50 protein-coding genes, 4 tRNA genes and 4 rRNA genes (2 of these 58 only partly in view) are annotated in these 57,671 nt (G+C 51.0%); 26 read left to right on the top strand and 32 right to left on the bottom strand.

The features are described from left to right. Positions 1–294, top strand: partial view of a DUF547 domain-containing protein gene (locus DYA43_RS01425; protein ID WP_061056122.1) — the final stretch only. It extends 495 nt beyond the left edge of the window; only the last 294 of its 789 coding nucleotides appear in the window; its start codon lies beyond the left edge, outside the window; its stop codon occupies positions 292–294. Positions 295–405: 111 nt separating this feature from the next. Here the strand turns inward: DYA43_RS01425 and rrf (DYA43_RS01420) are convergent. The 11 genes from rrf (DYA43_RS01420) to DYA43_RS01370 all read right to left on the bottom strand — a co-directional run bounded on the left by rrf (DYA43_RS01420) (position 406) and on the right by DYA43_RS01370 (position 11,774). Further along, a 5S ribosomal RNA gene (rrf, locus tag DYA43_RS01420) occupies positions 406–521 on the bottom strand. 35 nt (positions 522–556) lie between these two features. After that, positions 557–632, bottom strand: a tRNA-Thr gene (locus DYA43_RS01415). Positions 633–695: 63 nt separating this feature from the next. Further along, positions 696–811, bottom strand: a 5S ribosomal RNA gene (gene rrf / locus DYA43_RS01410). A gap of 94 nt (positions 812–905) precedes the next feature. Further along, positions 906–3,793 (bottom strand): 23S ribosomal RNA (locus DYA43_RS01405). Positions 3,794–4,083: 290 nt separating this feature from the next. Continuing rightward, a tRNA-Ala gene (locus DYA43_RS01400) sits at positions 4,084–4,159 on the bottom strand. 42 nt (positions 4,160–4,201) lie between these two features. After that, a tRNA-Ile gene (locus DYA43_RS01395) sits at positions 4,202–4,278 on the bottom strand. A 65-nt stretch (positions 4,279–4,343) separates the two neighbouring features. Further along, a 16S ribosomal RNA gene (locus DYA43_RS01390) occupies positions 4,344–5,896 on the bottom strand. The 16S, 23S and 5S rRNA genes sit together here with 3 tRNA genes alongside, the layout of an rRNA operon. 463 nt (positions 5,897–6,359) lie before the next feature. Next, on the bottom strand, positions 6,360–7,625 hold the full coding sequence (locus tag DYA43_RS01385) for a cyclic di-GMP phosphodiesterase (RefSeq protein WP_020329586.1): 1,266 nt from the start codon (positions 7,623–7,625) through the stop codon (positions 6,360–6,362). 112 nt (positions 7,626–7,737) lie between these two features. Beyond that, on the bottom strand, positions 7,738–8,142 hold the full coding sequence (locus DYA43_RS01380; protein ID WP_020329585.1) for a VOC family protein: 405 nt from the start codon (positions 8,140–8,142) through the stop codon (positions 7,738–7,740). 61 nt (positions 8,143–8,203) lie between these two features. After that, entirely contained in the window at positions 8,204–10,630 is a 2,427-nt protein-coding gene (locus DYA43_RS01375) for an EAL domain-containing protein (RefSeq protein WP_061056121.1), read from the bottom strand. 181 nt (positions 10,631–10,811) lie between these two features. Then, positions 10,812–11,774: an isopenicillin N synthase family dioxygenase gene (locus tag DYA43_RS01370; RefSeq protein ID WP_061056120.1), complete on the bottom strand. Its 963-nt coding sequence runs from the start codon at positions 11,772–11,774 to the stop codon at positions 10,812–10,814. Positions 11,775–12,266: 492 nt separating this feature from the next. Between DYA43_RS01370 and DYA43_RS01360 the strand changes: the two genes are divergently transcribed. Next, positions 12,267–12,695 (top strand): DUF7282 domain-containing protein, encoded by a 429-nt coding sequence (locus DYA43_RS01360; RefSeq protein ID WP_020329581.1) that lies wholly within the window; start codon positions 12,267–12,269, stop codon positions 12,693–12,695. 105 nt (positions 12,696–12,800) lie between these two features. Here DYA43_RS01360 and DYA43_RS01355 read toward each other — a convergent pair. Together DYA43_RS01355 and DYA43_RS01350 are read right to left on the bottom strand one after the other, a co-directional pair. Continuing rightward, positions 12,801–12,885: transfer RNA gene (locus tag DYA43_RS01355), tRNA-Leu, on the bottom strand. Positions 12,886–13,028: 143 nt separating this feature from the next. Continuing rightward, positions 13,029–14,402: a GGDEF domain-containing protein gene (locus DYA43_RS01350; RefSeq protein WP_020329559.1), complete on the bottom strand. Its 1,374-nt coding sequence runs from the start codon at positions 14,400–14,402 to the stop codon at positions 13,029–13,031. 235 nt (positions 14,403–14,637) lie between these two features. Here DYA43_RS01350 and DYA43_RS01340 point away from each other — a divergent pair, with 235 nt between their 5' ends. Further along, positions 14,638–15,111 (top strand): RDD family protein, encoded by a 474-nt coding sequence (locus DYA43_RS01340; RefSeq protein ID WP_020329558.1) that lies wholly within the window; start codon positions 14,638–14,640, stop codon positions 15,109–15,111. A gap of 52 nt (positions 15,112–15,163) precedes the next feature. Here the strand turns inward: DYA43_RS01340 and lptG are convergent, their stop codons facing one another. Beyond that, positions 15,164–16,234: an LPS export ABC transporter permease LptG gene (lptG, locus tag DYA43_RS01335; RefSeq protein ID WP_061056118.1), complete on the bottom strand. Its 1,071-nt coding sequence runs from the start codon at positions 16,232–16,234 to the stop codon at positions 15,164–15,166. A 3-nt stretch (positions 16,235–16,237) separates the two neighbouring features. After that, positions 16,238–17,341: an LPS export ABC transporter permease LptF gene (gene lptF, locus DYA43_RS01330; RefSeq protein WP_020329556.1), complete on the bottom strand. Its 1,104-nt coding sequence runs from the start codon at positions 17,339–17,341 to the stop codon at positions 16,238–16,240. A 191-nt stretch (positions 17,342–17,532) separates the two neighbouring features. On the opposite strand from lptF, the gene pepA reads away from it, so the two are divergent. The 3 genes from pepA to DYA43_RS01315 all read left to right on the top strand — a co-directional run bounded on the left by pepA (position 17,533) and on the right by DYA43_RS01315 (position 22,520). Continuing rightward, positions 17,533–19,041 (top strand): leucyl aminopeptidase, encoded by a 1,509-nt coding sequence (pepA, locus tag DYA43_RS01325; RefSeq protein WP_020329555.1) that lies wholly within the window; start codon positions 17,533–17,535, stop codon positions 19,039–19,041. A 75-nt stretch (positions 19,042–19,116) separates the two neighbouring features. Then, positions 19,117–19,566, top strand: a complete 450-nt coding sequence (locus tag DYA43_RS01320; RefSeq protein WP_032081964.1) for a DNA polymerase III subunit chi — start codon at positions 19,117–19,119, stop codon at positions 19,564–19,566. 92 nt (positions 19,567–19,658) lie between these two features. After that, positions 19,659–22,520, top strand: a complete 2,862-nt coding sequence (locus tag DYA43_RS01315) for a valine--tRNA ligase (protein ID WP_061056117.1) — start codon at positions 19,659–19,661, stop codon at positions 22,518–22,520. A 72-nt stretch (positions 22,521–22,592) separates the two neighbouring features. Here the strand turns inward: DYA43_RS01315 and DYA43_RS01310 are convergent, their stop codons facing one another. Together DYA43_RS01310 and DYA43_RS01305 are read right to left on the bottom strand one after the other, a co-directional pair. Next, positions 22,593–23,555, bottom strand: coding sequence for a D-2-hydroxyacid dehydrogenase (locus DYA43_RS01310; RefSeq protein ID WP_061056116.1), 963 nt, complete (start codon positions 23,553–23,555; stop codon positions 22,593–22,595). A 45-nt stretch (positions 23,556–23,600) separates the two neighbouring features. After that, positions 23,601–24,338: a pseudouridine synthase gene (locus tag DYA43_RS01305; RefSeq protein ID WP_061056115.1), complete on the bottom strand. Its 738-nt coding sequence runs from the start codon at positions 24,336–24,338 to the stop codon at positions 23,601–23,603. A gap of 340 nt (positions 24,339–24,678) precedes the next feature. Here DYA43_RS01305 and DYA43_RS01300 point away from each other — a divergent pair, with 340 nt between their 5' ends. Then, positions 24,679–25,950, top strand: coding sequence for an Nramp family divalent metal transporter (locus tag DYA43_RS01300; RefSeq protein WP_020429043.1), 1,272 nt, complete (start codon positions 24,679–24,681; stop codon positions 25,948–25,950). Between the two features lie 64 nt (positions 25,951–26,014). Here the strand turns inward: DYA43_RS01300 and rapA are convergent, their stop codons facing one another. Beyond that, a complete protein-coding gene (gene rapA / locus DYA43_RS01295; RefSeq protein WP_061056114.1) occupies positions 26,015–28,924 on the bottom strand; it encodes an RNA polymerase-associated protein RapA in 2,910 nt (969 codons plus the stop codon). Between the two features lie 416 nt (positions 28,925–29,340). Here rapA and DYA43_RS01285 point away from each other — a divergent pair, with 416 nt between their 5' ends. The 5 genes from DYA43_RS01285 (at position 29,341) to DYA43_RS01265 (ending at position 34,051) form a co-directional block, all read left to right on the top strand. After that, positions 29,341–30,717 carry a PhoH family protein gene (locus DYA43_RS01285; protein WP_061056113.1) on the top strand — a complete coding sequence of 459 codons (1,377 nt, stop codon included), beginning with the start codon at positions 29,341–29,343 and terminating at the stop codon, positions 30,715–30,717. Between the two features lie 117 nt (positions 30,718–30,834). Beyond that, on the top strand, positions 30,835–31,839 hold the full coding sequence (locus DYA43_RS01280; protein ID WP_061056112.1) for an ornithine carbamoyltransferase: 1,005 nt from the start codon (positions 30,835–30,837) through the stop codon (positions 31,837–31,839). A 307-nt stretch (positions 31,840–32,146) separates the two neighbouring features. Beyond that, the gene (gene pyrB / locus DYA43_RS01275; protein ID WP_020329546.1) at positions 32,147–33,076 is read left to right on the top strand and encodes an aspartate carbamoyltransferase; all 930 of its coding nucleotides are present in this window, start codon (positions 32,147–32,149) and stop codon (positions 33,074–33,076) included. Between the two features lie 12 nt (positions 33,077–33,088). Continuing rightward, the gene (pyrI, locus tag DYA43_RS01270) at positions 33,089–33,556 is read left to right on the top strand and encodes an aspartate carbamoyltransferase regulatory subunit (RefSeq protein WP_020329545.1); all 468 of its coding nucleotides are present in this window, start codon (positions 33,089–33,091) and stop codon (positions 33,554–33,556) included. 105 nt (positions 33,557–33,661) lie between these two features. Continuing rightward, positions 33,662–34,051 (top strand): RidA family protein, encoded by a 390-nt coding sequence (locus DYA43_RS01265; protein ID WP_020329544.1) that lies wholly within the window; start codon positions 33,662–33,664, stop codon positions 34,049–34,051. 56 nt (positions 34,052–34,107) lie between these two features. Here the strand turns inward: DYA43_RS01265 and DYA43_RS01260 are convergent, their stop codons facing one another. The 8 genes from DYA43_RS01260 to mlaF all read right to left on the bottom strand — a co-directional run bounded on the left by DYA43_RS01260 (position 34,108) and on the right by mlaF (position 39,512). After that, positions 34,108–34,848: a 1-acylglycerol-3-phosphate O-acyltransferase gene (locus DYA43_RS01260; protein ID WP_020329543.1), complete on the bottom strand. Its 741-nt coding sequence runs from the start codon at positions 34,846–34,848 to the stop codon at positions 34,108–34,110. 72 nt (positions 34,849–34,920) lie between these two features. Further along, the gene (gene murA / locus DYA43_RS01255; protein WP_020329542.1) at positions 34,921–36,186 is read right to left on the bottom strand and encodes a UDP-N-acetylglucosamine 1-carboxyvinyltransferase; all 1,266 of its coding nucleotides are present in this window, start codon (positions 36,184–36,186) and stop codon (positions 34,921–34,923) included. A gap of 9 nt (positions 36,187–36,195) precedes the next feature. Further along, complete coding sequence (ibaG, locus tag DYA43_RS01250) at positions 36,196–36,450, bottom strand: BolA family iron metabolism protein IbaG (protein ID WP_020329541.1); 255 nt, start codon at positions 36,448–36,450, stop codon at positions 36,196–36,198. Next, positions 36,443–36,772: an STAS domain-containing protein gene (locus tag DYA43_RS01245; RefSeq protein ID WP_020329540.1), complete on the bottom strand. Its 330-nt coding sequence runs from the start codon at positions 36,770–36,772 to the stop codon at positions 36,443–36,445. Before DYA43_RS01245 ends, ibaG begins: the two co-directional genes overlap by 8 nt. Then, positions 36,769–37,428 carry an MlaC/ttg2D family ABC transporter substrate-binding protein gene (locus tag DYA43_RS01240; RefSeq protein WP_061057179.1) on the bottom strand — a complete coding sequence of 220 codons (660 nt, stop codon included), beginning with the start codon at positions 37,426–37,428 and terminating at the stop codon, positions 36,769–36,771. Before DYA43_RS01240 ends, DYA43_RS01245 begins: the two co-directional genes overlap by 4 nt. Positions 37,429–37,430: 2 nt before the next feature. After that, positions 37,431–37,925 carry an outer membrane lipid asymmetry maintenance protein MlaD gene (gene mlaD, locus DYA43_RS01235; protein ID WP_020329538.1) on the bottom strand — a complete coding sequence of 165 codons (495 nt, stop codon included), beginning with the start codon at positions 37,923–37,925 and terminating at the stop codon, positions 37,431–37,433. A 2-nt stretch (positions 37,926–37,927) separates the two neighbouring features. Continuing rightward, positions 37,928–38,719 carry a lipid asymmetry maintenance ABC transporter permease subunit MlaE gene (mlaE, locus tag DYA43_RS01230; protein ID WP_020329537.1) on the bottom strand — a complete coding sequence of 264 codons (792 nt, stop codon included), beginning with the start codon at positions 38,717–38,719 and terminating at the stop codon, positions 37,928–37,930. Beyond that, positions 38,709–39,512: a phospholipid ABC transporter ATP-binding protein MlaF gene (mlaF, locus tag DYA43_RS01225; protein ID WP_020429047.1), complete on the bottom strand. Its 804-nt coding sequence runs from the start codon at positions 39,510–39,512 to the stop codon at positions 38,709–38,711. The genes mlaE and mlaF overlap by 11 nt, the downstream gene beginning before the upstream one ends. 324 nt (positions 39,513–39,836) lie before the next feature. Here mlaF and DYA43_RS01220 point away from each other — a divergent pair, with 324 nt between their 5' ends. From DYA43_RS01220 to mgtE, 12 genes are all read left to right on the top strand, one after another. Then, on the top strand, positions 39,837–40,802 hold the full coding sequence (locus tag DYA43_RS01220; protein WP_020329535.1) for a calcium/sodium antiporter: 966 nt from the start codon (positions 39,837–39,839) through the stop codon (positions 40,800–40,802). A gap of 12 nt (positions 40,803–40,814) precedes the next feature. Further along, the gene (kdsD, locus tag DYA43_RS01215) at positions 40,815–41,789 is read left to right on the top strand and encodes an arabinose-5-phosphate isomerase KdsD (RefSeq protein ID WP_020429052.1); all 975 of its coding nucleotides are present in this window, start codon (positions 40,815–40,817) and stop codon (positions 41,787–41,789) included. Further along, positions 41,789–42,346, top strand: a complete 558-nt coding sequence (gene kdsC, locus DYA43_RS01210; protein WP_020429053.1) for a 3-deoxy-manno-octulosonate-8-phosphatase KdsC — start codon at positions 41,789–41,791, stop codon at positions 42,344–42,346. The genes kdsD and kdsC overlap by 1 nt, the downstream gene beginning before the upstream one ends. Further along, positions 42,343–42,906 carry an LPS export ABC transporter periplasmic protein LptC gene (lptC, locus tag DYA43_RS01205; protein WP_020429055.1) on the top strand — a complete coding sequence of 188 codons (564 nt, stop codon included), beginning with the start codon at positions 42,343–42,345 and terminating at the stop codon, positions 42,904–42,906. Before kdsC ends, lptC begins: the two co-directional genes overlap by 4 nt. Further along, positions 42,887–43,381: a lipopolysaccharide transport periplasmic protein LptA gene (gene lptA, locus DYA43_RS01200; protein WP_020329531.1), complete on the top strand. Its 495-nt coding sequence runs from the start codon at positions 42,887–42,889 to the stop codon at positions 43,379–43,381. The genes lptC and lptA overlap by 20 nt, the downstream gene beginning before the upstream one ends. Positions 43,382–43,387: 6 nt before the next feature. After that, positions 43,388–44,113 carry an LPS export ABC transporter ATP-binding protein gene (lptB, locus tag DYA43_RS01195; protein WP_020329530.1) on the top strand — a complete coding sequence of 242 codons (726 nt, stop codon included), beginning with the start codon at positions 43,388–43,390 and terminating at the stop codon, positions 44,111–44,113. A gap of 50 nt (positions 44,114–44,163) precedes the next feature. Then, positions 44,164–45,624: an RNA polymerase factor sigma-54 gene (locus DYA43_RS01190; RefSeq protein WP_020329529.1), complete on the top strand. Its 1,461-nt coding sequence runs from the start codon at positions 44,164–44,166 to the stop codon at positions 45,622–45,624. 23 nt (positions 45,625–45,647) lie between these two features. Further along, positions 45,648–45,935, top strand: a complete 288-nt coding sequence (gene hpf / locus DYA43_RS01185) for a ribosome hibernation promoting factor (RefSeq protein WP_020329528.1) — start codon at positions 45,648–45,650, stop codon at positions 45,933–45,935. A gap of 1 nt (position 45,936) precedes the next feature. Next, positions 45,937–46,389 carry a PTS IIA-like nitrogen regulatory protein PtsN gene (gene ptsN / locus DYA43_RS01180; RefSeq protein ID WP_020329527.1) on the top strand — a complete coding sequence of 151 codons (453 nt, stop codon included), beginning with the start codon at positions 45,937–45,939 and terminating at the stop codon, positions 46,387–46,389. A gap of 7 nt (positions 46,390–46,396) precedes the next feature. Beyond that, entirely contained in the window at positions 46,397–47,257 is an 861-nt protein-coding gene (gene rapZ / locus DYA43_RS01175; protein ID WP_061057178.1) for an RNase adapter RapZ, read from the top strand. Between the two features lie 9 nt (positions 47,258–47,266). After that, positions 47,267–47,545, top strand: coding sequence for an HPr family phosphocarrier protein (locus DYA43_RS01170; protein WP_020329525.1), 279 nt, complete (start codon positions 47,267–47,269; stop codon positions 47,543–47,545). Between the two features lie 114 nt (positions 47,546–47,659). Then, entirely contained in the window at positions 47,660–49,018 is a 1,359-nt protein-coding gene (gene mgtE, locus DYA43_RS01165) for a magnesium transporter (protein ID WP_061057177.1), read from the top strand. A gap of 62 nt (positions 49,019–49,080) precedes the next feature. Here the strand turns inward: mgtE and pmbA are convergent, their stop codons facing one another. Next, the gene (pmbA, locus tag DYA43_RS01160; RefSeq protein ID WP_061057176.1) at positions 49,081–50,424 is read right to left on the bottom strand and encodes a metalloprotease PmbA; all 1,344 of its coding nucleotides are present in this window, start codon (positions 50,422–50,424) and stop codon (positions 49,081–49,083) included. 108 nt (positions 50,425–50,532) lie between these two features. On the opposite strand from pmbA, the gene yjgA reads away from it, so the two are divergent. Further along, complete coding sequence (gene yjgA, locus DYA43_RS01155) at positions 50,533–51,060, top strand: ribosome biogenesis factor YjgA (protein WP_020329522.1); 528 nt, start codon at positions 50,533–50,535, stop codon at positions 51,058–51,060. Positions 51,061–51,146: 86 nt separating this feature from the next. On the opposite strand, the gene thiQ is transcribed toward yjgA, so the two are convergent. The 5 genes from thiQ to mpl form a co-directional block, all read right to left on the bottom strand. Beyond that, entirely contained in the window at positions 51,147–51,863 is a 717-nt protein-coding gene (gene thiQ / locus DYA43_RS01150) for a thiamine ABC transporter ATP-binding protein (RefSeq protein WP_061057175.1), read from the bottom strand. After that, positions 51,857–53,467, bottom strand: a complete 1,611-nt coding sequence (gene thiP, locus DYA43_RS01145; RefSeq protein WP_061057174.1) for a thiamine/thiamine pyrophosphate ABC transporter permease ThiP — start codon at positions 53,465–53,467, stop codon at positions 51,857–51,859. Before thiP ends, thiQ begins: the two co-directional genes overlap by 7 nt. 7 nt (positions 53,468–53,474) lie before the next feature. Then, entirely contained in the window at positions 53,475–54,464 is a 990-nt protein-coding gene (gene thiB, locus DYA43_RS01140; RefSeq protein WP_081094794.1) for a thiamine ABC transporter substrate binding subunit, read from the bottom strand. 258 nt (positions 54,465–54,722) lie between these two features. Next, positions 54,723–55,346, bottom strand: coding sequence for a flavin prenyltransferase UbiX (locus tag DYA43_RS01135; protein WP_024373400.1), 624 nt, complete (start codon positions 55,344–55,346; stop codon positions 54,723–54,725). A gap of 29 nt (positions 55,347–55,375) precedes the next feature. Further along, positions 55,376–56,746, bottom strand: a complete 1,371-nt coding sequence (gene mpl / locus DYA43_RS01130) for a UDP-N-acetylmuramate:L-alanyl-gamma-D-glutamyl-meso-diaminopimelate ligase (protein WP_020429072.1) — start codon at positions 56,744–56,746, stop codon at positions 55,376–55,378. A 259-nt stretch (positions 56,747–57,005) separates the two neighbouring features. Here mpl and fbp point away from each other — a divergent pair, with 259 nt between their 5' ends. After that, positions 57,006–57,671: the 5' portion of a class 1 fructose-bisphosphatase gene (gene fbp, locus DYA43_RS01125; protein WP_020329516.1), read on the top strand. 345 nt of this gene lie beyond the right edge of the window; the window shows 666 of its 1,011 coding nt (coding positions 1–666); it begins with the start codon at positions 57,006–57,008; the stop codon falls past the right edge of the window.

Below are 57,671 nucleotides of genomic sequence, written 5' to 3'. Positions count from 1 at the left end.
GTGAACTGTGCCAGCTTAGGTTGTCCCAACTTGCAAGGGGAGGCTTTTACAGCAGAAAACCGTGAGCGATTATTGGAACGAGCGGCACGTGAGTTTATCAATAGCACGAAAGGCGCACACAAAGAGGGAAATCAATGGGTCATTTCTTCCATTTACGACTGGTTTAGCGAAGACTTTGGTTCCCAACAAGCACTGATACAGCACTTAGCCACCTACCGCCCCGAACTTGCAGATTATCAAGGCAAGTTGAAATACGAGTATAACTGGCAACTCAATGACCAGAAGAACAAATAGTAAAAAGCCTCGATTGTATCGAGGCTTTTTACTTGGATAGAATAGTGTGTGATAACGTTATTAGCTGAAAACGAGAAAGCCCTGACTTTTCAGTCAGGGCTTTAGAATAGAGCCTGGCGATGTCCTACTCTCACATGGGGAAACCCCACACTACCATCGGCGCTACTTCGTTTCACTTCTGAGTTCGGAATGGAATCAGGTGGGTCCAAAGTGCTATGGTCGCCAAACAAATTTTTTGACCGCGTGTCGCGTGTCGAATAAATGGTGCTGATACCCAGAATCGAACTGGGGACCTCATCCTTACCAAGGATGCGCTCTACCGACTGAGCCATATCAGCACACGAAATCTTTTGTCCGTGGACTAAAAAAGCCCGTCTGACAACGGGCTCTTAAAATTTAAAGCCTGGCGATGTTCTACTCTCACATGGGGAGACCCCACACTACCATCGACGCTGTTTCGTTTCACTTCTGAGTTCGGAATGGAATCAGGTGGGTCCAAAACGCTATGGTCGCCAAGCAAATTCTTAAAATTCGGAAAGCTGTTTTTCGTTCTCTCAACACATTCTTATGCGCTTAGCTTTGAGTCCACTACAAAACCCCTTGGGTGTTGTATGGTTAAGCCTCACGGGCAATTAGTACAGGTTAGCTCAACGCCTCACAACGCTTACACACCCTGCCTATCAACGTTCTAGTCTCGAACAACCCTTTAGGACACTTAAAGTATCAGGGAAGACTCATCTCAGGGCTCGCTTCCCGCTTAGATGCTTTCAGCGGTTATCGATTCCGAACTTAGCTACCGGGCAATGCGTCTGGCGACACAACCCGAACACCAGAGGTTCGTCCACTCCGGTCCTCTCGTACTAGGAGCAGCCCCCTTCAATCTTCCAACGCCCACGGCAGATAGGGACCGAACTGTCTCACGACGTTCTAAACCCAGCTCGCGTACCACTTTAAATGGCGAACAGCCATACCCTTGGGACCGACTTCAGCCCCAGGATGTGATGAGCCGACATCGAGGTGCCAAACACCGCCGTCGATATGAACTCTTGGGCGGTATCAGCCTGTTATCCCCGGAGTACCTTTTATCCGTTGAGCGATGGCCCTTCCATACAGAACCACCGGATCACTATGACCTGCTTTCGCACCTGCTCGAACCGTCATTCTCGCAGTTAAGCGGGCTTATGCCATTGCACTAACCTCACGATGTCCAACCGTGATTAGCCCACCTTCGTGCTCCTCCGTTACTCTTTGGGAGGAGACCGCCCCAGTCAAACTACCCACCAGGCACTGTCCTCACCCCGGATAACGGGGCTAAGTTAGAACATCAAACATACAAGGGTGGTATTTCAAGGACGGCTCCAACGCAACTAGCGTCACGTCTTCAAAGCCTCCCACCTATCCTACACATGTAGGTTCAATGTTCAGTGCCAAGCTGTAGTAAAGGTTCACGGGGTCTTTCCGTCTAGCCGCGGGTACACTGCATCTTCACAGCGATTTCAATTTCACTGAGTCTCGGGTGGAGACAGCGTGGCCATCATTACGCCATTCGTGCAGGTCGGAACTTACCCGACAAGGAATTTCGCTACCTTAGGACCGTTATAGTTACGGCCGCCGTTTACCGGGGCTTCGATCAAGAGCTTCGCTTACGCTAACCCCATCAATTAACCTTCCGGCACCGGGCAGGCGTCACACCGTATACGTCATCTTACGATTTTGCACAGTGCTGTGTTTTTAATAAACAGTTGCAGCCACCTGGTATCTGCGACTCTCATCAGCTCCATCCGCGAGGGACTTCACCATCAAGAGCGTACCTTCTCCCGAAGTTACGGTACCATTTTGCCTAGTTCCTTCACCCGAGTTCTCTCAAGCGCCTTGGTATTCTCTACCCGACCACCTGTGTCGGTTTGGGGTACGATTCCTTACAATCTGAAGCTTAGAGGCTTTTCCTGGAAGCATGGCATCAATGACTTCACTACCGTAGTAGCTCGACGTCGTGTCTCAGCCTTAGAGAGAGCCGGATTTACCTAACCCTCAAGCCTACGCACTTGAACCTGGACAACCGTCGCCAGGCCCACCTAGCCTTCTCCGTCCCCCCATCGCAATTGTAAGAAGTACGGGAATATTAACCCGTTTCCCATCGACTACGCCTTTCGGCCTCGCCTTAGGGGTCGACTTACCCTGCCCCGATTAACGTTGGACAGGAACCCTTGGTCTTCCGGCGGGGAGGTTTTTCACCCCCCTTGTCGTTACTCATGTCAGCATTCGCACTTCTGATACCTCCAGCATGCTTTACAACACACCTTCAACGGCTTACAGAACGCTCCCCTACCCAATACGATAAATCGCATTGCCGCAGCTTCGGTTTACAGCTTAGCCCCGTTACATCTTCCGCGCAGGCCGACTCGACTAGTGAGCTATTACGCTTTCTTTAAATGATGGCTGCTTCTAAGCCAACATCCTAGCTGTCTGAGCCTTCCCACATCGTTTCCCACTTAGCTGTAATTTGGGACCTTAGCTGGCGGTCTGGGTTGTTTCCCTCTCCACGACGGACGTTAGCACCCGCCGTGTGTCTCCCGGATAGTACTTACTGGTATTCGGAGTTTGCAAAGGGTTGGTAAGTCGGGATGACCCCCTAGCCTTAACAGTGCTCTACCCCCAGTAGTATTCGTCCGAGGCGCTACCTAAATAGCTTTCGGGGAGAACCAGCTATCTCCGAGTTTGATTGGCCTTTCACCCCTAGCCACAAGTCATCCGCTAATTTTTCAACATTAGTCGGTTCGGTCCTCCAGTTGATGTTACTCAACCTTCAACCTGCCCATGGCTAGATCACCCGGTTTCGGGTCTATATCCAGAGACTGAACGCCCAGTTAAGACTCGGTTTCCCTACGGCTCCCCTAAATGGTTAACCTTGCCACTGAATATAAGTCGCTGACCCATTATACAAAAGGTACGCAGTCACCCCACGAAGAGGCTCCTACTGCTTGTACGTACACGGTTTCAGGTTCTATTTCACTCCCCTCACAGGGGTTCTTTTCGCCTTTCCCTCACGGTACTGGTTCACTATCGGTCAGTCAGGAGTATTTAGCCTTGGAGGATGGTCCCCCCATATTCAGACAGGATAACACGTGTCCCGCCCTACTCGATTTCACTGAACATGCGCTGTCGGCTACGGGGCTATCACCCTGTTTCGCGGTCCTTTCCAGAACCTTCACCTGACGCATGTAAAGCTTAAGGGCTAATCCAATTTCGCTCGCCGCTACTATCGGAATCTCGGTTGATTTCTTCTCCTCGGGGTACTTAGATGTTTCAGTTCCCCCGGTTCGCTTCATTAACCTATGTATTCAGTTAATGATAACTGCTTATGCAGTTGGGTTTCCCCATTCGGAAATCTCAGACTCAAGTGGCTGTTACTGCCTAATCTGAGCTTATCGCAAGTTACTACGTCCTTCATCGCCTCTGACTGCCAAGGCATCCACCGTGTACGCTTAGTCACTTAACCATACAACCCGAAGGAGTTTCGGGTTGTTGTTAAACAACCTAGGTGTCACACATTTATTTTTCATGAGTGTGTGACTGATTTTGCCGGACTCAATTTGAAGACTTACTGAAACAGTAAGCTTCGATACCAAGCACACTTGAATGTGTTTGTTGGTGTATTCCATTCAGGAATACATTGAGAACTTTACAAACAATCTTAAAAGATTGTTTTGTCAGCTTTCCAAATTGTTAAAGAGCAGATTTTCTGATGAAAACCATGTTTAAGAACACTTAAGCAAATGTGCTTAAAGATGGTGGAGCTAAGCAGGATCGAACTGCTGACCTCCTGCGTGCAAGGCAGGCGCTCTCCCAGCTGAGCTATAGCCCCATCAGGTGTTGATACTGTGTGCCAATCCTCTGGGAGGAAGATTGGTGGGTCTGAGTGGACTCGAACCACCGACCTCTCGCTTATCAGGCGAACGCTCTAACCACCTGAGCTACAGACCCAGTATCGTCTCTAAAACGTATAAACCATCAATCTGTGTGAACACTCATCGCAATAATCATTCGTATAAGGAGGTGATCCAGCGCCAGGTTCCCCTAGCGCTACCTTGTTACGACTTCACCCCAGTCATGAACCACAAAGTGGCAAGCGTCCTCCCGAAGGTTAAACTACCTGCTTCTTTTGCAGCCCACTCCCATGGTGTGACGGGCGGTGTGTACAAGGCCCGGGAACGTATTCACCGTGACATTCTGATTCACGATTACTAGCGATTCCGACTTCATGGAGTCGAGTTGCAGACTCCAATCCGGACTACGACGCACTTTTTGGGATTCGCTCACTTTCGCAAGTTGGCCGCCCTCTGTATGCGCCATTGTAGCACGTGTGTAGCCCTACTCGTAAGGGCCATGATGACTTGACGTCGTCCCCACCTTCCTCCGGTTTATCACCGGCAGTCTCCCTGGAGTTCCCGACATTACTCGCTGGCAAACAAGGATAAGGGTTGCGCTCGTTGCGGGACTTAACCCAACATTTCACAACACGAGCTGACGACAGCCATGCAGCACCTGTCTCAGAGTTCCCGAAGGCACCAAAGCATCTCTGCTAAGTTCTCTGGATGTCAAGAGTAGGTAAGGTTCTTCGCGTTGCATCGAATTAAACCACATGCTCCACCGCTTGTGCGGGCCCCCGTCAATTCATTTGAGTTTTAATCTTGCGACCGTACTCCCCAGGCGGTCTACTTAACGCGTTAGCTCCGAAAGCCACGGCTCAAGGCCACAACCTCCAAGTAGACATCGTTTACGGCGTGGACTACCAGGGTATCTAATCCTGTTTGCTCCCCACGCTTTCGCATCTGAGTGTCAGTATCTGTCCAGGGGGCCGCCTTCGCCACCGGTATTCCTTCAGATCTCTACGCATTTCACCGCTACACCTGAAATTCTACCCCCCTCTACAGTACTCTAGCCTGCCAGTTTCAAATGCAATTCCGAGGTTGAGCCCCGGGCTTTCACATCTGACTTAACAAACCACCTGCATGCGCTTTACGCCCAGTAATTCCGATTAACGCTCGCACCCTCCGTATTACCGCGGCTGCTGGCACGGAGTTAGCCGGTGCTTCTTCTGCAGCTAACGTCAAAAGATACCGCTATTAACGATACCTCCTTCCTCACTGCTGAAAGTACTTTACAACCCGAAGGCCTTCTTCATACACGCGGCATGGCTGCATCAGGCTTGCGCCCATTGTGCAATATTCCCCACTGCTGCCTCCCGTAGGAGTCTGGACCGTGTCTCAGTTCCAGTGTGGCTGATCATCCTCTCAGACCAGCTAGGGATCGTCGCCTTGGTGAGCCCTTACCTCACCAACTAGCTAATCCCACCTGGGCATATCCTGACGCGAGAGGCCCGAAGGTCCCCCTCTTTGAGCCGAAGCTATCATGCGGTATTAGCCATCGTTTCCAATGGTTATCCCCCACATCAGGGCAATTTCCCAGGCATTACTCACCCGTCCGCCGCTCGCCGCCCAACAAATCCCCCGAAGGTTCAATGTTGTCGCTGCCGCTCGACTTGCATGTGTTAGGCCTGCCGCCAGCGTTCAATCTGAGCCATGATCAAACTCTTCAATTAAAGTTTTGGCTCAATGAATACTGATAACATTACTATGTAATGTTGAATTGACTGTGCTCGATACCGAAGTATCAAATTGGTCACTCAGTTCATTGATAAATCTTTTGCGATTATCATCAACGAGTGCCCACACAGATTGATAGGTTTATATTGTTAAAGAGCATTGCTTTTCGAAGCTTTCTTCTCGAAGCGGAGGTGCATTCTAGCGAGATAACTGAGAGTGTCAAACACTTTTTTCAATTTTCTTTTTCAGAAGCTTTCACCTCGATGACAACCGCTGAAGCCTTGTGGCGTCTGCCGTGTCAGTGAGGCGGCATTATAGAGAGTTGCTTAAAGTTGGCAAGCACAAAAAGGCATTTTTTTATAAAAAAACGTTCGTTTGACCAATAATCAAACGAACGCCTTTTTATGCAGATCTTATCTTCAGCATGACCACACTTTACTCACAAAAACTTGTGGATAACTAGTCATCACTGTCAAAGAAGTAAGAGATTCTCGAACGCGGGTTGAGATACTCACGAATCTTATCCGGTAATTTGTTTGGCAGAATCGCACTGACGATTTTAATGTCCTTATCTGCCAGATCGATAATCGGTGCCTGCGTTCGAGGAACGGACGGATCGTAGATAAGAACATTCGGAAACAACAGACTGCGCGCGTTCACCGAGATCACCAGCCCAATCATGTCGTTGGAAAGCTGGACGACCGTTCCTGGTGGAAACACCCCCATGAACTTCACCAGGATATTAAGGTTGTCATGGTTATAGAGGTGTTTGCAGTTCTTATATAAGTGGGAAAGCGCCACATACGGAATCTTCTGCTCTGATGGAATGTTCGGATGGCACAAGTTATCAAAGGCATTCGCCACGGCTACTACTTGCGCCAGTTCATCAATATCCTCTTCTTTTAATCCAAGCGGATAGCCGGAACCATCGTTGAGCTCGTGATGCTGTTCGATGACCCTCATCGCACTCGGTGGAAAGTGTTGAATATTCCCAGCGATTTCGGCGCCGTACTTGGTGTGCAGCTTAAGATAGTTTTTTTCCGGCTCACTAAGTGGCGTTTGCTTACGTACGATGGCGCTAGGTACGCGAATCTTGCCGATATCATGAAACAGCGACGCGAATGCCAGCTCTTTGATTTTGTCTGCCGGGTAGCCTTTGGCTTTACCAATCATCATCGCGATGACCGACACGTTGAGCGAGTGGAAGTAAATGTCTTCGAATTCACTTTTGCTGTTCATCAGATGAAGCGTAACGCTGTCATCACTGAGTAGCTTTTCGACAATGTCTTCGACCAGTTGCGCGGCTTCATCAACCGCATCCTGTGGGCGGTTACGAATTTTGTTCATCACCGCGCGCATGCGAGCCAGCGAGCGTTCGAACTCTTTTTCACAGCTGATGACTCGACGGCGATACGCACTGAGCTTTTCAATACGCTTCTGCTTTTCCTGCCATAGCTTATCCGCTTCGTCATTTATCGCGGCGTTAGACTCTTCTGTCTCTGCACTGTTATCACTGCTGACCGTGTTGGGCGGTAGCGGTGTCGTATCGCTCTGCGCCGGATTCAAAAAGACATGCTGAATCCCCAGATGCTTGATCAGCTTGATCTGTTCTTCGGTTTTAATCTTGAAGCTATTCAACAAAAAGGGATGCTCATTCCATTTCACTGGCAAACGAATATGTAAGCCAGGTTGCAGCCTATCTACCGTGATCTTTATGCTCGCCACAATTTACCAACACCTTTACTTGTAAATTTTGATTATTTTAGAAGAAGTTGCGCATAAGATCATTAATGCAACCCTGTTCTTATTGATAACCTTATGACCTGTTTCACGCCTGTCAACAAAACTCACAATTGATTATCCAACGGATACCGAACTGGTCTTCTATTTTGGCACAGCGTGTCCCCCAGAAGGTATCCGCCAACGGCATCATCACTTTTCCACCTTCTGCTAGGCGATCGCACAAGATGACTTGCTGATCCAAATCATCCATGACCACCAGCAGCGCAATCTGATTGTCTTTCAGTTCCTGAGCGGCGATACCGTCTGACAACATCAACTTCATATGCTGTGTTACCAACTCCGCATGCATGACCCAATTCGGATCGACGCCTTCTATATATTGAGGAGATTCATAGAAGTGACGTTTGATCAGCACGTGACCATCAAAACACCAACAGTAGAACTCTAGAGCCTGTTCGCAGCGCCCGGAAAAGAATAAATAAGGTGTCAGGTTGAACATACCCACCTCCGTCTATCTTTCTTGAAGCATAGACGATCCCGGCAATCCTTCCCGCATTGGCTCAAATCATAAAATCGACGCTTTGTGGCTGTTCCACCAGATATTGCAAAATAACGCTTTGAGTCAAAATGCCTTTGTAGATTTTTCCTTTGGTAAGGATCCAAGGAAATCCCAGATGATGTTCGCGAATCAGTAATGGAATTTGCGAAACATCGATAGCAGCATCAATGCTCGTAAACGTCAGCTCCATGACTTGATTGACTGGGCGATGCCACATCGACGCTTCTTTCATGGTTTCCAGCTCTGACCCCATTCCCGGCGTGAGATGCAGATTCAGCCTTGCCCGGTCCACCAACCCAACGCATTCCTGATCAATGATCACTGGCAGCACTTCCACATCCGCCGACTGAAAATACTGATACGCGAGAGAGATGGGATCTCCCGGGTCCAGCCGTGGGCTGTGGGCATGATGTAAGCTCATCAAACTGCTTGCCGACAGGCTCTCCTCTTGGGGCGCGATCAACTGCAGTCGTTGTGGCAACGTACTCTCGATAAATGCCAACAGATCATCCATCGCCAATGGCTTGGCAAAATAGAATCCTTGCAGATAGTCAAGACGACCAAACGCCAGCAACTGTGCTTCTTCCTCGCTTTCCACTCCCTCAGCAATCACTTTGACGCCCAGTGAGTGGCACATTTCCACCAGCATTTTGATCACTTGATATCGGTTGGTTTGGTTCCCCAGACCATCGATGCAACTACGACTGATCTTCAGATAATCGAAGTCTGAAGCTGACAAATGGTCGAACAATGAATAATCCGTGCCCATATCGTCAATGGCGATCTGCACACCGAGTTGACGCAGCTCTTGCAGCGCATCGGATCGGACCAGAGCCTGAGAATGATACTTCGCCTGAGTAATGTCGATGATGATTCGCTCGGCGGGCACCTGTTCACTCGCCATTAACTGGCGTAAACATTGAATCAGCGCAGGTAAGCCCTGACGGGTATTTGGCGATATATTTACAGTCAACCAGATAGGATACTCATGCTGTGCCTGCAATATCGGCCACTGACGCAACGCTTGTTGTTGCACCTGTAAATCCAACTCGGTGATCAGATCCAAATCTTCGGCAATACTGATCAGCTCACTGTTGCTGACTTCCAGCGCTGCCGGAAGAGGAAAACGGCACAGCGCTTCATAACTCATGACTTGCCCCAATCGGGCATCGATAATGGGCTGAAACTCCACCAGCAGCGACTGATTGCGAATCGCGTCGGTTACCAACTCTTCCAGTAAGCGACGTTTTTTGATCTGCCGATGTAACTGAGTATCAAAGAAGCGGATCCGCTGGGCCTCACCTTCTTCACCTTGTTCCAGAATCGCCTGAACCGAATGGGTCACCGCCATTCTGGCCGTGTGGGCATCAAGCCCCAGCACCGATATGCCAATTTTGCCTTGAATGCAGGTGCGATGTGTTTCGGCACTCGCCTGTTTCAGCTCCTGGAAAAAACCACGGATACGCGCGTGAATATAACGAAAAGGCTCCCCCATCATCGGGAGCGGACAAGTGACACACAATAGATAAAGATCGTCACGGATTTTGCCAAACAGACGACACTCTTTCAGTCTGGGCATCACATCCAGCAACATCGAGAGCTGAGCCCCATTCACCTGTTGCACGCTGAGCGTCATCACCACATACAGATCGTTCATCATTCGGTTTTGATGCAGGCTTTCGAACTGAGCAATGAACGCCGCTTTATCCATCACGGGGCGCACACTGAGTGCAGGCGCGGATTCGACCAGAGAAAACAGACTGAGCACAACAGAGTGATCATCATTGTCCATTAAGCGGATTGATTGATGGTGATAGGCCTGAGAAATCCCCGATGTATGTTTGATGGACACTCGGGGTTGTGAGGTTCCCGTAATATCGGTGCTTTCTTCAAACAACCAGAGGCTGCTCAGCCCCAAAAGATCACTCTGCTGAAAACCGGTAAAACGTTCAAAGGCCGAATTGCATCCCAGCACCTTGTGTTCCCGGTTGGTGATCAATAGCCCTGCGGCTGAATGATTGAGCAGCGCTTCCAACCAGTGAATCACCTGCTCGACCTGAGTCAGTTCAAAGATGGGTTGAATATCCCCTTGCAGCAACTGTTTGGATAGACGCTCAACGCTAAACACCACGTAGACGGCGCGATCGGGAGACAAACGCAAGACAGCGTTCAGCGCACGTTTATCTCCCTGCGTGAGTACCTGTTCGATCAATTGCTCCGCCTGCTCACGAGCCTGCAGATCAAACAGCGCTAACCATTGTTCCAATGCCGAAAACGCCAACAACGGCGCCATCAGGTCATTCACTTGATCGGCATAGTGGTTAAACGTATGGTTTTCTATATCCAGCGTCCAATGCAGTGGCACAAAACGAGCAGGGAAACTGACGTTCGTGATCACGGGTTTAATCGGGCTGTCACTTTCTGGCATACACTCACCTCTTGACCAACGGCAGACAGGCTTAACGCCTCGTATGTTGACGGAACTTGATTTAACTATAGCTAAACCAGTGGCATATAAAGTGAGTACGGTGGCAATTCGAACAGTGAATAATGCTGATATCTTGCCGGGCAACGACATACCAACGTCGCTGCCACGATATTGATAGTATTTAAACCGTGAGGCTTTCCTCCTCCCGGCGGTAAGAGTAGGTGTCCGCAAAGCGCGATAAAATCCAGTCCCCTGCAGTAATGAACGGATAGCCCCCCTGCTCTGGCCGTTCAGCTAAACACGAAGAGAGTGTTTCGATTGGTGTATCAAAATCGGGTTCAACAAAGAAAGGCATCGAGAAACGCGTGCGGCCTGTGGTCGGGCTCGCCACCCGATGTTTGGTCGAGCGGTAAATATCATTCGTCCAACGCTGCATCAAATCGCCAATATTAACCACAAAGCTTCCTGCAACGGGCGGTGCATCTATCCATTCATCTTGCTTGTTCAACACCTGAAGGCCACCGCTCGAATCCTGATAGAGCAACGTAATACAGCCATAGTCAGTATGAGCACCCGCACCATTGGTCTCTTTCATCTGGCTTGGATAGTGAAGCATGCGCAGCACAGAAATCGGCAAGGTAAAATACTGAGTGAAGAAATCCTCCGGCTCTTTGAGCGCAATCGACATCGCCTTGAGGATCCTTAAGCCAACATCCAGCGTCAGTGAATAATGCTGAATCATCGCCTGTGTAAATCCTTCGATATTCGGATACTGGTTGGGCCCGTAAAGTTCTGGGCAGCGGGCGACCTGAGAATGATACGGCGATAAATCCAGCGCCATGTCGAACGACTCTTTGCAATCTAACGCTCCCTTGGGGTCCAACTTCTCTGCATTTAATCGGCCCCAGCCACGATGGTTACTGCTTTTTTCGATCGATAACCGCTGCTTTTCTGCCTCCGGTAGAGCAAATAGTTTTCCAGCCATCGACTCAATATGGTCAAACTGTTGCTGGGGAATGCCATGCCCGACAACGTAGAAAAATCCTAACTCACGACAAGCACTGTCGATCTGGTCAATCACTGGCTGCCAATCTTGGCGATTAGCGGAATGTAGGGCTGAAATATCGATAATGGGCAGTGACATGCTCTCTCCTTGATTGTCTCTCTATCCACGTATTTCCCTTGTTGCGAAAGGAATGTTGGATCAGTGTGATGGGGTTAAGCAAAAAGCTGACCACTCAGCCAACTTTTAACCAATCCCATTTACCACAAGGCAAAGAGGGCTGCGTCTCGCCAGAAGCGAACATTCACTGCACCGGAAGTGTTCAATCGCAGATTGCTCTGCACTATTTTGGTCTCATGATTTGGTCTCATGAACAGAAGCAAATAAAATCAATTCGGCCGCAGGCCACTAATCTAAAACCGAACTGGTTAACATTTGCTTACACTTCGCCATTCATACTAATTAGCGAATAAAATCAATCAGAAGCATCAGCCATTTTCTACTCTATTCTCACAAAACCAATCCAAAATAAAAATCAATGCAACCAAAATCATACCCCGTCCGTATGAGTAAGCTGTTGGTAGATGTAACGCTGACAAACACAAACATCTTACTCTGCAACGGAAAATCATTATGAAAAATCATTTACTCAGTTCAGCCAAAAATCTGTGTCTTACCTTATCACTTATCGGTGCCTCTTCATTCGCTTGGGCAGGACACCATCTCAGCGTCAAAGGCACCGATCAGGATGTGTCCGGAGGGACCGTCACTGCCGATATGATCATGGCAGGAGAAAATGGCTGGATGGTCGTTCATCGTACCGACAGCAACATGAAACCCGGCCCGGTCGTTGGCTATGCGCCAGTGAAGAAAGGAAGTAATCAGGCAGTCTCAGCGATTTTGACCGAACCGGTTAAAGCGGGCGACATGCTGATGTTGATGCTCCATGGCGAAGCAGGCGGAATGAAAACTGGTGTGTTCGAATATACCTTGGGCGCTAAAGCGGACGGCCCGATTCGAGAGGACGGAAAGTTAGTCATGGCCGTCATCACAGCCAAATAATCCATTAACCTGTCGCTGAAACGAAAGAGCACAAAAGTGCTCTTTTTGTTTTTCAAAACCTCAAAACGACGAAAGGCCGCTTTGATAAGCGACCTTTCTGAATAATGGTACCGATGGGCGGACTTGAACCGCCACTCCCGAAGGAAACGGATTTTGAATCCGTCGTGTCTACCAATTTCACCACACCGGCATCTTGGGGGATGACCCTTTGATGGTTGGCCATTATACGGAAGAAACCGGTTGGCGCAATAACAATATATTGAAAAGTAAATTGTTTGCTGAATATTTCGCCAAGCGCGATATTTTCGAAACTCACTTCGCAGCAACCCGCGATTATTCCTCGGTCAGTTGTTGCACAACCTGGTTCCTGCCCTGCGCTTTGGCGCGGTACAAAGCCATATCTGCGCGGCGGAAAATAGAGGCTTCACTGTCCATGTCGTGATAGCTGGTCACGCCAATACTGATCGTAAATGCGGGTAAGTTGTCCACTTGCAGCAATTCCATTTGCGAGCGCAGGCTTTCCGCAAGTTTACAGGCGCTTTCGATATCCTGCATCGGCAGCAAAATGGCAAACTCCTCGCCCCCCAGTCGAAACAACATATCCGTCGAACGTATCCGTTGTTGCAACTCTGATACCATGCGTTTCAATAATTGGTCACCAACCTGATGGCCAAACTGATCGTTTACCCGTTTAAAATAGTCGACATCCAACAGAATCAAACCGAACGGATAACCACCGCGCTGAGCGAGATTGAGCTGCATATTGATTTGTTCTTCCCACTTGTGGCGGTTGTATGCACCGGTCAGTTTGTCTTGGGTCGCCAGAGTCAGCAATTGCTTTTCGACCTGTTCCCGACAAGTGATTTCTTTCGCCAAGCGCGACATGACGGCTTTGATGTCGTGTTCCAGTTCGGCAAGCTCATCCTTGGTGGTAATTTTGCTCACCGTTTCCTGAGACAAGGAATCCCCTTGGTCAAGGGACGCATTGAGAGTTTTGATGTCACCCTGAATGCGTTTAATACGCTGCAAGATGATTTGCACAATATAAACCGTCAGCAAAAAGCCAAGCACAACGGCGCTGATACCGAGCAGCGAACTGACAAACAGAAACTCTTTCTCATGTTTCTCGGTGTAATACACATCATTGGTCGTGATGGTGTTGAGCTGCTGAATGATAGCGTTTTCTGCACTTTCCAGCTCCGCTGCCATTTGTTCCATCGCACTGCGCTGTTCATCGTTTAGTGTCTGGCTTTCAAACAGTTGTTCAAGGTGGGATTCAAAGGCCGCACTTTTCTGCGCATAACTTTCTATGCGGCTTAGCACTTGTTCGTGTTCGCTTTGAGCCAGCATCAATTGTTTCGCGCTCAGGCTTTCGGTAATCAGCCCGACCGCACGATCCAACAGGCTCTTGAGTTGCTGTTGTTGAAAAACCAATTGTTGATGTTGCTTGAGCTCCTGATACGGTTTTTCGCCTTTCAACTGATACTGTTCAAACTGAAGGTGCTGCTCCAGTTCGATGAACTCAACCTGACGCATGATTTGGCTGAGCGGAATATCCAGATACGCGACTTCCCGCATCTCCTTTTCAATCAGTTTAATTTTGTAGCCTGAATAGACGATGACAAAAAACAAAAACGACAGCAACAGCACAAACAGGCCACCGATTTTTTGTTTGATAGAGGCGTGGTACCAGTTAAATACCGACATGAGAATCCTTGTAATGCAATACGAATGCGTGGCTGAAAATCCTGTTGCTCATTCTACCCCGCCCCTTCCGCGTGACAAGGTTGACGGGCCAGCTTTTCCCTGCATATCTCGCCGCAGCGCCAGGATAGAGTCTGAAATATTGTGCCGATTCGTTAACCTGTGCGGCAGCTCTCTTTTCAGTACCGCCCTCAGCCGATATGCTTGCCGCCATTTGTTGTCAGACACAAAGGTCGTTATGCACACATCAACTTTGCCTCCTGCAGGACTGTTTCGCCGTCTGGGCGCCCTGTTTTATGATTCCCTGGTCGTGATGGCTATTCTGATGATTGCCGGTGGCGTTGTCGTCGCAGTGTTAGAAGCTCTGGTTGCCACCGGACTGTTCAGTTACGCGCCTTATCAGGACGCAGGGGAACTTCTGACTCGCCACCCAATCTGGAGCCCGGTGTACACCTTGTATCTGGCTGCGACTTGGATCTACTTCTTTGTCTATTTCTGGACACGTGGCGGGCAAACACTGGGCATGCGCGCCTGGAAAATTGTGGTGTGCAATCAGAATGGCGATCGCATCTCAGCCACTCAGGCTCTGATTCGCTTGGCAACATCCGTTTTTGGTCTGGGCAATCTGACGGTTCCGCTTGACCCGAAAAAACGTGCCTTTCAGGATATGTGGGCCAAGACCCAAGTTCTCGTGCTGCCAAAAGTACGCTAATCGCGGTAAAGCCCGCAAATAAAAAAGGAAGGCATCGCCTTCCTTTTTTCGTTTACAGTTTTCGTCTTAGCAGCAACAGCGCGATGGTCAGAAATACCAGGCTGGGAGCCACCGCGCCAAACACAGGCGGGATGCCATACACCAGACTGAGCGGCCCAAAGAACTCGCTGGAAATGTAGAACGTAAAGCCCGCAATCACGCCAGACAGGATTCTCGCCCCCATGGTGACGCTACGCAGCGGACCAAAGATAAACGACAGCGCCATCAGCATCATCACCGCAATCGAAAACGGCTGAGTGATCTTACGCCAGAACGCCAGTTCATAACGCGAAGCATCCTGCTCTGACGCTTTCAGATAATGCACGTAATCATACAAACCGCTCAGCGCCAGCTCTTCAGGCTTCACTGTAACGACGGCGAGTTTGTCCGGTGCCAGAGAGGTTTCCCAGCTGTACTGTGGCAGTGACTGTTTAGTAATCACGACATCGTTATTCATGTCAGTCACTTCCACATTTTTCATCATCCACTCATTCTCACCGAGGTAATCCACCTGCTTGGCAAAAATAACCGTGCGCAGTTGTTTCTGTTCGTCGAAACGCCACATGTTGAGACCGTACAGATGGTTGTCATCAATCTTACCAATGAAGATAAAATCGTTGGCATCCCGGGCCCACACCCCCGTTCTAACTGACAGAATCTGACCACCGGATGTGGCAAACGCACGTAAATCACGCGCCGCTTTCTGTGCTTGTGGTGCGCCCCATTCGCCAAGCAGAGTAATGATGATCATCAGCGGCACTGCGGTTTTCAGTACCGACAGGCCGATATCCAATTTGGAAAAGCCTGCGGCCTGCATGACGACCAGTTCAGAGCTCGCCGCGAGCGCACCAAGACCAATCAGCGCGCCCAACAGAGCTGCCATCGGGAAAAACATCTCAATGTCGCGCGGAATACTCAGCACCACAAACAATAGCGCCTGCATCAGGTCATAAGTACCGTTACCGACTTTGCGCAGCTGTTCGACATATTTGATGATGCCCGACAAACCGCTAAAGGTCGTCAACACTAAGATAGTGGTTGCGATGATGGTCCGGCCAATGTACCAGTCAAGAATCTTAAACACGACTTACGCTACCTTTCTCTTCTGTCTTAATTTGTCTTTGAATTTTCTGACCGGCACACTGTCGAGTGTATTGGCAACAATTGCCGCCAGCAGCAACGCGGCGTTGATTGGCCATAAGCCGACCATGGCAGGAATTGAACCGTCTTCCAGTGCTGATTTGGTCGCACTGATGGCCAGAAAGTAAGTCAGATAAATCAGGATCGCTGGCCCCATTTTGGCAAAACGTCCCTGACGCGGGTTCACCGCCGACAGCGGCACCACCAGCATGGTCAGCAGTGGAATACACACCACCAACGAAATTCGCCATTGCAGTTCCGCCTGAGCGCGGCGATCCGGATTTTGCAGCAGTTCGAGTGTCGGAATCGCATCCCAACCGCGGCCTTTTTCCTTCACTTCACGCTGACCAATCAGACCTTCGTACTCATCAAATCGAGTCACCATGTAATCGACACGCGTCGGCACACCTTCATAGCGGGTACCGTTGTACATCGTGATGACCTGGCGGCCGTCGCTGAGCTCTTTGACATCACCAGAATCGGAGAACATCACGCTTGGCAGAATCGACTCACGCGGTGCCAACTGGGCAACGAACACATTGCTCAGTTTTTTGTTCTCAATGTTATCGATGAACACCACCGACGAACCATCCGGCGAACGCTGGAACTGCCCTTTTTGCAGCAAATCAACACTGTTTTCCGCTGCCAGTTGTTCCATCACCGAATCGACTTTGTCCTGACTCCATGGCGATAGCCACAGCGCGTTAAAGCCCGCCAGACAAGATGTGATGATGCCGAGATACAGTGCGGCGCGGATCAGGAACTTGTTGCCGATACCGGTCGCGTTCATCACCGTGATTTCACTTTCAGCATACAAACGCCCGAAGGTGAGCAGAATCCCGATATAGAGACTCAAAGGCAGCATTAATAACCCCATCGATGGCATGTTCAAACCAACGATAGATAAAATTAAGCGAGCTGGGATTTCACCATCTGACGCATCGGCCAAAACGCGAATAAATTTTTGGCTCAGAAACACTAAAAACAGGACGAAAAAGATAGCCAATTGGCTTTTTAGTGTCTCGCGGATCAAATATCTAACAATAATCACGCTGAAATAACCTATGCAAAACTTGTTTTTTTGATTGAATCACTATAATTTCCCGTTGAACCTTTTATTTTTAAAAATTTCGCTATGTGTTAGAGCGCTTAAACAAAGGGTAGATCCAATTAAGGATTCAACAAGTAAGAACGCATTATCTAACATTTAGTTCTATTTGTCTTTAGGATGTAGGAGTACGCATGGAGTTCAGTGTTAAAAGTGGTAGCCCTGAAAAACAACGTAGCGCATGTATCGTTGTCGGAGTCTTTGAACCACGCCGCCTTTCTCCAGTAGCAGAACAGCTTGATAAAATCAGCGACGGCTATATTAGTTCACTGCTTCGCCGTGGTGATCTAGAAGGTAAACCGGGGCAGATGCTACTGCTGCATCAAGTGCCAGGTGTCTTATCTGAGCGTGTATTGTTGGTCGGTTGCGGTAAAGAGCGCGAACTGGGCGAACGTCAATACAAAGAAATCATTCAGAAAACCATCAGCACACTTAACGAGACAGGTTCTATGGAAGCCGTTTGCTTCCTGACTGAACTGCACGTGAAAGGCCGCGATACTTACTGGAAAGTTCGTCAAGCCGTCGAAGCGACTAAAGATGGTCTGTACACCTTTGATCAGTTCAAGAGTGTGAAGCCAGAAACCCGTCGTCCACTGCGTAAACTGGTGTTCAACGTACCTACTCGCCGTGAACTGAGCCTGGGTGAACGCGCGATTACTCACGGTCTGGCAATTTCGTCGGGCGTGAAAGCGTGTAAAGATCTTGGCAACATGCCACCAAACATTGCTAACCCAGCTTACCTGGCGTCTCAGGCTCGTCGCCTGGCTGATGACTATGAAACCATCACCACCAAAATCATTGGTGAAGAAGAGATGGAAAAACTGGGCATGAGCTCTTACCTGGCAGTGGGCCGCGGTTCAAAGAACGAATCCATGATGTCGGTTATCGAATATAAAGGTAACCCAGATGCAGACGCGAAACCGATCGTTCTGGTTGGTAAAGGGCTGACCTTCGATTCAGGCGGTATCTCACTCAAACCGGGTGAAGGTATGGACGAGATGAAGTACGACATGTGTGGTGCGGCGTCCGTATTCGGTACTATGAAAGCGATCGCGAAACTGAACCTGCCACTGAACGTTATCGGCGTACTGGCTGGCTGTGAAAACATGCCGGGTAGCAACGCTTACCGTCCGGGCGACATTCTGACCACGATGTCAGGTCAAACCGTAGAAGTCCTGAACACGGACGCCGAAGGCCGTCTGGTACTGTGTGATGCGCTGACTTACGTCGAACGCTTTGAACCAGATTGCGTGGTGGATGTAGCGACCCTGACTGGCGCTTGTGTGATTGCGCTTGGTCATCATATCAGCGGTGTCATGTCGAACCACAACCCGCTGGCGCACGAGCTGGTCAATGCCTCTGAACAGGCAAGTGACCGCGCATGGCGTCTACCACTGGCAGACGAATACCATGAACAGCTGAAGAGCCCGTTTGCCGATATGGCGAACATCGGTGGTCGTCCAGGCGGCGCTATCACTGCTGGCTGCTTCCTGTCGAAGTTTACCAAGAAGTACAACTGGGCTCACCTCGACATCGCAGGTACTGCGTGGAAATCAGGTGCAGCGAAAGGGTCTACCGGTCGTCCGGTCTCGATGCTTGTCCAATTCCTGCTAAACCGCAGTGGCCAAGAGACCGAGGAATAAACCTCATCCACAAAAAGGGCCGCAAGGCCCTTTTTTGTTTTTCACCTTCACCATAACAGGAGCGCTCAGACGACTATGGCAACTGCCACGTTTTACATCGTTCGGCCCGACTCGGAACAAGCCACCACAGCTGGTTTCGAGGAGTACGTGGTGTACTTGACTCAGCACTTTGCACGTCAGGGCGCAAAAGTGTATTTGCAGTGCGATAATAAAGCGCACGCCGAACAATTGGCGGAACGATTCTGGCAGGTCGAAGCCAAAGACTTTCTGGGCCATAATCTGGTGGGTGAAGGGCCGAAATACGGCACCAATATTGAGATTGGCCATGTCGGGGTGAAACCCTCTTGGAACCGACAACTGGCAATAAATTTGGCCGATAATCATACAACCTTTGCGAAGGCCTTCGCAGAGGTGGTAGACTTCGTCCCCAACGAAGAAAATGCGAAACAACGGTCTCGCGAGCGTTATAAGTTGTACCGTCAGGCGGGTTATCAACTGCAAACCATCGAGATCCATTATCCGTAACGGTTCATCCTTATAGTTAAGCTCTCTTTGCCAGAGAACTCACTTATAAAGATTGACCGAATTAACCATCAAAGTATCCATTAAAGAGCACTATGGAAAAGACATACAACCCAACATCCATCGAACAAGATCTGTATAAGACTTGGGAAGAGAAAGGCTACTTTAAGCCTCACGGTGACACATCAAAAGACGCATACAGCATCATGATTCCGCCACCGAACGTCACTGGTAGCCTGCACATGGGTCACGCATTCCAAGACACCATTATGGATACCTTGATCCGTTGCCAGCGTATGAAAGGCAAAAATACGCTGTGGCAAGTGGGTACTGACCACGCCGGTATAGCGACTCAGATGGTTGTTGAGCGTAAGATCGCAGCAGAAGAAGGCAAAACGAAGCACGATTACGGCCGTGATGCTTTCATCGACAAAATCTGGGAATGGAAAAACGAGTCTGGTGGCACCATCACCAAACAGCTGCGCCGCCTGGGTGCGTCTGTCGACTGGGATCGTGAACGCTTCACCATGGATGACGGCTTCTACAAAGCGGTTCAGGAAGTGTTTGTACGTCTGTACAAAGATGACCTGATCTACCGTGGTAAACGTCTGGTGAACTGGGATCCAAAACTGCACACCGCGATTTCGGATCTGGAAGTTGAAAACAAAGACGTGAAAGGCCACATGTGGCACTTCCGCTATCCGCTGGCTGATGGGGTTAAAACGGCTGAAGGTAAAGACTACATTGTGGTCGCCACCACACGTCCAGAAACCATGCTGGGTGATACCGGTGTTGCCGTTAACCCAGAAGATCCTCGTTACAAAGATCTTATTGGTAAAGAAATCATTCTGCCTATCGTTGACCGTCGCATTCCTATCGTGGGCGATGAGCACGCGGACATGGAAAAAGGCACGGGCTGTGTGAAAATCACACCGGCGCACGACTTCAACGACTATGAAGTTGGTAAGCGTCACCAGTTGCCAATGATCAACATTCTGACTTTCGATGCCAACATCCGCGATGCAGCCGAAGTCTTCAACTCAAACGGCGAAGCCAGCACGGCTTACGGCACTGAAATTCCTGCGAAATACCAAGGCATGGAACGTTTTGCGGCGCGTAAAGCGATCGTGGCAGAATTCGATGAGTTGGGTCTGCTGGAAGAAATTAAAGATCACGACCTGACAGTGCCTTACGGCGACCGTGGTGGCGTAGTTATCGAACCTATGCTGACTGACCAATGGTATGTGCGCGCAGGTATTCTGGCGAAACCAGCGGTTGAAGCGGTTGAGAACGGCGACATTCAGTTCGTACCTAAGCAATACGAAAACATGTACTTCTCTTGGATGCGTGACATTCAAGACTGGTGTATTTCTCGTCAGCTGTGGTGGGGTCACCGCATTCCGGCGTGGTACGACGCACAAGGCAATGTTTATGTTGGCCGCAACGAAGACGAAGTGCGTGCTGACAACAACATTCCTGCGGATGTAGCACTAAACCAAGACGAAGACGTGCTGGATACTTGGTTCTCTTCAGCACTTTGGACGTTCGGCACGCTGGGCTGGCCAGAAAAAACAGACGCACTGAAAGTCTTCCACCCATCAGAAGTATTGGTGACAGGTTTTGACATCATCTTCTTCTGGGTTGCCCGTATGATCATGATGACCATGCACTTCATCAAAGATGAAGACGGCAAACCACAAGTGCCATTCAAAACCGTGTACGTAACGGGTCTGATCCGTGACGAAAACGGCGACAAAATGTCGAAATCGAAAGGCAACGTGCTGGATCCAATCGACATGATCGATGGCATTGATCTTGAGTCACTAGTAACTAAGCGTACTGGTAACATGATGCAGCCGCAACTTGCTGCGAAGATCGAGAAAAACACACGTAAAACATTCGAAAACGGTATCGAACCATACGGTACTGACGCACTACGCTTTACTCTGGCAGCAATGGCATCGACCGGCCGCGATATCAACTGGGATATGAAGCGTCTGGAAGGCTACCGTAACTTCTGTAACAAATTATGGAACGCAAGCCGTTACGTAATGATGAATACAGAAGAGCAGGATTGTGGCTTTGGCGCGGGTGCTAAGCTGGAATACTCTCTGGCGGACAAATGGATCGAATCTCAGTTTGAACTGGCTGCCAAAGCGTTCAACGAGCACATCGACAACTACCGTCTGGATATGGCCGCGAACACGCTGTACGAGTTCATCTGGAACCAGTTCTGTGACTGGTACCTAGAGCTGACTAAACCAGTACTGTGGAAAGGCAGTGAAGCGCAGCAACGCGCAACACGTCGCACGCTGATCACCGTACTGGAGAAGACGCTACGTCTGGCTCACCCAGTTCTGCCATACATCACTGAAACCATCTGGCAAAGCATCAAGCCACTGGTTGACGGTGTGGAAGGCGATACCATCATGCTGCAGGCTCTGCCTCAGTTTGACGCGGCGAACTTCAACCAGGAAGCGCTGGATGACATCGAGTGGGTGAAAACCTTCATCACCGCGATTCGTAACCTGCGTGCCGAGTACGACATCAACCCAGGTAAACCACTGGATGTGATGCTGAAAGCGGCGAACGACAGCGATGCTGCACGTCTGGAAGCGAACAAGCAAGTACTGGTGTCTCTGGCGAAACTGGAAAACGTACGTGTTCTGGCGGCTGGCGAAGAGACTCCGGCATGCGCAACGGCACTGGTTGGTAAATCTGAGTTGATGATCCCGATGGCAGGTCTGATCGATAAAGACGCCGAGCTGGCTCGTCTGGCAAAAGAAATTGCCAAAACCGAAGGCGAGATCAAGCGCATCGAAGGCAAACTGGGTAACGAAGGCTTTGTTGCGAAAGCACCTGAAGCCGTGATTGCCAAAGAGCGTGAAAAGCTGGACGGTTACAAAGAAACCTTGGTGAAACTGGCTGAGCAGCAAGCGACTATCGCGGCGCTGTAATGCAGGCGTTTACCTAAGCAAAAGGCAGCGAATTCGCTGCCTTTTTTGTTACCTGAAGTTTTCGAGCGCCGGTCACACAATACGATTTTGCTGGCGACCTTCGACAAATGCCTGAATATTATCAATCAGAATGTTGGCCAGTTTCTGAATCGCAGAGTCACTGCCCCACGCCACATGCGGCGTCAGTAGCAGATTAGGTAAATCCATGTTCGCAATCAGCGGATTGCTGATATCCGCCGGCTCCTGAGTAAACACATCAACGCCCGCTCCGGCAATCTGACGTCTCTTCAACGCATCCACCAGTGCCACTTCATCCACCAGCCCACCGCGCCCGGCATTGATCAGCAGCGCGTTTGGTTTCATCTGCGCAAACTCCGCTTCGGCAATCAGATTACGTGTCGTTTCCGTCAGCGGACAATGCAGGGTCAAGACATCCGCCTGTTGCAGAACCTGTTCAAACCGGGTGTAACCGTCACGGCAATGCTCAGCGCCTTTGTGTTCCGCAAACAACACTGTCATACCCAGCGCTTGGGCGAGGGTTGCGGTCGCTTGCCCCAATGCGCCACCGCCCACCACGCCCAGCGTGCTGCCTGCGATATCGCCAATCGGATGAGTAAAGAAACAAAACTGCTTATTACGCTGCCACTCACCGGCGGCGATATCGTGATGGTAACCCATCAGATTACGCCGCAAGGCAAACATCATCGCGACCACATGCTCCGGCACGGATTGGGTCGCGTAGCCTTGTATGTTACACACCGCGATATGGTTGACGCGGCAATAGTCGATATCCACGTTGTTGACGCCTGTCGCCGACACCGCGATCAGACGCAGCTTGGGCAGTTGCGCCAGCATTTCTGCGGTGAGTACCACTTTATTGGTGATCACGATTTCCGCGTCTTGCAGGCGTTCAACCACCTGTTCCGGCAAGGTGAAATCGAATTCTTGCCAACGATGGGAAAACGTCGGTGCGGGCACATGAATATGACGGGGAATCGTCGCGCGATCGAGGAATACAACAGTGGGTAAAGACATAACTTCTCCTTTGCCTACCCACTGTCATCAATGAAAGATAATCGATTAAGGACGGGGTAGTTTTTTATAATCCGGCAATTTTCGCTCAGGATCGAAATGCTGCAATATCTCTTCCTGCGCTTCGGGATAGAAGTCACAAGGAACAAAGATAGAGCGTAGCCAATGACTACGAGGATGATAAAAGCTCAGCTCTGCGGCATGCAACTCCAGTCGATCAGTAAAATCGATCGCTTCTTGCGGCGCGTAGAACTCATCACCAACAATCGGATGCCCCAGTGCCTGCATGTGCACTCGCAACTGATGTGAACGTCCGGTTATCGGCAACAGACGAACCACTGTGGTTTGCGCTTCACGCTTGACGACCTGAAACAATGTCTGCGATGGTTTCCCAGTTTCATGACAAACCATCTGTTTGGGACGATTTGGCCAATCACAAATGAGCGGCAGATCAATATTACCTTCATCCTGCTCTAACACACCCCACACACGGGCATAATAAATTTTATGCGTCAGACGGTACTGAAACTGCTTCTTGAGCGCCGCTTCCATGTACTTATCTTTGGCAAACAGCATCAGGCCTGACGTCGACATATCAAGACGATGCACCACCTGAATCTCCGGGTATTGTTCCTGCAGGCGACTCCACATACTGTCGTGGTGTTCAGCCAGGCGGCCCGGAACGGAAAGTAAACCGGACGGCTTGTTCACCGCCAGAATGTAGTCATCCTCAAAGACCACATCAATCCACGGATCCGTTGGTGGGTGGTACTCGGTCATTGCCATAAAAGTCTCTCGCGAAAACGCTCATCTACAAAAATCGGCGCATTATATACCCAAACCTTTTATCCCCAAACCTCAGTGAGTGGCGCTCCACTCCCCAATGCATGAATACCACCACAATGGGTACGTTTTACCTATGCGAACGCAGTCTTGGTCGTCGCTTTTCCTTGCATGCGCACTCGGTGAATAAAAAGTTTCGTTGAAGTTGTAACTATAAATTGACACTAATAATCAGTGTGATATTCATGGAGGGTATTGACAATAAAATCAGCCCAATCCCAAGCAGGACAAGGCGAATCATAAATACAATCAAACACAACATAACAATTCATAAGGAACAAGAATGGAAAACGCCGTCCCTTATCCATCCGAACAACGGCTCTCATTATCACAACTACTTCGCTCACTAGGTCCTGGCATCATGATGGCAGCCGCAGCCGTTGGCGGTTCTCATCTGGTGGCATCAACCAAAGCGGGTGCTATTTATGGCTGGCAACTCGCGGTCCTGATCCTGCTGGTTAACCTGTTTAAATACCCGTTCTTCAAAGCAGGCGTACAGTACACCATGGGCACCGGTGACAGTTTGGTCGAAGGCTACGCCAAAATGGGCAAACCTTACCTGTGGATCTTCACGGTACTGGCGGTGTTCTCAGGCATCGTTAACACGGCTGCACTGCTGATGTTCAGTGCCAGTCTGCTGAGTTACTTCATTCCGTTTGAGCTTTCTATGCCTGTGCTGTGCGGCATCGTGCTTGCCACCTGTCTGATCATTCTGTTTGCCGGCCATTACCGCGCACTGGATACGCTGTCTAAAGTGATCATGGCGGTATTGACCATCGCCACGCTATTGGCGGTCGTGATTGCCGCAGCGAACCCGGCCCCCGTCACGGTAACGACAGAAGGCCCATCACCATGGACGCTGGCCGCAATCGGCTTTTTGGTGGTGACCATGGGCTGGATGCCTGCGCCGATTGAGATCTCGTCGCTGACGTCAGTATGGTTGAAAAGTCAGTGTCGCCAGCAACGTGTGACTGCGCAGTCTGCCCTGTTCGACTTCAACGTCGGTTACATCGGCACTGCGATTCTGGCGATTGTTTTTCTTGCGTTGGGCGCTTTGGTGCTGCACGGCACTGGTGTAGAGCTGTCAAAATCCGGCGTGGGTTTCTCGCATCAGTTAGTCGGTCTGTACGCCTCCACTATCGGTGAATGGTCACGCTACCTGATTGCTGTGATTGCCTTCTTCTGTATCTTCGGTAGTACTATTACGGTGATTGATGGCTACTCACGCGTGATTGCCGAATCACAGCGTCTGCTGAAAGAGCAGAAAGAACAGAGTCCGAAAGTGCTGCAAGGCTGGATGATTCTGGTATCGGCTGCATCACTGGCCATCATTGTGTTCTTTGCGTCTGCTCTGATGCCCATGCTGAACTTTGCCATGATCATGGCCTTCATGACCACGCCAGTATTTGCGCTGCTGAACTACGTTCTGGTGACACGTACCGAGCTGCCGGACGAGCTGAAGGTGGGACCGAAACTCAAAGCGCTGTCGATTCTCGGCCTGATTTACTTGTTTGGTTTCCTGGCGCTGTTCATCTGGTGGAAATGGTTGATGTAATCCCGCCATTTTACAGACATAAAAAAGGCCTTCCACTGGAAGGCCTTTTTACATTTCGGGGAACTTAGTTGTGTGCCACTACAATCAGACGCAATGAATCAAGCTGATACTGTGCCTGTGCGATGTAGCCGGTCAGCTCCTGAATCTGCTGCTCCAGCACCTCAATCTCTTCATCACGAATGTTCGGGTTGACCGCTTTAAGCGCCTGCAAACGTTCCAGTTCACCGTTGAGGATCTGGTGCATCTCTTTCTGCGCCTGCTCGCGAATCGCGGTAACCTGCTCCATCACGGGAACTTCACTGGCCGTGATCAGACGATGAACGTCGTTCTGCACTGAGCTCACCAGCTTGCTGGCCAGATGACGGTTCACCGGGCTGAGCTGGCGGTTGAACGCTTCAAACTCCACCTGTGCCGACAAATCATTGCCACGCGCGTCCATCAACATACGGATTGGCGTTTGTGGCAGGAAGCGGCTGATGCCAGTGCGTTTTGGTGCCTGTGCATCCACCAGATAAACCAGTTCAAGCAAAATGGTGCCCACTGGCAGCGCTTTGTTTTTCAGCAGAGAAACCGCCGAAACGCCCACGCCTTCGCTCATCAACAGATCAATACCGCCTTGAACCATCGGATGTTCCCAACTGATGAAGTGCATATCTTCACGCGACAGCGCGGTATCGCGGTCAAATGTGATGGTCGCACCTTCATACGGCAGACCCGGGTAGCTCGGCACCATCATGTGTTCAGACGGCGTCACCACCAACGCGTTCTCACCACGGTCTTCCTGATTAAGGCCGATGGTATCAAACAGGCTCAGCGCAAACGTCACCAGATTGGTGTCGCCATCGGTCGCGGCAATTTGCTTGGCAATCTGCTGCGCTTTGTCGCCACCGTTGGAGTGCATTTCCAGCAGTCGATCTCGCCCTTGCTCCAACTGAGCTTTGAGCGTTTTGTTCATCTTGGCCGATTCATCGATGATCGCATCCAGCTCGCTGTCATCGCCGGAAGCCAGAATCGGGATCAGGCGCTCGGCAAACTCATCGTACACCGCGCGGCCTGTCGGACAGGTTTCGGCAAACGCATTGAGACCTTCCTGGTACCAGCGCGCCAGAATCGCCTGTGAGGTGCCTTTGAGGTAGGGCACATGAATATCAATGTCGTTCTTTTGGCCGATACGATCCAGACGACCGATACGCTGCTCCAGCAGGTCTGGGTTGAACGGTAAATCAAACATCACCAGTTGGCTGGCAAACTGGAAGTTACGACCTTCAGAACCGATTTCACTACAGATCAGCACCTGTGCGCCGCCCTCTTCTTGGGCAAAGTACGCCGCCGCTTTATCACGCTCCAGAATCGACATGCCTTCGTGGAATACCGTCGCGCGGATACCTTCACGCTCACGCAGTGCTTGTTCCAGTTGCAGCGCGGTACTGGCGCGTGATGCGATCACCAGGATCTTGTCACTGCGTTTGGCTTTGACTTTTTCAAGCAGCCAGTTAACGCGTGAGTCAAACTGCCACCAGCTGGCATCATCGCCCTCGAACTCTTGGAAGATTTCTTCCGGATAGAGCATTTTCATCGCACGAGCTTCCGGACTGAGCTTACCGCCAATCATGCCAGCCACACGCATCGAGGTGGTGTATTGCTGCGGGATCTCCATCTCCATCAGATGCACATTGCGCACCGGGAAGCCCTTGATTGCCGCGCGGGTGTTACGGAACAGTACACGTCCGGTACCGTGACGATCCATCAGGTTATCAATCAGCTCCTGACGTGCCGATGCTTTCTCTTCTTCATCTGCCTGGCTTTCCAGCACGCGGAACAGCGGTTCCACATCCTGCTCCGACAGCAGCTCGGTAATTTGGTTTTTGGCGTCATTTGGCAGCGTCTGACCGGAAAACAGCGCACTCACCGCATCCGCCACCGGCTCGTATTGCGCTTCTTCCTGCACGAACGCTTCGTAGTCGTAGAAACGGTCTGCATCGAGCAGACGCAGACGAGCAAAGTGGCTTTCGCGGCCCAATTGCTCTGGCGTTGCGGTCAGCAGCAGAACGCCCGGCGTGCGCTCAGCCAGCGCTTCAATCACCTGATATTCACGGCTCGGTTTATCCTGACTCCACTCCAGGTGGTGCGCTTCATCGACCACCAGCAGATCCCATTCCGCCTCCAGTGCCTGTTCAAAACGCTGACGGCTCTTACGCAGGAAGTCGAGCGAACACAGGACAAACTGCTGAGTTTCAAATGGGTTGTCCGCTTCAGCGAACGCTTCCACGCAGCGCTCTTCGTCAAACACGGAGAAATGCAGGTTGAAACGGCGCAGCATTTCCACCAGCCACTGATGTTGCAGCGTTTCTGGTACCACGATCAGAATACGTTCCGCGCGGCCAGACAGCACCTGCTGGTGAATGATCATGCCCGCTTCGATGGTTTTACCCAGACCCACTTCGTCGGCGAGAAGCACACGCGGTGCATGACGACGGCCCACTTCATGGGCAATAAACAGCTGATGCGGGATCAGGCCAGCACGCATGCCACACAGGCCACGCATCGGGCTCTTGTGTTGCTGGTACTGGTTAGACAGCGCACGGTAGCGCAGCACAAAGTTGTCCATACGATCAATCTGACCGGCAAACAGTTTGTCCTGCGGTTTGTTAAAGCGAATTTGGTTGCTGAGGAAAATCTCGCGCAGCGCGACACCCGATTCTTCGGTGTCCTCACGCGTACCCAGATAGGTGAACAGGCCGTTCTCTTCCACCACCTGTTCCACTTGCAGCGACCAGCCTTCCTGGCAGTCAATCACGTCGCCGACATTAAACGTCACACGGGTTACCGGGGCATCGTTACGTGCGTACACGCGGTTTTCTTCGGATGCAGCAAACATCAGTGTCACAGTACGGGTATCCATGGCTACCACAGTACCTAAACCTAAATCGCTTTCCGTATCGCTTATCCAGCGTTGCCCCAAAGCAAAAGTCATGAATCGACTACCTCATCAATTTGGATTGGAATTTATAGTGACCTGCGACCACAAGAAGGGAGAGTCTAATTATGATAGTTCTGAAAGAGTGGTGCAGAAAAAGGTCGCTAATCTTACTTGATGGCGTGATGCAGGTCACGCCCATTCCCTGCTTTTTTTCGTCAAGATCTAACTGACATCAAACTGTAAGAAACCAGTGGCATTTGTAAAGAACAGCGTTGCTATACTCAAGGTGAAGGCGCGACGAGCTGAGGTGAAAACCTTGGCACAAAGTCTGCAAGTTCAAACAGAGAGTATCAACACGGGTTTGCACCAATCGACAAGTGATCGAATGCCTGACCCAAGCGTACGATCCTTGTAAGTACTGTGGCAAACATCCTTTGCAAAGCAAGCTACTACGTAGCAAGGAGACGCTTATGGGCGATACCGATCGGAAACTGTTTGTACTGGATACCAATATCCTGCTTCATGAACCTCTAGCCATCTACTCCTTCCAAGAACATGACGTGGTCATTCCCATGACCGTCCTCGAAGAACTCGACCGAATCAAAGACAGCAAGCGCGATGTTGCGCGCGATGCCCGTGTGGCAATTCGTGCCTTAGAGAATATGTTCCACGACGCGACTCCAGATGAGATTTCAGAAGGGATTCCGTTTACCAAACACGGCAGTGCGACCGGCACCATCTCCATTCTCGCCGATTACGATGTCCACGAAAGCGTTAAAGCGTTTACTGACAAAGAGGGCGACAACCGTATCCTCAACGCGGTTCTGCATCTGCAGAACAAACGTGCGCCACGCTCGGTGGTGCTGATCACTAAAGACATCAACATGCGTTTGCGCGCCAAAGGCGCTGGCGTGCGTTTTGTTGAAGATTATCGTACCGACCAACTGATCGACGACGTGCAGTATCTGACCAAAGGTTTTCAGACCCGCCCGGGGAATTTCTGGGACAAAGTGGACAGCGTCGACAGCTACTCACTCGGCGGCAAAACCTTCCACAAACTGGATCGAGAGCAGTTTGAACCCACCTACATCAATCAATACGTACTGGACGAAGAGAGTGACTTCGCTGCGCGGGTTGAAACCATCACCGAAGACAAAATCACTCTGCTCGATTTAAGTCGTGAACGCATGCTGCACCGCAAAGCATGGGACATTACACCGAAAAATATCTATCAGGGCATGGCGCTCGATGCCCTGCTCGACCCAGACATCGATCTGGTGATTCTGACTGGCGCTGCCGGTAGTGGTAAAACGCTGCTGGCCATGGCGGCTGCACTTGAGCAGACCGTTGAGAAAAAGATGTTCGACAAGATCATCGTCACGCGTAACACGCCGGATATCGGCGAATCGATTGGTTTCCTGCCCGGCACCGAGGAAGAGAAAATGATGCCTTGGCTGGCAGCCGTTACCGATACGCTGGAAGCACTGCATAAGAACGATCACTGCACTGAAGGGTCGCTGAAATACATCGTCGACAAAGCCAACATTCAGTTCAAATCCATCAACTTTATGCGCGGCCGGTCTATTCAGGATGCATTTGTGCTGCTGGATGAGTGTCAGAACCTCACCGCTTCGCAAATCAAAACCATCATTACCCGTTGCGGCGAAGGCACCAAGATCGTCTGCTCGGGCAACCTGGCGCAAATTGACTCCCCTTACCTGACCCCGGTGACCTCCGGTTTGACCTACATGGTTGAGCGCTTCAAAAACTTCGAAGGCAGCGCCAACATCCACCTCAACGGTGTCGTCCGCAGCCGTCTGGCTGAATTCGCCGAAGAGAATTTATAATCACATTTGGCGAGATATTATCTATATCTCGCCACTTTATTTAAAATAATTATTCACCTTTATAGCATTTGTATGTTTTACTAGCCGTACTCAATTGTTACAGCTAAGGACTGAGATATGGCTTTCAATTTACGTCACCGCAATTTTCTCAAACTGCTCGATTTCACGCCGAAAGAAATTCAGTTTCTGCTGGACCTTTCTGCCGACCTGAAACGCGCAAAATACGCGGGTACCGAGCAGAAAACCCTGACGGGTAAAAACATCGCGCTCATCTTTGAAAAGTCCTCTACTCGAACCCGCTGTGCTTTTGAAGTGGCGGCATTTGATCAGGGCGCTCAGGTGAGTTACCTCGGCCCGTCGGGCTCGCAAATCGGCCACAAAGAGTCGATGAAAGACACCGCGCGCGTGCTCGGCCGCATGTACGATGGTATTCAGTATCGTGGCTTTGGCCAGGAAATCGTTGAAGAACTCGGCCAGTTCGCTGGTGTTCCCGTCTGGAACGGTTTGACCGATGAATTCCACCCGACGCAAATTCTGGCCGACTTTCTGACCATGCAAGAACACGGTCGCGGTAAAGCGCTGCACGAAATCAGCTTTGCTTACCTCGGCGATGCACGTAATAACATGGGCAACTCGCTGATGGTGGGCGCCGCGAAAATGGGCATGGATATCCGTCTGGTTGCACCAAAAGCGTTCTGGCCAAACGCCGAGTTGGTGCAAACCTGCCAGCAGATTGCCGAGCAAACCGGAGCCCGCATTACTCTGACTGAACATGTCGCCGAAGGCGTCAAAGGGTGTGATTTCCTCTACACTGATGTGTGGGTTTCAATGGGTGAAGCTGCCGATGCATGGGATGAACGCGTTGCAATGATGAAACCGTATCAGGTCAACATGCACACCATCGAAGCGACCGGCAATCCGCACGTCAAATTCATGCACTGTCTGCCTGCGTTCCACAACGATGAAACCACCATCGGTAAACAAGTCGCCGAAAAATACGGCATGAAAGGGCTGGAAGTGACGGAAGAAGTGTTTGAATCCGACTACTCCATCGTGTTTGACGAAGCCGAAAACCGCATGCACACCATCAAAGCTGTCATGGTCGCGACGCTGGGTTCCTGATTCAACCCGAAGGCTCAATAGGTGATTCCGGCGAGTGAAAGGCGCGAACAAAGCGACAGTGATCAGGATGCCGAAGATTGTGAGTTAATCGCTTGCGCTCACACCACTTAGGCGTATAATGCCGAGCAATTTGTCTGAGGGGTAGCCGGTGAAACAAGTCCAGGTAACACATTACACATTCGGTAAGCGAGCATGCTTACAGGGCGTCGTATTTGCCCCCTCTATTGATTTTTAAAGCCTCCCAGATCGGGGGGCTTTTTTATGGCTAAAAGCCGGGTATTGCTACACATTTATAGGGACGAAGATCATGGCGAATTCGCTTTATCAAAAGCACATCATCTCCATTTCTGAGCTTTCACGTGAAGAACTGGAACTGATTGTAAACACCGCGGGCCAGCTTAAAGCTCAGCCTAATCCGGAACTGATCAAACACAAAGTCGTCGCGAGCTGTTTCTTTGAACCATCGACCCGTACTCGTTTGTCGTTCGAGACGGCGATTCAGCGTATCGGTGGCAGCGTGATTGGTTTTGATAACGGCGGAAACACTTCTCTGGCCAAAAAAGGCGAAACACTGGCGGATTCAGTGCAGGTGATTTCCTCTTACGTGGATGCCTTCGTGATGCGTCACCCGCAGGAAGGTGCGGCGCGTCTGGCGTCTGAATTCTCCAATGGTGTGCCAGTCATCAACGCCGGTGACGGTTCCAACCAACACCCAAGCCAAACGCTGCTGGATCTTTTCACGCTATTTGAAACTCAGGGCCGTCTCGACAACCTGAATGTTGCGTTCGTCGGTGACCTGAAATATGGCCGCACAGTGCATTCTCTGGCTCAGGCTCTGGCGAAATTCAACAATAACCGCTTTTTCTTCGTCGCACCGGAAGCACTGGCGATGCCAGACTACATCTGTGAAGAGCTGGACGAAGCGGGCGTCGAATACAGCCTGCACGCCGACATGGAAAGCGTGATTCCGGAACTGGACATACTGTACATGACTCGCGTGCAGAAGGAGCGTTTCGACGAATCCGAATACGCCCACATCAAGTCGGCGTACGTACTGACCGCGGCAATGCTGGACAATGCCCGTCCGAACATGAAAGTGCTGCACCCGCTGCCACGTGTCGATGAGATCACGACCGATGTCGACAAAACACCGCACGCCTACTTCTTCCAACAGGCAGAAAACGGCGTGTACGCGCGTGAAGCCCTGCTTGCCCTTGTTCTGAACGAATCACTGTAATCGGAGTCTGCCATGAGTAAAGAAACCAAACTGCAAGTTGAAGCGATTAAAAACGGCACAGTGATTGACCACATTCCAGCGAAAGTGGGCGTAAAAGTGCTGAAGCTGTTTGATATGCACAATTCCAACCAGCGTGTGACGATTGGCCTCAACCTGCCTTCATCGGCGCTGGGTCATAAAGATTTGCTGAAAATCGAGAACGTGTTCATCAGTGAAGAGCAAGCCAATAAGCTGGCGCTGTACGCACCGCACGCCACCGTGAACCAGATTGAAAACTACGAGGTGGTGAAGAAACTGGCACTGGAACTGCCTGAGCGCATCAACAATGTGTTTGCCTGCCCGAACAGCAACTGTATTTCGCACAACGAGCCGGTGGAAAGCAGCTTCCGCATTTTTGAAAAGGCCAACGATATTCGCCTGAAATGTAAGTACTGCGAGAAAGTGTTCTCACGCGAAATCGTGACCGAACGCGAAGCGTAAGCCATGAGGCCGACCGGGTGAAATCCATGGTCGGCTCTTTACCTCGCCGCCAAGAACAGGCACACTGACCGCTCGTTTTTTTGCTTAACCAATGGAATAACAAGCATGACAAAAGTTCTGCATACAGACTCTGCACCTGCAGCTATTGGCCCTTACATTCAAGGCGTTGATCTTGGCAACATGGTTCTGACTTCAGGCCAGATCCCAGTAAACCCAGCGACGGGTGAAGTACCAGCAGACATCGCGGCACAAGCACGCCAGTCTCTGGACAACGTCAAAGCCGTGGTTGAGGCCTCTGGTCTGACTGTCGGCGACATCGTGAAAATGACCGTGTTCGTTAAAGATCTGAACGACTTCGGCACCGTAAACGAAGTGTACGGCAAATTCTTTGATGAGCACCAAGTCGCTCACTACCCTGCACGCTCTTGCGTGGAAGTAGCTCGTCTGCCAAAAGATGTGGGTATCGAAATTGAAGCCATTGCCGTACGCAAGTAAGGTAATGAAAACAAAAAAGGTTGCTCATTGAGCAACCTTTTTTTATTGGACTGAAATCAGTTAGACGTCGCTTTCTTAGCATTGCGCATCGCCACTTCGTCATCCAGTTCTTGCAGTTTAGCTTTCATGTCGTGATAACAACGCTGCGACAGCTCACGCACATGCTCTTTACCCATGCCTTCTGTGCTCACTGGCGGGAGCATTTCAACAATGATGTGGCCGTTGTTCCAGCGGTTGAGGCGCAGTTTATCCGTCGAACTGCATACAATCGGAATGATAGGCACGCCTGCCCCTAGCGCAGCGTGAAACGCACCAGCTTTAAACGGCAGCAGACCACGGCCGCGTGAGCGGGTACCTTCCGGGAACATCCACACCGACACGTCGCTGTTTTTCATGCTATCGACCACTTGGTCGATGGTGCCTTTGGCTTTGGTTTTGTTCGCGCGGTCAATCAGAATGTTACCAGTCAGCCAGTAAAGCTGGCCAAACAGCGGCATCCACGCCAGGCTCTTTTTGCCGACGGTCACCACTTTTGGGGTCACCGCGGAAGAGACGGTAAACAAATCCCAGTTGTTCTGGTGGTTGGCAATGTAAATCGCCTGGCCACGATTGTAAGCATCATCCGGAATACGCAATTCCAGCTTAATGCCAAACACTTTGGACATCGCACCAAACATGCGACCAAAGGTAAATACGTGCTTCGGGTTACGCGGGCTAAGCAGGCAGTAACCACAACCGAACACAAACATCACGACAGCAAACAACGCCACCGCAAGAATACGGAGTAAAGCAATCATCCAGATTCTCCAAAGGAGCTAGAATAAAAAAGCCGAAACCCTTGGATTTCGGCCCATTGATAAGTCGGCAGTTTAACTCGACTCGCGGAAACGCTCAATATTTGCGCCCAGAGCCGACAGCTTGTCTTCGATCTTCTCGTAACCACGGTCGATGTGGTAGATACGATCAACGATGGTTTCGCCTTTGGCAATACAACCCGCGATCACCAGACTCGCCGATGCACGCAGGTCAGTGGCCATCACCTGAGCACCGCTCAGAGAATCCACATCACCACAGATCACCGTGTTGCCTTCAATTTCTGCTTTTGCGCCCATACGCATCAGCTCTGGCACATGCATGAAACGGTTTTCAAAGATGGTTTCAGTAATCACACCACCACCTTTGGCCATCATGTTCAGCAGGGTAAACTGAGCCTGCATGTCGGTTGGGAAACCTGGGTGTGGCGCGGTACGAATAGAGACGGCTTTGAGATCGCGCCCCGTCATATCAAGGCTGATCCAGTCTTCACCCGTTTCAATCAGTGCGCCCGCGTCTTCCAGCTTAGCCAGAACGGCTTCCAGCAGTTTGGCGTTGGTGTTGCGACACACCACTTTGCCGTGTGACACCGCGGCCGCCACCAGAAACGTACCCGTTTCGATACGGTCTGCCACCACTGAATGTTTACCGCCACCCAGACGCTCAACGCCTTCGATGGTGATAGTATCAGTACCGGCACCGCTAATCTTCGCGCCCAGCTTGTTCAGGAACATCGCCGTATCAACGATTTCTGGTTCACGCGCTGCGTTATCCAGTACGGTTTTACCATCTGCCAGTGTTGCAGCACACATGATGGTAATGGTGGCGCCGACACTGACTTTGTCCATGACGATGTGCGCGCCTTTCAGGCGGCCATCAACGGTCGCTTTCACGTAACCGTCTTCCAGAGCGATGGTAGCACCCAGTTGCTCCAGACCGTGAATATGCAAATCCACCGGACGAGCACCGATCGCACAGCCACCGGGCAGTGACACCTGACCGTGACCAAAACGAGCCACCAGCGGACCCAGAGCCCAAATTGATGCGCGCATGGTTTTCACCAAATCGTACGGTGCGCAGTATTGATCAATTTGACTTGGATCGACGTGGACAGAACCGTTACGTTCAACTTTGGCACCCAGACGCTTAAGCAGCTCCATGGTGGTGTCAATGTCACGTAAGTGAGGAACGTTAGCAACTTCTACTGGCTCAGACGCCAGGATAGAAGCAAATAAAATTGGCAGTGCAGCATTTTTTGCACCAGAGATGGTCACTTCGCCTTGCAGCGGTTTATTGGACCCAATAACTCGAAACTTATCCATTCACAAACCTTATAGCGACATCAACTTTTTATCGCGAGCCCACTCGCTAGGCGTGAACGCTTTGATTGACACAGCATGAATATCATTGCGCTGAATGTACTCCATCAGAGGAGCGTAGATCAGCTGCTGTTTCTTCACACGGCTCATGCCTTCAAAAACGGCATCAACAGCAATCACTTCGTAGTGACTGCCTTCACCTTTGACGTGAATCTCTTGAAGATTGAGTGCTTGTTCTAATATCTGTTGTACTTGTGCGCTATCCACAATTCACCCCTGCTGGTTGTTTAATGTGTCGAGACATCATTGCGTCAATGTTACTCAACTGAAACAGTGTGCGCAGTTGCTCTGGCACAAAACTCAGCATTATATGACAGTTTTGCTTTTTTGCATGCTCTAATAAGTGAATTAACATCACCATCCCCGCAGAATCGATACGTGTCACCGATTTCAGGGAAAGCTCACAATGCGCACCTTGCGGCTGCCATTGTTGCAAAACTGTCCACAACCCAGGCACGGTGTCGCGGTCTAACGCTCCGCTCAGCTCCGCCTGTTCAGGGTTTAGCTGTTGCCATTGTGGATGGCTCATTGGGTTTTACTCTCAAAGCGAATCGGTTGTGCTGACAAATCGTCAAGCTCTTTGGCCACCGCCAGAATACCCTCCTGACGAATCTTGCCATTCCACTCCGACTGTTTGCTCGACAACAGGCTGATACCTTCAGCAATCATGTCGAACGCACGCCATTCACCGGATTTCTCTTTACGCAATTTGAATTCCAGTTTGATATTCGGACGCGGAGTATCGACGATGTCGACTTTCACGCTGGTGATACGGCGATCATCGCCCACCGCCTGTTCCGGACCGAATTCAATCGTCTGATCACTGTACTGAGTCAGTACCTGAGCGTAACTGGTGACCAGATAAGCACGAAATGCGGTGATGAACCTCGCCACATCTTCACGCTTCGCTCCCTTCAGGTTTGGACCCAGCAATTTCAGCGCCGCATACTGATCGTTGACGTAAGGCATCAGCTCTTGTTCAACGATCACCTTCAGATGTTCCGGATCTTTATGCACCAGAGCCTGCTCAGCTTTGAGACGATCAAACGACTTTTGCGCCACCTGTTTCATCATCAGATACGGATCGGTCTGATCAATCTCCTGCGCGGCATTTGCCGTCCAGGTCAGCAACGCACTCACCAGAAGAATAACGTATTGTTTCAGCCACTTAGTTTTACTCAGCATGATTACTCACTCTTCTTGTTGTCTTTGTCTGAACCGCCGACGCTGTACAGCACCTGACCAATCAAATCTTCCAGTACCAGCGCCGATTTGGTGTCCTCAATACGGTCACCGTCTTTCAGCATGCCTTCATCCTCAAACACAAAGCCCGGGATCAAGCTGATGTACTGTTCACCGATCAGGCCAGACGTCAGGATCTGCACACTGGAGTTTTCCGGAAACTGGTTGTAACGACTGTCAATCGCCAAAGTTACGGACGGGATCAGACGCTCTTTGTCCAGCGAAATCGATTCGACCCGTCCCACCACTACGCCACCGACTTTGACTGGTGAACGTACTTTCAGACTACCGATGTTATCAAACTCCGCTTTTACCGAGTAAGTATCGTTGGAGCCCAGCCCTTTCACGTCAGCGACTTGAAAAATCATCACCAGAATTGCGCAAATTCCTGCCAGCACAAAACTGCCTACCCAAAATTCTAGTTTTCGTGTTTGTTGCATGATTAGTTCCCAAACATCAATGCGGTAAGTACAAAGTCCAGCCCCAACACGGCTAAGGACGAATGCACAACGGTTCGTGTTGTCGCACGGCTGATGCCTTCAGAGGTTGGAATCGCATCATAGCCATTAAACAGAGCAATCCAGGTGACGGTGATGGCAAACGCCACACACTTAATCACACTGTTGCCAATATCTTCACCCAGCTCGACCGATGCCTGCATCGCAGACCAGAAGCTGCCGTGATCAATCCCTTTCCAGTCAACGCCGACCAACTGACCGCCCCAGATACCGACCGCCATAAAAATCATCGCCAAGAGCGGCATCGAAATCAAGCCAGCCCACAAACGCGGCGCAATGACACGCTTAAGCGGATCAACCGCCATCATTTCCAGGCTGGATAATTGCTCGGTCGCTTTCATTAGGCCGATTTCCGCCGTCAGAGCAGAGCCTGCACGTCCGGCAAACAGCAGTGCGGTCACCACCGGGCCGAGTTCACGCAGTAAGGAGAGAGCGACCATCTGACCCAAGCTGGTTTCCGCGCCGTAATCGACCAGAATCACGTAGCCTTGCAGACTGAGCACCATGCCGATAAACAGACCGGAAACGACAATAATCGCCAGCGACTGAACGCCGACGCTGTAAAGTTGTTTCACTAATAAAGGTAAATTCTGAATCGGACGCGGACGCCCGGCCAGCGCACCAAACAGCATCAGGCTGGCACGGCCAAACGATTCGCACATTGCAAAGAAGCGTCGTCCGACTCCGCCGATCCAGCGCTGCAGATTATCCAACATGGAAAAGATCCTTTTCTATCGGCTGAGCCGGAAACCGGAAAGGCACCGGACCGTCGGCTTCGCCTTGTAAAAACTGCTGCACACGCGGATCGCTGTTATTGACCAGATCTTGTGGCGTGCCAAAGGCAATCACTTTGCCGTCGGCCAGCAGATAAACCCAGTCGGCAATGCTCATCACTTCCGGTACATCATGCGATACCACCACAGAAGTTACGCCAAGCGCCTGATTGAGGTTACGAATCAGCTCAACCAGCACACCCATGGTGATCGGGTCTTGGCCGACAAAGGGCTCATCAAACATGATCAGCTCCGGGTCGAGCGCGATCGCTCGCGCCAAAGCAGCCCGACGTGCCATCCCACCGGAGAGTTCACTTGGCATCAACTGCGCCGCACCGCGCAAACCAACCGCTTCGAGTTTTAACAGCACCAGAGTTCGAATCAGGGATTCGTCGAGTTCCGTGTGCTCACGCAACGGAAACGCGACGTTATCAAAGACATTAAGATCGGTGAACAGTGCGCCGGACTGGAACAACATGCTCATTTTTTTGCGGGCTTTATAGAGTTTACTGCGAGTCAGAGTGGGAATGTTCTGGCCATCGAACCAGATATCGCCATGTTCCGGCAGTAACTGTCCGCCGATTAAGCGCAACAGTGTGGTTTTACCAATCCCGGAAGGCCCCATAATGGCGGTCACTTTCCCTTTGGGAACATGCAGGCTGATATCATCAAAAATCACTCGCTCAGCACGGGAAAACGTCAGATTGTTTATGGTCACTAGATCGGTTTCGGACATACTCGCGATTCGCTATTGTGGGATTTCCATCCAAGGAATGGGCAATCATAAGCACATTGCCCAAAAATTAAAAGCACCGTTCAATTACATTTCGTGTTCAAACTGAATTTAAGAACGATTTTCAGTTGATACGAATCTTTTGTTGATAAACTCATCAAGCGCTTGAATTAAAGCACACCAAGCAACCGGACAAGTCCGCTCTGTGGCAGCGGTGATGAACAGTAAAAACGAGACAATAAATTGTATCTTCGGCTTCCCTTTTAATGACCAACAAGTCAAAATTGGCGGTTACTCATTTAATTTTTCATAAAGTTAGGAATTGTCATGCTTGAAGCCGTTGCGTTTCTTATTGTAGGTCTCGTTCTTCTGGTCTGGAGTGCCGATAAACTGGTCTTTGGATCCGCAGCCTTAGCGCGCAACATCGGCATTTCTCCTTTAGTCATCGGCATGACGATTCTGGCCATGGGCTCATCCGCTCCTGAGATGATGGTGTCGGCAACCGCCGCTCTCGATGGTAAAACCGATACCGCCGTGGGTAACGTACTCGGTTCTAACATTGCCAATATCGCATTAATTCTTGGCATAACCGCTTTGATTAAGCCACTTTCTATTAGTTCCACTGTTATTCGCCGTGAACTTCCACTGATGATTGCCGTCACATTACTGGCGGGCGCACTGTTGTGGGATAACCATCTTGGTTTTTACGAAGGCATTCTGCTGTTCGTCCTGTTTGCCGCTTTTATTCTGGCGATGCTGAAAATCAGCCGCAGTGAACAGAAAAATGGCGATACGCTGCTGGAAGAACACGAATCGGAGATCCCGGAAGGTGTCAGCAACTGGAAAGCCGTCATGTGGGTCGCGATCGGTCTGATCCTGCTGCCACTTGCAGCCAGTTTACTAGTCGACAACTCCGTCATTATCGCTAAATATTTCGGTATGAGCGATCTGGTGATTGGCTTGACGATCATCGCGATCGGTACCAGCCTGCCAGAACTGGCCGCCTCATTGGCAGGCGTTCTCAAAGGCGAAGATGACATGGCCGTAGGTAACATCATCGGCTCCAACGTATTTAACATTCTGGCAGTCATGGGACTGCCGGGGATCCTGAATCCGTCGGTTCTCAGCTCACATGCTATGGGACGTGATTTCTGGGTGATGCTGGCAGTCTCATTACTGCTGGTTCTGATGGCATTGGGTAAATCTCGCAGTATTAACCGCATCGAAGGAGCAATCCTGTTTGCGGCGTTTCTTGCGTATCAGGTTTACCTGTTTATGAATATGGCTGCTTAACTGGAGTTTAGGATGTCTGATCACTTTGACTACCGCAGTGTTGCTCAGCAGGTGTTGGCAACGGAGATCGAAGGTCTGCAACAACTCGACCAATACTTTAATGACGACTTCTGCCGTGCCTGCGAAATGATCCTGGCCAATAACAGCGGTAAAGTAGTTGTGATGGGGATTGGTAAGTCTGGCCATATCGGTAAAAAAATTGCTGCCACGCTGGCCAGTACCGGCACATCGGCATTCTTTGTTCATCCGGGCGAAGCGTCACACGGCGATCTCGGCATGATTGAGAGCGGCGATATTGTGCTGGCCATCTCCAACTCCGGCGAATCATCCGAAATTCTGGCGTTGTTCCCGGTCCTCAAGCGTCTGAACAATCGCATCATCAGCATGACGGGCAACCCGCAATCGAATATGGCCAAGCTGGCTGACATTCACTTGCAAATCACCGTCCCTAAAGAAGCCTGTCCACTGGGTCTGGCGCCGACATCCAGCACAACCGCAACACTGGTGATGGGTGATGCACTGGCTGTGGCGCTGCTTCAGGCGCGCGGTTTCACCGCCGAAGATTTTGCCTTGTCTCATCCGGGGGGCGCTTTAGGGCGTAAGCTGCTGATGAAGCTACAAGACATCATGCACTCGGGTGAAGCACTGCCGAAAGTCCAGCCCACCGCACTGGTACGTGACGCACTGCTGGAAATCAGCCAGAAAGGGCTGGGGATGACCGCTGTAGTGGAAGGTAATGATCACATGATTGGTATTTTTACCGACGGTGACCTGCGCCGGATTCTGGACAAACGCATTGATATTCACACAGCGACCATCAGCGAAGTGATGACCCGTAACCCGACCGTAGCCTCTCCGAACCTGCTTGCCGTCGAAGGCCTTAATCTGATGCAGGACAAACGCATCAACGGTTTGATGCTGGTAGAAGACGGTAAGCTGGTCGGCGCGCTGAATATGCACGATTTACTCAAAGCCGGGGTCATGTGATGAGTCAAACTATCGAAACCTTGTATGGCGACGTGGATGCTGCTCTGCTGGCGATTGCCAAAGAGATTAAACTGCTGATCTGCGATGTGGATGGCGTGTTTTCTGACGGCCTGATTTACATGGGCAATCAGGGTGAAGAGTTGAAAACGTTTCATACCCGTGACGGATATGGCGTAAAATCGTTAATGAACGCTGGCATTGAGATCGCTATTATTACCGGCCGAAAATCTCAAATCGTTGAAAATCGTATGAAAGCACTGGGCATTAAACTGATCTATCAGGGTCAGGATGACAAAGTGAAAGCGTATCACGATATTTGTCAGCGTCTTGCCATTGAGCCACAACACACGGGCTACATTGGCGATGATCTGATTGACTGGCCCGTAATGGAAAAAGTGGCCCTAAAAGTTTGTGTTGCCGACGGTCATCCGCTGTTAGCCAAACGCGCAAATTACGTCACTCACATCAAAGGCGGACACGGCGCAGTACGCGAAGTGTGCGATTTAATTTTACAAGCACGGAATGAGCTCGACGTACACAAAGGCCTGAGTATATGAGTTTTTCTCGTATCCTTTACGCGATACTTTTCTTTGTTGCATCATGGTCTGCCTATTACCTGTTGGACAAAGAACAAAGCACGGCAATTCAGGTGGCTCCGAATCTTGAGCTGCCGATGTTTAGCGGAAAAAATCTGGACAACATCACGTATGATCAGCAAGGTATCAAAAGCTATGTGATCACCTCCAAGCATTTGGATCACTATGCCAAAGGCGGCAACACCATTTTTGAATACCCTGTGCTGAAAGTGTATCAACAGGGCGTCACGCAAGAGTGGGAGATCACCGCAAAACGTGGCATTCTGACCAAAGAACATGTGCTGACGCTGTACGATGACGTACTGGTCAAGAATTTATTTGAAGACTCCGGTTTTGACACGCTCACCACATCGCGCATGAGCATTCAGCTCGATAACCGCGATTTTTGGGCAGACAACCCCGTTGAGTTACTCGGTCCTCAGTTTGAAACTCAAGGACAGGCGATGAAAGGCAACTTTGGCGATCATTCGGCTGTACTGTATAACCATGTACAAGGTAGATATGAAACTCTCACACCTTAGTTTTCTGGCACTGTTGCTGGCTTCTGGCCACGCTCTGGCATTATCGTCGGATTCTCAGCAGCCGGTGTACATTGACTCAGACAGCCAGCAGCTGGACATGAAAAGCAGCCGCGTGACCTTTCTGGGCGACGTGAAGCTCAAACAAGGCAGCATCAACATCAATGCTGACAAACTGATCGTCATTCGTGACGCGAAAACCGGCAAAGTGCAGGACATTGAAGGCTACGGCAATCTGGCGACCTTCTCGCAGCTGACCGATGATGGTAAAACGCTGTACGGCGAAGCCAAAGAGCTGTATTACAAAATGGCAGATGACGAACTGACCATGATCGATCAAGCCATGTTGTCCCAGGACGACAGTGAAATCCGCGGCAGTAAAATCCGCTACAAAATTTCTTCGCAGAAGTTGATTGCCGACAGCAATGGCAGCGGCCGTGTGTCTACCGTCCTTCAACCTCAAGCGACGCAGCAGTAGTAACCTATGGCAATACTCAAAGCAGAACATTTAGCCAAGAGCTATAAAAAACGTAAAGTGGTGTCGGACGTCAGCCTGCAGGTTGAATCCGGCCAGATTGTGGGCCTGCTTGGCCCGAACGGAGCAGGGAAAACCACCTCGTTCTATATGATTGTCGGTCTCGTCGCCCGTGATGAAGGCAAAATCTGCATTGACGACAAGGACATCAGTGTCCTGCCAATGCACAGCCGTTCACGCATGGGGATTGGTTATCTTCCACAGGAAGCTTCTATTTTCCGTAAGCTGTCAGTGGAAGATAACATCATGGCCGTGCTGGAAACACGCGAAGAAATGACGCGTGAAGAGCGCCAGGACAAATTGGAAGATTTGCTGGAAGAGTTCCACATTCAGCACATTCGCAGCAGTGCTGGTATGGCGCTGTCTGGTGGTGAGCGCCGCCGGGTGGAAATCGCGCGAGCACTGGCCGCCAACCCACAGTTTATCCTGCTGGACGAACCGTTTGCCGGGGTTGACCCGATTTCGGTTATCGACATCAAGAAAATCATCGAACATCTGCGTGATCGTGGCTTAGGGGTGTTAATCACCGACCACAACGTTCGTGAAACCTTGGATGTGTGTGAAAAAGCTTATATCGTAAGTCAGGGACGCTTAATCGCAGAAGGAACACCGCAGGAAGTGCTCAACAACGAGCAGGTGAAACAGGTTTATCTCGGTGAACAATTCCGTCTATGATTAGAGTAGATTGAGATCAATTCTAACAAAAACAAGGCAGTTAATACTGAATGAAACCCTCATTACAGCTCAAGCTCGGTCAACAGTTAGCCATGACACCTCAGTTGCAGCAAGCAATTCGCTTATTGCAGCTGTCAACATTGGATCTGCAACAGGAAATCCAGGAAGCGTTGGAATCAAATCCGCTGCTGGATGTTGAAGAATCAATGGAAGAGTTTTCGGCCGCTGAACATTCGACCGCCAGTGAGGAGAAAGACGCCAGTGCTGACATCGCCGAACCTGAACCACAAGACAGCTCAGAACTGATCGAAAAATCGGAAATCAGCGCCGAACTGGAAATTGATACCACCTGGGATGACGTGTACAGCGCCAACACTGGCAGCACCGGCATTGCCCTCGATGACGATGCACCTGTGTATCAGGGCGAGACGACCCAGACGCTGCAGGATTACCTGCTGTGGCAACTGGATTTGACGCCGTTCAGCGATACCGACCGCACCATCGCTCTGGCATTAATCGACGCCATCGACGATTACGGTTACCTCACTCAATCTCTGGAAGAGATTCTGGAAAACTTCAACAGTGAAGAGATTGAGCTGGATGAAATCGAAGCGGTGCGCAAACGCATTCAACAGTTCGACCCGCTGGGCGTTGCCTCACTGAATCTGCAGGACTGCCTGCTGCTGCAACTGGCCACGTACCCATCCGACACCCCTTGGCTGGAAGAAGCCAAGACGCTCCTATCTCAGTACATCGACTATCTTGGCAACCGCGATTACAAAGTCATTCTGAAAGAGACTAAACTCAAAGAAGAAGAGTTGCGCGAAGTGCTACAGCTGATTCAGCAGTTGGACCCAAGACCAGGCAGCCGTATCGCATCAGAGCATGCAGAATACGTCATACCTGATGTGTCGGTGTTTAAAGAGCATGGCAAATGGATTGTGACCATCAATCCGGATAGCGTGCCAAAACTTAAAATTAACCAACAATACGCCGATCTGGTGCGCGGAAATAGTGCTGACAGCAACTACATCCGTACCAACCTGCAAGAAGCTAAATGGTTAATTAAGAGCCTCGAAAGCCGAAACGAGACCTTGCTCAAAGTTGCCAAGTGCATAGTTGAACATCAGCGTGATTTCTTCGAGTATGGTGAAGAAGCCATGAAGCCGATGGTTCTCAACGACGTCGCGCTTGCCGTGGATATGCATGAATCGACCATTTCTCGTGTTACGACACAGAAGTACATGCATACCCCGCGTGGCATATTCGAATTGAAGTACTTTTTCTCCAGTCATGTTAGTACTGACAACGGCGGAGAATGTTCATCTACCGCGATTCGAGCACTGATCAAAAAATTGGTCGCTGCGGAAACCCCAGCCAAACCATTAAGTGACAGCAAGATTGCGGCTCTACTCGCTGATCAAGGGATTCAGGTGGCAAGACGTACCATCGCCAAATACCGCGAATCCTTGGGCATCGCCCCTTCAAGTCAGCGCAAACGCCTGCTATAAGGCCTAACTGAGAAGGAAAGTCTATGCAAATCAATATTCAAGGCCATCACATTGATCTTACCGATTCAATGCAAGACTATGTTCACTCTAAATTTCAAAAACTTGAACGTTTTTTCGACCATATCAATACTGTTCAGGTGATTTTACGTGTTGAAAAAACGCGCCAAATCGCTGAAGCTACGCTTCACATTAACCAAGGAGAAGTTCACGCCACTGCGGAAGATGAAATCATGTACGCAGCGATAGATGGCCTCGTGGACAAGCTCTCTCGTCAACTCAACAAGCATAAAGAAAAGCTAAGTAGCCACTAACATGCAATTACGCGAAGTACTTTCACTGGACTGCACCAAGAGTGCAGTCCAGTGTTCTAGCAAAAAAAGAGCCCTGGAAATCATCAGCGAGATCGCCGCGCTGCATACGGGTCAAAACGCCACTGAGCTGTTTGAGTGTATGCTCAGCCGCGAGAAAATGGGCAGTACGGGGATTGGCAACGGTATCGCCATTCCGCACGCTCGAATGACCTCCAGTGACCAGGCGGTGGCCGTGTTGGTGCAGTGTGAGGAACCGATTGAGTTCGACTCCATCGACAATCGTCCGGTTGACCTGCTGTTTGCCTTGCTGGTCCCGGAAGCTCAATGTAAAGAACACCTCAAAACCTTGTCTTGCATGGCTGAACGCCTGAACGACAAACAGACTCTGAAACAGCTGCGCGGTGCTACCAGTGACCAGGAGCTGTACGACATCATGGTTAACCAACCTCAATAGGTCCCCCATGCGTTTAATTGTTGTGAGTGGTCAATCTGGCGCAGGCAAAAGCGTCGCGTTGCGTGTCCTGGAAGATCTGGGCTACTACTGCGTGGACAATCTGCCCGTCGGTTTGCTGCATGCCTTTATGCAATCGGTTCAGGGCAGCAAACAAAATGTCGCCGTGAGTATCGATATCCGCAACCTGCCGAAAGAACCCGGCTTGGTGGAGGATGTTCTTGACCAACTCAAACAAAACAACGATGTCAGCGTACTCTTTCTGGATGCCAACAAAGAGACGCTGATGAAACGCTATAGCGAAACCCGTCGTATTCATCCGCTCTCGCTCAGTGAAGGCAAGCCGACGCTGGCTCAGGCGATTGAACTGGAAACCCGTTTACTGGAGCCGCTCAAAGAGCAGGCGGACTTGTTGCTCGACAGCAGCAACAAATCGCTGCATGAATTGAGTGAAACAGTGCGCATGCGGGTTGAAGGCCGCGAACGCAAAGATCTGGTGATGGTATTTGAATCCTTCGGTTTCAAATACGGCTTGCCCAGCGACGCCGACTATGTGTTCGACGTGCGCTTTCTGCCTAATCCACACTGGGAACCGGATCTCAGACCGCTCACCGGGCTGGACGCACCGATCAAATCGTTTCTTGAAAGCCATGCTGAAGTGATGGAACTTAAGCTGCAGATTCAGAAGTTCTTTGAACACTGGCTGCCATTGCTGGAAAAGAACAACCGCAGTTACCTGACCATCGCGATCGGGTGTACCGGCGGGAAACACCGCTCAGTCTACCTGACCCAACAGCTTGGCGAATACTTTGCTCAAATGGGTCACCAGGTACAAATTCGTCACACCTCGTTGGAAAAAAATCTGTCATAAGGAAATGATATGCCACAAGCCAGCCGTACCGTCCTGATCCAGAACCGCCTGGGCTTGCATGCCCGCGCTGCCGTTAAGCTGGTTGAACTGGCCCAATCATTTGATGCCGTGCTGACCATTCAGAGTCAGGAAGGCAAGGAAGCGACGGCTGACAGTGTCATGGGGCTGCTGATGCTGGAGTCTGCGCAAGGGCAAAACGTCACCATTTCCGCCGAAGGTTCTCAGGCAGAGCAAGCGCTCGATGCCGTATGTCACCTGATTGAAGATAAGTTCGAAGAAGAAGAATGACGCACTTTCGAAAACGAAATTAAATGCTCATGATTAATAATAACGTATTAAATAAGACCTAAAATTAAGTTACTATTCAACGCATTGTCACAATTCAAGCATTAGGGGGAAGCGATGGCCGAGCAAATCGAATTTGACCAAGCTCACCAAACCCTCCAAGAAATCACAGAAGCGCTGGAAAACGGCCGCTTCGTCCATGTCCGCCGACAATTGCAGGACATGGAACCGGAAGATATTGCCAGCCTGTTAGAAGCCTCTCCCCGCAAAGCACGTGATGTGTTGTGGCAACTGACCGACCCTGAAGATTACGGTGAAATCCTTGACGAGCTAAGCGAAGACGTCAAAGACGCACTGGTGTCCAAAATGGCTCCGGAAAAGCTCGCGGAAGCCACCGAGGGCATGGATACGGATGACGTCGCTTACGTTCTGCGTAGCTTACCCGACGACCTGTCCCGTGAAGTTCTGGCGCAAATGGACGCCGCTGATCGACTGCGCGTTGAAACCGCGTTGGCGTATCCGGAAGATACCGCTGGCGGCCTGATGAATACCGACGTGATCACCATTCGTGGTGACGTCGACGTCGACGTAGTCCTGCGTTATTTGCGCATGAAAGGCGAACTGCCCGAAGCCACCGATGCCCTATATGTCATTGACGATGACAGCAAACTGATTGGCCATTTATCGCTGGTCACCCTGCTGACCACTCAGCCGGATGTCCAGGTCAGTGAAGTGATGGACGACGCTGACGAAGCGATCAAAGTCGATACCAAAGACTCTGACATCGCCAGCCTGTTTGAACGCCGTAACTGGATTTCAGCCCCCGTGGTGGACGAGAACCAGCATCTGGTCGGTCGTATCACCATCGATGACGTGGTCGACGTGATCCGTGAAGACGCCGAACACTCGATGATGAGTATGGCGGGTATGGACGATGACGAAGATACCTTTGCACCCGTGGTCAAATCCGCGCGCAAACGCAGCGTCTGGCTGGGCGCCAATGTACTGGCCGCTCTGGCGGCAGCTTCGGTATCCAACATGTTCGAAGCCACTCTGGAACAGATGGCGGCAATTGCGGTCCTGATGACCATCGTACCGTCGATGGGCGGTGTCGCAGGTAACCAAACAGTAGCCCTGGTGATTCGAGGCCTCGCTCTCGGTCATATCGGTGACAGTAACCGGCGCGAACTGCTGCTCAAAGAGGCGGCGATCGGCTTTCTCAACGGTATCCTTTGGGCGCTGATCATAGGCGCGATTGTCGTGGTGTGGAAAGGCGAATGGTTGCTGGGCGGCATTATTTCTGCGGCGATGATGACCAATCTGTTTGTTGCTGGTGTGGCAGGCGTAACCATCCCTGTGCTGCTCAAGAAAATGAAAATCGACCCGGCTCTCGCTGGCGGTATGGCGCTGACCACCGTCACCGACGTGGTCGGCCTTTCGGTATTTTTGGGGCTGGCGACACTGTTTATCCGCTGAAGTGAAATCCAACGCAACAAAAAAGCGCAGACCTTGGTCTGCGCTTTTTTATCCTGCCGGGCTTATTCACCCGCTACTTTCATGGTTTCCAGCAGAATCGAACCGGTCTGGATTTGCGAGCGGGTTTCCGTATCGCTACCGACCGCCACAATCTGGTTGAACATGGTCTTGAGGTTACCCGCAATGGTAATTTCCGATACCGGGTATTGAATTTCACCATTCTCAACCCAGAAACCGGCGGCGCCGCGTGAGTAATCACCGGTCACCACATTCACACCCTGCCCCATCACTTCGGTCACCAGCAGACCAGTGCCCAGCGCTTTAAGCATCTGCTCAAAGCTCTGTCCGGTATGTTTAACAAACCAGTTATGTATACCGCCCGCATGGCCGGTTGGAGTCATTTTCATCTTACGCGCTGCATAGCTGGTCAGCAGGTAAGTCGCCAGCACGCCGTCGGTAATGATTTCGCGATCTTCCGTGCGCACACCTTCACTGTCAAACGGGCTGGATGCCAGGCCGCGCAATACGTGGGGACGCTCTGAGATGTTGAACCAGGAAGGCAGGATCTGCTGACCAAGATGATCGAGTAAGAATGACGATTTGCGGTACAAGTTGCCGCCACTGATTGCCATGACCAGATGGCCCATCAAGCCAGTTGCCACATCCGATGCGAACATCACTGGATATTTGCCGGTTTTGAGCTTTTTCGCATCGAGACGGCTCACCGTTTTCTCCGCAGCATCAAGACCAACACGTTCAGGAGACCACAGGTCATCGACATGACGCGCCACGGTGTAGCTGTAGTCGCGTTCCATCTCGCCATTCTGGCCCTGACCAATCACACAGCAGCTGATGCTCTGACGGCTCGAGGCGTAGCTGGCCAGCAAACCATGGCTGTTACCATACACTTTGACGCCGTAATGGCTGTCGTAACTTCCGCCATCGCTCTGTTTGATTTTGTCACTGTATTGCAGCGCAGCACGCTCCGCTTCAATGGCAATTTGTGCCGCTTTGTCTGGATTCGGTTCATCCGGGTGGAACAGATCCAGATCCGGAATATCGGCCACCATCAGCTCTTTCGGTGCCGGACCGGCATACGGGTCTTCCGAGGTGTATTGAGCAATGTCCAGCGCCGCCAACACGGTTTGCTGAATCGCCTTTTCACTTAAATCAGAGGTAGATGCACTGCCTTTACGCTGACCACGGTACACCGTGATACCCAGCGCACCGTCACTGTTAAATTCCACGTTTTCCACTTCGCACATGCGAGTCGAAACACTTAAACCTGTGCTTTTGGTAATGGCAACTTCAGCGGCGTCAGCACCGGCTGAGGCCATGTCGAGCGCTTTTGCAACGGCCGCTTCAAGCTCGGTACGCTGCACAGCGACTTGCTGTCTTACATCCATATCTCATCCAACTATTGCGCTTTAATGTGGTTAGGATAACAAGAATTTCGCTTTCTCCCCACGATTCTTGCTAAAATAGCAGACATAAATAACTCATTAGTGAAGAAAATGGCTCGTAAGAATCAAAAAGCCCCTTGGGAAGACGAAGACGAAATCATCTGGGTAAGTAAGACCGAGATGAAGAACGATATGATTGTGCTGCAAAAACTGGGCGAAGAACTGGTTGAACTCAAGCCGTCTGTGCTGGCGAAATTCCCGCTACCCGATGACTTGGCAGCCGCGATCAAAGATGCGCAGCGTTTTAAAAACGAAGCACGTCGTCGTCAACTGCAATACATTGGCCGTCTGATGCGTAATATTGACCCAGAACCGCTACAGGCGGCGCTGGACAAACTGCGCAACAAGCACTCACAAAATACTGCGGTGCTGCACAAGCTGGAACAGATGCGCGATCGCATCGTCGAGCAAGGTGATGACGCAATCGAAGACGTGATGGCACTGTATCCGGATGCCGATCGTCAACGTCTGCGTCTGCTGGCACGTCAGGCGAAAAAAGAGAAACAAGGCGAGAAACCGCCAAAAGCTTCTCGCGAAATTTTCCAGATGCTGAAAACCCTCAACGACCAAGAGTTCTGAGTGTTTCTGCCTGTGGTAATCACGAAAAAGGTTGGCTATGCCAACCTTTTTTCTTGCTTGTCATTGAGCAAATCTTCGAAAAACGCTTATTCACCTGCGCGAACAAATTCCGCCAATGGCGCGTAGCTGTGCTGCGCCGTCAATGCGGCAATCGGCTCCATACGCTGCACTTGGCCTTGGGCCATAAACGCAAAATGCGTGGCGATAGCACGGGCATCACTGATGTGGTGCGTCACCATTAACACGGTGATACTGCGTTCCGCTGCCAAGGTCTTTACCAGCGTTAACATTTCCTCACGCAGCAGCGGATCCAGTGCTGAAAACGGCTCATCCAGTAACCACACCGGATGCGGCTGAACAAAACAGCGGGCCAGTGCGACGCGCTGACGCTGACCACCAGACAGTTGCTCCGGCAGACGATCGAGAAAATCCCCCACCCCAACCATGTTAGCAGCACGCACCACCTGTTCACGCTGCGCGGCACTGAGTTTGAGCCCCGGATGCAATCCCAAACTAATGTTGTCACGCACGCTCAGGTGCGCAAACAGATTGTGCTCTTGAAACAGCATCGAAAACGGACGCAGGTAAGGCGCTTTCCCTACCACCGACACAGCTTCACCATTGCTTTGCACGCGAATATCCCCGCTGTGCGGTTCAATAAAACCGGCCACCAAGCTGAGCAACGTCGACTTGCCCGCTCCGCTTGGTCCCATCAGTGCGACAATGCTGCCTTGCGCGACACTGAGGTCAAACACGAACCACTCATCCTGATATTCATAACGCACATTATCCAGCACTAACATGAACTTCTCCGCGATGATGTAGAAGACGAACGCACTCGAAACAGGCGTTCAATCAGATAAAACAGGCCAACACTCAGCACCAGCAGCACCAGTGATACCACCGCCGCGGCCTGCATTTGATAGCTGCCCAGCAGTTGATAGAGATAGAGCGGCAGCGTGCGAAAATCTTGGCTGCCAAACAGCGCAATGGCACTCAAATCGCCCATCGACAATAGAAAACTGATGGTAAACGCATGCGCCAGCGGTTTGCGCAGTGCGCGCAGTTCAATCAAGCGCAGGCGTTGCCAGCCGCGCATGCCTAAACTGGCACACAAGAACTGGTATTGTTGCGCCAGATGCAGCATCGGTTGACTGAGCGTCTTGACCACATACGGCAACGCCATCAGGCCATTGACCGCCACCACGACCCAATACGCGAGGATGAACACATCGGTCAGATTACGCAGCAGTAAGAACAATCCGGTACTGATCACCAGGCCCGGCGTCACCAGAATGATGGTGCCAATCAGCTCAAGTCCGTTTGCCCGGCGCGGGTGTGACTGCAAACGCCAGTGACGACTGGTGATAATGATCGCCGCCCCCGCCAGCAGCGCCAGCGAACTCGCCAGCACCGCAACCTGCAACGATGCGCCCATCGCACTCCAGAAATCGCCGCTGCTCAGCACACTGACGAGCTTATCGTTGAGACCACTCAGTACCACCATCAGCAGCGGTGGGATGACCAGCAGCAGAGCAAGGCTGATCCATGCCCCATCCCACAAGCGGCTCCAGCGCGAATCACGCAACCAGCGCTGCTCGGATAAACTGCCACTATTGACCGGCAACGGACGCGAAATGCGTTGAATCGACAGGGTCAGCAAACCACACAGCAACATCTGCCACAGTGCCAAGAGCGCGCCGGTTTGCAGATCGAAATCGAACTTGATCGCCTGGTAAATCGCCAGCTCAATCGTGGTCGATTTAGGCCCGCCCCCCAGTGCCATCACGGTGGCAAAACTGGTAAAACACAGCATAAACACCAAGCCAAACACATGCGGCAGTTGTTGACGCAGACGCGGCCACTCCACCGCGACAAACTTGTGCCATCCCGTCATACCAAGATGAGCGCACAGCTTATGCTGCTCAGCCGGAATGGTGTCCAGACTTTGCAGTAGCAAACGCGCGGCATACGGCAGATTAAAAAACACATGGGCGAGCAAAATGCCGTTGAGGCCATACAATGAAAACGGCAGTTTGAGCTGCCAGTGTTGCAGCCCGCTTGCCAGTAAGCCACTGTTACCATAGATCGCCAGCAGGCCAAAAACCCCGACCAGCACAGGCAGCACCAGCGTCATAGCAAACAGTTTGAGCAGCAGTCCGCGCCCGGGGAAACGGCGGCGGCTTAACGCGTGCGCCACGGGCACCGCCAGACCAACACTGAGCAGCGTCGACAACAGGGCTTGATAAAAACTGAACCAGGTGACGTGGCGATAATAAGCATCGCCCCAAATCTGCCCCAAATTGAGATTCGGCGCTTGCCACAATAACGCGCTCAGCGCAGAAAGGACAAAGGCCGCGACAACTGTCGCGACCCCGATGCCAAGTTTAGGCGTACGACTTTGCATTAATGGCTCAGAATGTCAGAGCGTTTTGCCATTCACGAATCCAGCCTTTGCGCTTCGCTGCCACCTCTTCTGCGTTGAACGACAACGATTTGGCTGGCACACTCAACGTCTCGAAACCTTTTGGCAGCGCCACGTCGGTCACCGGATACATCCAGTTGCCCGTTGGCATCAAAGACTGGAACTCGTTGCTGAGCATAAATTGTAGGAACTCATCCGCCAACTTGTCGTTCGGCGACCCCTTCACTTTGGCCGCCACTTCGACCTGCATGTAATGACCTTCGGCAAAGTTCGCCGTTGCGTACTTGTCATCGTTTTCAGCAATCAGGTGATAAGCCGGCGATGTGGTGTAAGACAGTACCATGTCGGATTCGCCATCCAGGAACATCGAGTACGCTTCCGACCAGCCTTTGGTCACGGTCACGGTTTTGTTGGCCAGTTTCTGCCACGCCTGCGCTGCGTCATCGCCATACACCGACTTCATCCACAGCAACAAACCTTGGCCTGGCGTGGAGGTACGCGGATCCTGATAAATCACGCGCAAATCGTCGCGCTTTTCCACCAGCTCTTTCAGGCTGGTAGGCGGGTTGGTCAGTTTTTGCTTGTTGTATACAAAGGCAAAGTAGCCGTAATCGTACGGTACAAAGGTGTCATCACTCCAGCCGTTTGGCAGGTGCACCGCGTGCGTATCGGTGGTGTGTTTGGCTAACAAGCCTGTTTGTTTGGCTTCCACCATCAGGTTGTTGTCCAATCCCAGCACCACATCGGCTTTGGTCTTGTTACCTTCCAGGCGCAAGCGGTTAAGAATCGACACGCCGTCATCGAGCGCAACGAAGTTGAGATCGCAGCCGCATTGCGCTTCAAAGGCTTTTTCTACAGCCGGGCCAGGGCCCCAATCCGCAGCAAAAGAGTCGTAGGTGTAGACGGTTAACGTCGGCGCCGCAAAGGCTGCAGAAGAAAACAGGGTTGCCATCGCAATGGCCGTCAGTTTGGTATTCAAGGCTCGCTCTCCTCATTGAGCGGCACAGGCTTGAGGGAGGATGTGATCAGTCCGTTAATCGGTTTCGCAAACCCAGCTCAATTCCTACGCCAGCATTATCTGGTTCAGGTGTATAACCGCAAAGTATTGTGCAGGGCACAACCTTTGTGACTAATGCGGGTCCCAAGCTAGGCTTGATCTCAGCGCCATTCACATGGTGAATGGTGGGCTCCCCGATGAGTGGTACGGATTGTAATTCTATTCGCGTAAAAAAGCGACTCACACGCGTTGGTCGTAACCCCAGCGCGCCACCAGTTTCTGTTCAATGCCGAGATGATCGAGAATGCGCGCCACCATAAAATCGACCAAATCGTCAATCGATTGGGGTTGATGATAAAAACCCGGTGCCGCCGGCATGATCGTCACGCCCATTTGCGACAGCTTGTGCATGTTTTCGAGGTGCAACGTCGAGAACGGCGTTTCGCGCACCACCAGCAGCAACTGACCACGCTCTTTCATCACCACATCGGCTGCACGTTCGATCAGATTGTCCGACATACCATGGGCAATCGCCGCCACACTGCCGGCTGAGCACGGACAGACCACCATCTGCTTCGGCGCCGCAGAACCCGACGCCACCGGAGAAAACCAGTCTTCTTTACCGCACACCACCAGCTTGTCGGCGTCACACCCCAAATGGGCGACCAGTGCCTCTTTGGCCGCTTCCGGTCCGGCAGGGAGTTTGAGACCGTGTTCCGTCGCGAGTACCACTCTCGCAGCTGATGAGATCAGCAGGTAAACGGTGTAGTCCGCCGCCAGCAGACATTGCAGCAGGCGCAGGCCATAAGGCGCGCCAGAGGCGCCCGTCCAGGCCAACGTGATGGCTTTTTGTTGTTTTGTCATAGCGTTATCGCACGTTCACTGTTTAATCTTCACGCAGGCTGCTGCGCTTTAGCTTTGAGCGCCGCCAGCAGTTTGCCATGAATACCGTCAAACCCGCCGTTGCTCATCACCAGAATCTGATCGCCCGGCTTGGCTTCCTGGCAGATTTGCGCCACAAAGTCGGCCATATTGTCACCCACATGAGCGGGCTGCGAACATTGCTGTGCCACATCTTGCACTGACCATGGAATATTAGCAGGCTGGAACAGATAGACCGAATCCGCTGCCGCCAATGATGCTGCCAAGGTTTCTTTGTGCACACCCAGTTTCATCGTCGCCGAACGGGGCTCCAGCACCGCAATGATTTTGCTGTCGCCGACCTTATTACGCAGTCCGCCTAATGTCAGTTCAATCGCCGTAGGATGATGGGCAAAATCGTCATACAACGTGACACCATTTTCTTCACCTTTCAGTTCCAGGCGGCGTTTGGTATTCACAAACAGTCCGAGCGCCTCACACGCCAGATCCGGCGTAACGCCGACATGGCGTGCCGCTGCGATGGTCATCAAGGCGTTATTGACGTTGTGGTCGCCGACCAAATCCCATTTTACGCTGCCGACACGTTCACCCTTGAGCAGCACATGGAACTCAGAGCCATCTTTACGGACTTTTTCCGCCTGCCAGTCGCCCTGCTCGCCAGTGAATTCGGTTTCACTCCAACATCCGCGGTGCAATACATCGGCTAAAGCAGCGTCTTGTTGCGGTGCCAAAATACGGCCATTGCCCGGCACGGTACGCACGAGATGGTGAAATTGGCGCTTAATCGCTTCCAGATCATCGAAGATATCTGCATGATCGAACTCAAGGTTATTCATCACCAAGGTGCGAGGATGGTAGTGAACGAACTTCGAACGCTTATCGAAAAAAGCGCTGTCGTATTCGTCCGCTTCGACAACGAAAAACATGCTGTCGCCCAGACGCGCCGAAATGCCGAAATTGCCCAGCACCCCGCCGACCAGAAAGCCGGGTTGGTAGCCACAATGCTCTAACACCCATGCCAGCATGCTCGAAGTGGTAGTTTTTCCGTGCGTTCCCGAAACTGCCAGTACCCAACGATCATGCAAAAGAAAATCTTGCAGCCACTGCGGCCCTGAGGTGTAACGCAGGTTATGATTCAGCACATATTCCACGCAAGGGTTTCCACGACTCATTGCGTTGCCAACCACCACCAGGTCTGGCCTCGGCTCCAATTGTGCCGGGTCAAAACCTTCGATAATTTCGATGCCCTGAGCCTCCAACATAGTGCTCATTGGCGGGTAAACATTGGCGTCACTACCGGTCACTTTATGGCCCAATTGGCGAGCCAACATGGCGACACCACCCATGAACGTGCCACAAATTCCCAGAATATGAATGTGCATAAACCTAGCCTCATTACGACTGTTTTGTATTGCGCTCCATTATCCTGATTCGCATCGCAAAAGCGAGCGTCGCAAATCAGAGCTATGTAATTTCCAAAAAGTCGACAAACAAATTGAGATCTCCGTCTGTTACTTCATTACCCATAAAAAGATCTAACCCCTAAAATCCTCGCTAGGCGCGAGTGCAAATAAGTTCCCCCCAAAGAACCCGCCACCGCGCCGACATACTCCCCCAAAAAATTAGTGTTAAGGAAACAACATGTCTGAGATGCGCACCCTTGGTGAGTTCATTGTTGAGAAACAACATGACTTCCCCCATGCAAGTGGTGAACTATCCTCCCTTCTGGCATCGATTCGTCTTGCTGCGAAAATTGTTAACCGCGAAATCAACAAAGCGGGCCTGGCCGACATCACTGGCGCGTCTGGTAACGACAATATTCAGGGCGAAGAACAACAGAAGCTTGATGTTTACGCGAACGAAAAATTCAAATCCGCTCTCGAAGCGCGCGATCAAGTGTGTGGCGTGGCGAGTGAAGAAGAAGATGAAGCCGTCGCGTTCAACAAAGAACTGAACAAAAACGCCAAATACGTCGTGCTGATGGATCCGCTTGACGGCTCATCCAACATTGATGTGAACGTTTCAGTGGGCACCATTTTCTCTATCTACCGTCGCATCTCGCCGGTAGGCGGTCCACCGACTGCCGAGGACTTCCTGCAACCTGGCCACAAACAAGTAGCGGCGGGCTACGTCATTTACGGCTCTTCAACCATGCTGGTGTACACCACTGGCAACGGCGTGAACGGCTTTACTTACGATCCATCGATCGGTTCGTTCTGTCTGTCGCATGAAAACATGTGTATTCCGGAAAACGGTAAGATTTACTCGATCAACGAAGGCAACTACATTCGTTTCCCGACCGGCGTG

Origin of the sequence: Vibrio fluvialis (assembly GCF_900460245.1) — a bacterium.
GTDB lineage: Bacteria > Pseudomonadota > Gammaproteobacteria > Enterobacterales > Vibrionaceae > Vibrio > Vibrio fluvialis.
Note: the sequence above shows the minus strand (reverse complement) of the source record. Positions and strands in the feature narration are given on the sequence as shown.

Bases quoted from the DNA above. Each gene is read 5' to 3' on its own strand.
- DYA43_RS01370 (WP_061056120.1), bottom strand. From the start codon at position 11,774: ATGTCACTGCCCATTATCGATATTTCAGCCCTACATTCCGCTAATCGC.
- pyrI (WP_020329545.1), top strand. From the start codon at position 33,089: ATGAGTAAAGAAACCAAACTGCAAGTTGAAGCGATTAAAAACGGCACA.
- pyrB (WP_020329546.1), top strand. From the start codon at position 32,147: ATGGCGAATTCGCTTTATCAAAAGCACATCATCTCCATTTCTGAGCTT.
- kdsD (WP_020429052.1), top strand. From the start codon at position 40,815: ATGTCTGATCACTTTGACTACCGCAGTGTTGCTCAGCAGGTGTTGGCA.
- mpl (WP_020429072.1), bottom strand. From the start codon at position 56,746: ATGCACATTCATATTCTGGGAATTTGTGGCACGTTCATGGGTGGTGTC.
- DYA43_RS01170 (WP_020329525.1), top strand. From the start codon at position 47,267: ATGCCACAAGCCAGCCGTACCGTCCTGATCCAGAACCGCCTGGGCTTG.
- mlaE (WP_020329537.1), bottom strand. From the start codon at position 38,719: ATGTTGGATAATCTGCAGCGCTGGATCGGCGGAGTCGGACGACGCTTC.
- yjgA (WP_020329522.1), top strand. From the start codon at position 50,533: ATGGCTCGTAAGAATCAAAAAGCCCCTTGGGAAGACGAAGACGAAATC.
- rapZ (WP_061057178.1), top strand. From the start codon at position 46,397: ATGCGTTTAATTGTTGTGAGTGGTCAATCTGGCGCAGGCAAAAGCGTC.
- lptA (WP_020329531.1), top strand. From the start codon at position 42,887: ATGAAACTCTCACACCTTAGTTTTCTGGCACTGTTGCTGGCTTCTGGC.
- DYA43_RS01305 (WP_061056115.1), bottom strand. From the start codon at position 24,338: ATGGCAATGACCGAGTACCACCCACCAACGGATCCGTGGATTGATGTG.
- hpf (WP_020329528.1), top strand. From the start codon at position 45,648: ATGCAAATCAATATTCAAGGCCATCACATTGATCTTACCGATTCAATG.
- thiP (WP_061057174.1), bottom strand. From the start codon at position 53,467: ATGCAAAGTCGTACGCCTAAACTTGGCATCGGGGTCGCGACAGTTGTC.
- DYA43_RS01320 (WP_032081964.1), top strand. From the start codon at position 19,117: ATGGCAACTGCCACGTTTTACATCGTTCGGCCCGACTCGGAACAAGCC.
- DYA43_RS01340 (WP_020329558.1), top strand. From the start codon at position 14,638: ATGCACACATCAACTTTGCCTCCTGCAGGACTGTTTCGCCGTCTGGGC.
- lptC (WP_020429055.1), top strand. From the start codon at position 42,343: ATGAGTTTTTCTCGTATCCTTTACGCGATACTTTTCTTTGTTGCATCA.
- ptsN (WP_020329527.1), top strand. From the start codon at position 45,937: ATGCAATTACGCGAAGTACTTTCACTGGACTGCACCAAGAGTGCAGTC.
- DYA43_RS01350 (WP_020329559.1), bottom strand. From the start codon at position 14,402: ATGTCGGTATTTAACTGGTACCACGCCTCTATCAAACAAAAAATCGGT.
- kdsC (WP_020429053.1), top strand. From the start codon at position 41,789: ATGAGTCAAACTATCGAAACCTTGTATGGCGACGTGGATGCTGCTCTG.
- DYA43_RS01280 (WP_061056112.1), top strand. From the start codon at position 30,835: ATGGCTTTCAATTTACGTCACCGCAATTTTCTCAAACTGCTCGATTTC.
- DYA43_RS01240 (WP_061057179.1), bottom strand. From the start codon at position 37,428: ATGCTGAGTAAAACTAAGTGGCTGAAACAATACGTTATTCTTCTGGTG.
- DYA43_RS01245 (WP_020329540.1), bottom strand. From the start codon at position 36,772: ATGAGCCATCCACAATGGCAACAGCTAAACCCTGAACAGGCGGAGCTG.
- DYA43_RS01380 (WP_020329585.1), bottom strand. From the start codon at position 8,142: ATGTTCAACCTGACACCTTATTTATTCTTTTCCGGGCGCTGCGAACAG.
- DYA43_RS01300 (WP_020429043.1), top strand. From the start codon at position 24,679: ATGGAAAACGCCGTCCCTTATCCATCCGAACAACGGCTCTCATTATCA.
- mlaF (WP_020429047.1), bottom strand. From the start codon at position 39,512: ATGTCCGAAACCGATCTAGTGACCATAAACAATCTGACGTTTTCCCGT.
- mlaD (WP_020329538.1), bottom strand. From the start codon at position 37,925: ATGCAACAAACACGAAAACTAGAATTTTGGGTAGGCAGTTTTGTGCTG.
- murA (WP_020329542.1), bottom strand. From the start codon at position 36,186: ATGGATAAGTTTCGAGTTATTGGGTCCAATAAACCGCTGCAAGGCGAA.
- DYA43_RS01360 (WP_020329581.1), top strand. From the start codon at position 12,267: ATGAAAAATCATTTACTCAGTTCAGCCAAAAATCTGTGTCTTACCTTA.
- DYA43_RS01310 (WP_061056116.1), bottom strand. From the start codon at position 23,555: ATGTCTTTACCCACTGTTGTATTCCTCGATCGCGCGACGATTCCCCGT.
- thiQ (WP_061057175.1), bottom strand. From the start codon at position 51,863: ATGTTAGTGCTGGATAATGTGCGTTATGAATATCAGGATGAGTGGTTC.
- pmbA (WP_061057176.1), bottom strand. From the start codon at position 50,424: ATGGATGTAAGACAGCAAGTCGCTGTGCAGCGTACCGAGCTTGAAGCG.
- pepA (WP_020329555.1), top strand. From the start codon at position 17,533: ATGGAGTTCAGTGTTAAAAGTGGTAGCCCTGAAAAACAACGTAGCGCA.
- DYA43_RS01285 (WP_061056113.1), top strand. From the start codon at position 29,341: ATGGGCGATACCGATCGGAAACTGTTTGTACTGGATACCAATATCCTG.
- DYA43_RS01220 (WP_020329535.1), top strand. From the start codon at position 39,837: ATGCTTGAAGCCGTTGCGTTTCTTATTGTAGGTCTCGTTCTTCTGGTC.
- DYA43_RS01375 (WP_061056121.1), bottom strand. From the start codon at position 10,630: ATGCCAGAAAGTGACAGCCCGATTAAACCCGTGATCACGAACGTCAGT.
- lptB (WP_020329530.1), top strand. From the start codon at position 43,388: ATGGCAATACTCAAAGCAGAACATTTAGCCAAGAGCTATAAAAAACGT.
- DYA43_RS01265 (WP_020329544.1), top strand. From the start codon at position 33,662: ATGACAAAAGTTCTGCATACAGACTCTGCACCTGCAGCTATTGGCCCT.
- mgtE (WP_061057177.1), top strand. From the start codon at position 47,660: ATGGCCGAGCAAATCGAATTTGACCAAGCTCACCAAACCCTCCAAGAA.
- DYA43_RS01190 (WP_020329529.1), top strand. From the start codon at position 44,164: ATGAAACCCTCATTACAGCTCAAGCTCGGTCAACAGTTAGCCATGACA.
- DYA43_RS01315 (WP_061056117.1), top strand. From the start codon at position 19,659: ATGGAAAAGACATACAACCCAACATCCATCGAACAAGATCTGTATAAG.
- DYA43_RS01260 (WP_020329543.1), bottom strand. From the start codon at position 34,848: ATGATTGCTTTACTCCGTATTCTTGCGGTGGCGTTGTTTGCTGTCGTG.
- DYA43_RS01135 (WP_024373400.1), bottom strand. From the start codon at position 55,346: ATGACAAAACAACAAAAAGCCATCACGTTGGCCTGGACGGGCGCCTCT.
- rapA (WP_061056114.1), bottom strand. From the start codon at position 28,924: ATGACTTTTGCTTTGGGGCAACGCTGGATAAGCGATACGGAAAGCGAT.